Below are 57671 nucleotides of genomic sequence, written 5' to 3'. Positions count from 1 at the left end.
GTAAACGCTGCGATAGCTGCTTGATTGGCCCATTGCAGTACAGCAGAATCAGATTGATTAGGCTCATTTAGCGGGAAAAGAGGCGTAATTCGACCATTAATACTTGTCGCAAAATATTTTGGCGCTGGGGGATGTGTTAATAAATAGGCTACCATGCCGCCTAAAAATAAGTTAGTAAATAGTGAAATCAGTAAGCCTAAGACCATTTTTCTTTGGCCATCACGATAAAAATCATTACGCAAGGTTACAGCTGTTAGCGAATCTTTAACCATCTTTTCCTCTTATTATTGTGGTATGGCTTTTTCTTCATTCTCATCAACTGGGTCTGGTGGCAACAAGGGCTTTGATGAATAATTTGGTGTAGCTAAAGGAGTAAGCTCTATAGGTGGCGTAATACCATTTGTTGCATAAAAGGCTCTCTCAGGTTTATTTAAATACAAGTAACTAATAACAAGGCAAAAAAATACATTTATTGCCATAGACATTAGTAAAAACTTTAAAGCTCGTCTATAAGTCACCACATAAAATGACTTAGATTGCTTTATTCTATTCCAGGATTGACGACTCATTTAAACCTCATTTAAGGCATTAAGCAACAAGCTTTTAAATTTCTTAACAATATTTATCCTTACATCATACTTAATTAATCTACTTCTATTAGCTAAGTCAGCTAATAGAAAAATTAAAACAATTAGATTTTTTGCTAATATGTCACGATTGGTTCGTATTCAATAACTAGCTCAATTACATTACTTTATCTTACAGACCAACTTCTGAATATTAATTGGCAAAGAAGCTATTTAACCGTGTTAATTTTTACCTTATAAAAAATTATTTAAATTAAATTCACACTTAATACATATACAAATTTATTTAACTATTATGCTGACTTAGGCTACAGCATCACGGAAAGTAATTTCTATTCTTGAGCTTACAGATCGATCCCCTCCCTGCATGAATGCAGAAATTGGCTTATCGCTACCAGCACCCTCCGCAAAAATAAAGCGACTATCTACTTTTTGTGACCACAAATAATCAGAAACTGCTCGTGCACGCGCTAAAGTTAATGATTGCTCTCGTTTAGAAGAGACATATTGGCTGCTGTAGCTTGTCACGTTAACGCCTATTTTTCTAAATTGTCGCATGAATTTAACGACTTTATTTAACACTGAATAAGCTTCCCATTTTATTCGTGGTGATTGATCAGCAAATAAAACAGTTGATGGAATACTAATTAAATAATCAGAGCCAATTGTAATTACTTTAACTCCACAACGAGCAAACCCAGCTTGCTGAGCAATAACATAAGCATCTGAGGAACCAGCAACTCGAGTAGGCAATTTAAATCCTTGTTGCGTAAGGAGTAATAACTTGCCATTACCGCAGCAACATCCGGTTAGAATTAATAAGGAGACGACGACAAAATATCGGAGCAAAAAGGTTATAAAGCCAATACATACTCGTTTCACTTAAAATCCTGTCACAATATTGCTAAATTATTTACTAAAATCAAAACATACAAATCTTCAGGTTACAAGCGATTCCTAAAAAATTCATAGTGCATTGTTAAAAATGCACATAATAAAAGCAATAAATAATTTTATTTCAATAACTTACTACCCTAAGCTAGTAGGACTGTCAAGGGGGGAATCAATTATTCGTTATAAATTATTCATTATTCTCTAAATTAGCCTTTTCTCGCTCACTTTTAATTTTATCAGAAAGTTGATTGGCTAATTCTGCTAAATCTTCCCCACTAATATAGTCTCGTTCTTGTGGAGGATAACTAGTGGCTGTTTTAAAATCTTTAATAAGCTCATTAGCAATAGAGCCAGAGTATTTATCTTTAGCGCCACTGAGACGCTCAATGTTAGATAAGTAATTACGGGTACTATTAACATCAATTAAGGCTGCTGAAAATTGTTCAACATCTTTGGCTAAAAGAGGTAATGAACCTGGGTGTTGACGCAGTTTATTAAAGATAGTTAAAACACCCTCTTCCTCTTCTTCCTCAATTTCCTCTAATGGAGGTAATTCATTACGACTATGATAGGCAAGTAGCGCAGCTACACCACGTTCTATTGGTTCTGTGACATTCGCTTCATGCAATGCTTGAGTAATGAGCGTAATTTCTTCAGTTTCTACTGTTTTATTAATAGATAAGTCGCCACTATCTAATATAACTTGGAAGCCTGAAAGTTGTTTTTGTAATTTTGCTAAATAGTCATCAGCTGGCGGCTCAACCTTTAAGAATTGATTTAATTTTAATTTTTTAACAGGTTTAGGATTAGCGTAAAACATGCGTGCACGTACAATCTTTGATTTAAAGAAAATATGAGCTTCGCCTTCAGTTTGTTCTTTTAAGTCCAGTAAATCAATACGAGCTCTTTTTTCAAATGAAGAACTTTTGGTATCCATATAAGTATTGGCAATACTTGAGTCTTTTGTCTGAAAGGAATCTACTTTAGTAACATAAGCTTCACCAGCAGTTTTGGTAAAGAAATCCCAAGTTTCTGTTGGATCTTCAAGCTTCATACAAATTTTAATGTTTGTATTTGCACCAATTGATGCTGCTTCTTCTTTAGAAGCTTTCTGGAAGGCAGGTAAATCTTGGCCTGCAAAAATTGCTGAGAAGCCTAATGAACGTGCCTGGGCTGGAACTACAGCGAAACCTTGTACGGCATAATAACCATACTCGTCTAAAATACACATATAAGGTGTAGGTGCATTGGTTGCTTTTCGCTCAATAACATCTCGATAATCACCTTCAACCTCTTCCCCTAAGCCTGCAGCCATCATAGCTTTCAAAGAAGAAACAATAACTTTTCCTAAATTAGCTAATTCATCAGGTGATTTTTCTAGAGCAGGTAATAAAACAACTAAAATGCGACGATTTAAAACAACGTCTTTAAAATCAACTTCCGCAAGGTTTGTTCTGATAATATGACCATAAGTATCTGCAAGGGATGAGAACGTCCGAGTTAACTGCATGGTAATAAAACCATGTTGTTCCAATACTTGCGAAACTTGTTTACCTTTCTTTTCTTTATTATATCCAGGTAAGTTAAATACATAGTTACGTAGAGGGTCTGTAACTAATTTTGGTATAGACTCAATATTAACACTCTCTTGTTCATCACGAGGGAAAACTTTATCAATAACAATAGCTTCTAATCGATTTAAATCGAAATAATTTCGAATGGTATTAGCATCAAGTAAAAGAGCGCCTTCATCGCGCATATAAACTAAAAGCTTCATCAAAGCTTCAACAAAGCTTATCGCTCGTCCTTTCCACATATCGCCGTCTGAAGATTGATTAGAAGAACCCATTAAACTAACAACTAGCTGGGTTAACATACTAGATGAACCTTGGCAAAATGGATTAAGCGTATTAGATAAGCGTTTCTCTTGAGGACCAATAATATCTCTCGCACCAGTCATGAAGTTAATAAGAAGCAAATCATCTTCACGCCCCATACTACGAACCATGGAAAAAACTTTGGCATACAGCGAGTTATCGCCTTTACCATCTACATAAATAAAGCCGCTTGCTTGCACTAACGCATTAAAAGCTAGCGAAACTAAAGCTTCTGTTGTTTTACCACTACCAGTTGAGCCAAAAATTAAAGCATGGGTCCGCATGTCTTCATTGGCAAACCAAAGCTCTTCGTTTGTTTTTCTATCATTACCAAAAAACGTAATGCCTCGCGCCATATTAGGCGTTTTAATACCTGGTTTTAAATCATTATAATCTTTTACTTGAGCAATCTTAGGTAATCTAAAAGGAAGGGTTTGTTTTCTTGTATAGCTGTAGAAAAAACTAAAAAATCCCAAAAATAATACTAAAGTAGCAACTGCAGACATGTAGTAGGCAACGCCTGCTAAAGTCACCAGCACAATTGAGACATTAGTTGGGTCTGAAAAAAAATCTGCAACCCGTTGCCCAATTGTACGCGTGTCTCTTAAGAGCAGCGTCGGGTCAATTTCATGCCTTGAATCAATACCACGCATCATGGCTTTAACTCCTGCAACTCACGAGGAGACAGCTTCACTTCCTTTACAGCTATCTCTAAGGCTTTAATAGCTTCATCAATCATAGGAACTAACGAACGCCTTCCCAGTGCTTTTTCAGCTATCCAATGTGCATAAGGGCCAGCTACTTCAGCAAATGGCGTTTGTCTACCAACACTATTAAGCATATACCATAATCGACGATCTAGGGGCTTTAACCATAAAAATTCTGCAGTAGGTACTACGCCATCCTTACGAGCGTTTTCTAATAAAGAGGCTATAACAGTTAGCATATAAGCATGGCTACCTACTATTTCTTGCACAAGCTCTGTATTTTCGTATTTTTTAAAAATGGGCCTGGCAACAGCAAAATCAGGTTTACCTTGAGCGCATGTCTTATCTAGGCGCTCTAAAATCATACTCGCAGCACTACGATCACGATTCATACGTGCTATAAAGACAGTTGCTAAGGCATAAGCCTGGGGAGAGCAGCGCTCAAATCCTTCCCAATAGGGTCCTAGCTGCAAAGTAAAAACACGCTTCGCATCGCCACGACGAATACCTGCAGTAAACTCCATCCCCGGTACAGGATTATCTAATAAGACATCATCTTTTTTTAAAAGATTATATTTACGAGCAAATTCCATTGGGGTTAACGCCATTGCCCAACGGCCTTTACTAACATCTTCATTAACAATATCTTCTTTAACAATTGGCATAATAGCTGGCCAATTAAATTGCTCTTGGGCACGCAATGATTTCATATCATGAGCTTTGCGAAACTTTAAAGTAACATTGGACTTGTAAAGCCAAATTGCTAGCACTACTAGAATCACCACTATCGGATAGCGGATATAATCGCCTACGCCTGCAGTAAGATTAACAAATTGCTCCCAATTAACCGAAGATGGGTTTAGGGTTTGCATTAAATAAACATCATTAGAAAGCTTAGGATTCTCAATAAATAAGTTAATAAACCTAGCTTGTAATAGATTAATATGAAAAACAAACGATACAATATATTTATGGGCGGCGTACCAAATAATGTATAAAACCAAAAAGACCAGTAAGGTTATCCATACCGGCGCCATGGAGTTATCACCTCCGCCACCACCCGGTTGCTGTGGTTGTTGGGCCATTGGCTAATTAAATCCAGTTATTTTATTCAAGTATATACCTTTCATTATACTTATAGCAGCTAAAATTGGAGGGATTGCCTGCGTTTTTAACTATAAATTAACTTTAAGCTACTACATTTAATTATTAACTATCGCTTCTAATAGTCATTAACCAAGATAATTTTTTATTGCTAAGGTTTAATGCTCTATATTAGCCATTATTAAACGCCCTCTTTGATAACGATAAGTACCAGAAAGATGAGCAAAATAATCAATATTATTAAGATCTATTGAACGATCTTTTAAAGTAAGCAGTGACTTACCAAAACGATCGCGTGGCGCTTTATCAGGAGGTAAATTTAAAATAGTATCTTTATCCACCCAAATTGACACATATGCTTCATTTATTTTATTTTCTTTTGATTTAATTAAATTTTTAACATCCTCTTCCTGAGCATAAATAGGACGAGAGATTATTTGTTTGGGTAAATTAAATAAAATTCGCTCCCAAGCTTGGATATTACCACCATCACTAGTATATAACGAAATAAAAACTTCTTGTTGGTTTTCATTAAGCGCTCTACCAGCACCATAGCCGCTTTGATCTTTTATCGCCTTACTTTCATTGTATAATCTTGTCAATTCATTATGATAATCTTGCAAGGTTTTTCCAATAACCTTTAAAAAGTTAGAAGCATCCCACGGACCTCCTTTAATGGCGTCTTCCAATATTTGTAAGATCGCTTTTATTTGATCATCAGTTAAATGATTTTTACTCATAATATAAGAAATTTACACAAAATGATAATAAGATGTTAAAGTTATTATAACAGTATTCAACCTTTAAAGGTTAAATACTGATTAAATTATCTGAATGGACTTGGAGTTGACGTTGGATCTGATATCTCATCAGATGTAGATGGAGTTACTTTACCTTGACCTTGTAGAGCTCTTGATTTAAAAGCTTTCTTGACTTACTTGGGTTTCTGTAGGTAATTTATATCCAGGAGTTTGCACAACCTCCATAATTTTAGTAGTTGCCTTTTTAACTTTATCATATCCTTGTTCAGTAACTTCCTTTGTAGCTGGATTCATACTCATAATCTTTCTTGTTGTTTCGGTGAGGTTTCCCAACCCAGCAGAAAGTTTTTCTACAAATTTCGCTATTTTATCTTTTGCTTCATTATCATTGGGCACACTTTTCTCACCAACTTTATAAGAAGTAGGATTTCTACTAACAGTACCTGCAGCTGGATGATTAAAAAATCTATTTATCGTGCTCATTTTTCTTCCAAATCATTTTCTACCAATACTAGCTTACCAGAATTTTCATTAAGAAAAACTTAAAAACATTAAAAACTTTCAATTTTTTTACAATTATCTTTTAAATTCTTCTCTAAGATAAAACTTTTGGCAAGCCTCCGTATTAAATGTTAATTAATTGTACATTATATTTAATTCATGGTCAATATTTAGTCATACATTAATTCATCTAGGGGCGTATAATCTCGGCTTGGACCGCCTTGGATTAATTCATTAAGTACATCAGTCATACATAAAAGGCGTAATGAGTTCGGTGTTACTTCGTCAAAAACCACGCGCGTACCTAAAAGTGCATTTTCTGCTTCATCAAAGGTTGCGCCTAACCCATAACCTAGGCAAAGCGAACATAATTGATCAGCGCGCCGAGCAATGGCAGGCAATAAACCTGTATCAGAAAAAACCTCATCAAAACTCATGAAGCGATCATTTAAATAAAATTTTGCATTCATTGAAGCGGCAATTAAGGCCATACTTTTACGAATATCTATTTCATTACTCATTTTAATAACGCCACCATGGTTGAGAGGATTTAACTCTTCCAGCAAGAAAACTTCTTAGCCATCTTAAGAAAACAGGTACAGTAAAACCGTAGTGTTCAATAACGCCAAAAAAGATTGCTGAAACAATGACTAAAAATGCAGTCCAAAGCCTTATATGCATTAAAAATAAAAAAATAGGAAATGCTGCTCGGGCATCTACAATAAAGAAGCGAGCGCTTCTCGCCGAGTCACGCCAATGGGTTGTTTCGGTAAAACTAGCCATACGTGCTACTCCAGTTAACTCTTAAACTACTCAAGTAAAATAGCAAAGCTATATTCTTCTGTCGAATATTCTTTAAATTAAGTATATAAAATTTTGTCAATATATTTTAGCTTATTTAGCTTAAAATAATTAACTATTGGGAGTTAGATCGAAGTGATCTTTGTTTGCAAGAGATTTTTTAACAATTTCTGCTAAAGACGAGGAAGTACTTTTATTAGCTTCGGTTTTTTTATCAAAAGGCAATTCTCCTATAACTTCTTCTAAAGTTACAGAATTAACAGCTCTTGAGTTCAAACCTGCTAATATATTTCTTGTGCTATTAGCCATATAAGCACCTCTCATTAATACTTAAAAGTATATTAACAAACCTAGATTAAGGATTTATTAACTATAAATAATCTATAGCATTTTTTTTGCAATTTATAAAACATTTTTTCACATTAATTTAAAAAATTTATAAACAAAAAGTTAAGTTTTTGTTTAATAATGAATTTAATTTTAGCTAAAAAATTATCTTAGAACTTTAACAAGAATTTTAAAGACTAAATCACTTTAGTTAAAAGCTCTCTTAACTTATCTATTAAAGGATGATGCTCATTATAGTTAAATTTATCTAAAGCCTTAACAGAACGAATAGATTGCAGGGTATTACAAACAAACACAGCATCTGCGTTTGCCAACATTGCAGTACTAATCATGGTTTCCAAGTAAGGTTTATTTAACCTTTTACATAGCTTAAGGATACGGTTGCGAGTAATTCCGGGTAAAATGTTACAAGATAAAGGCGGCGTAATTATTTGTTGATCAATAATTAAAAATAAATTAGCAACCGTTGTCTCAAGAGCAAAATTATCTAAATTAAAGAATAAGACATCATGAGCCCCCTGCTCCTTTGCATACCGAGAAGCCATAATAGCCTCAAGATAGTTGATTGACTTAATTTTATAAATAGGATTATTACTATCGCGAAGCCAAGGCGCTCTAATAAGCCTTATAGGCGAGAAATCACATTGATAATTGAATGCTTCTAAAAACAGATAAGGCGTTGTGCCTTTGGCCGTTAAACCTCTGGGGGCACTTCCACTACTTAAAACAGCTTTAATACCACCATTTTGAAGATTACTCGCTTTAATATAAGAAGAAAGTTCATCAAGCCACGCAGGTAAGGAAAGATCAAATGGTATACTTAAAAAATTAGCTGATTGATGGAGCCTCTGCCAATGTAATTCTGCATAGCAAGGGACCCCATCTAAAACTTTTATCGTCTCAAAAAGGCCTTCACCTAAAAAAAGGCGATCGTGACGGACAAAATTTATATGGCTAGATTGTCCACCAAAGACAATTTTTAAAGCCATTTAATAATCTACAAAATCATCTAGCTCATCGCGAAGGCGCTTTTCTTCTAACGCCTGCTCAAGGCGACGTCGTGCATCTAAAATGGTATTTTCTGCTATATCAGTATCAAGGGGCAGACTATCTTCTGGACTAAATACTTCTTCTAATAAATCATCATCTTCATCAAATAAATCACTCATTACTATCTCTCACCAGTTAATTTAATAACTCTAAAGTTAAACTTCAATAGACCTCTTGCCTAACCTACTTATTTTACGCGATTGCTATGTTGCAAGGGTTTCTCCGGTGCTCATTTACGCCATGTAAACTCCGCTCCTCAAAACCCTTGCGCCTTGCACTCACGCAAAATAAATAGGTTAGGCAAGAGGTCTAATATTGGCTAGGCACGTCTTTGAGTATTTATTTTATTTAAAAGCACTGGCTCGTTAACAAGCTAGCTTACAATTAAACATTAAAACATACCTGCGCAATTAATAGACACGTAAGCTTAATTTTTAGCTCTATTTTTAGTGTCTTCACTAAGTAGTCACTAGAACGGCTATATACAATATTTTTTATAATTTGACTAGCCTGTTTCATCATAATTAAAAGTTAGCGAAGAAACTGATATAAAACTTGAATTTATATTTCACAACCTATGCCTTTTTTAAACTTTAATATCATCAATTTAGTAGTAAGCTTTCTTTAAATTAATTTTTAAAATTGGCTAGATTAAAAATAACTTAACATTAGCGTATGCATTCTTCGGGACTGATTAGTCAATTGATATTAAACCGTAGCATTAGCAGATGGCGAAACCGCTAGCATCGTTGGCGTTAAAGGATAAACATCCCTAATGGGGTTCCTGCTTGTGCAAATGCCATAGCCAGTAATAGCCAAGCACCAATAAGTCATTAACTTTTTAAACGCCTTTTAAAGAGTTTAGATAAAATTAAAGTGTGTAAAAATTACTTGATAAATAATTAAAATTTAACTAGATTGGATGCCTTATTTAGATGTCATTAAGTATTAATTAGACTCTGTAGCTATGGCCGATCGCTTTAAACAAATTTTACGCAATACTAATCGAGCAGTGAGAAAAAAATTACCTCTTAGTTATCAAAAGGAAGCTGCTGCAAAGATATGCACACGTATTCGACAACTTAAAGAGTATCGCTATGCTAAAAGAATTGCTTTTTATCACGCTCATGGTGGTGAAATTAGTCTTAAAGAAATCTGGCAAGCAGCTCCTATGCATGGCAAATATTGTTATTTTCCGGTGATTACAGCAGAAAAAAAATTACTATTTTTACCTGCAACACCAGCTACTCCTTTAATAGAAAATCATTATGGGATTTTGGAGCCTGATGTTGACTTAACTCACGCGATTGCACCAAGCAATTTAAATTTAATCTTTATACCTCTTTTAGCTTTTGATAATTATGGTACACGCTTAGGAATGGGGGCAGGATATTACGATAGAACACTGGAAAATGAACATCATGCATTACTTATTGGTGTTGCTTATGATTTTCAGTATGAGCCCTATATTATCCCTCAAGAGTGGGATGTTCCTTTAACAGCAGTGATTACGCCGAATAATATTTATTGGTGGAATAAAAAATGACAAATTATTGGTTAATGAAATCTGAACCTAATTGCTTTAGTATTGATGACCTTTATAATGCGCCTAACCAGACATCGCATTGGGATGGCGTACGTAATTACCAGGCGCGTAATTTTATGCGCGATCAAATGGCTATTGGCGATTTAGCTTTTTTCTACCATTCTAATTGTGACATTCCCGGCATTGTAGGTATTGTAGAAATTAGCAGCCAAGCTTATCCTGATCATACCGCTTTTGATCCTTTTAGTGACCATCCTGACCCTAAGAGTACTTTAGAAAATCCACGTTGGTTTATGGTCGATGTTAAGTTTAAAGAAAAATTTGCCAATGTTATTTCACTAAGTCAATTAAAACAATACCCGGAACTTGGTGATATGCTGTTGCTGCGTCGAGGTAACCGCTTATCGATTACACCTGTTAGTCAGCCCGAATGGTCTTTTATTAACTCACAATTACGTTAACTAACTTGCTAGCGGGTTAGTGAGCTGCTAACACTAACCTAACGCGTCTTCGCCTACTTCACCTGTGCGCACTCTTATAACTTGCTGTAATTCATAAACAAAAATTTTACCATCGCCTATTTTACCTGTGTAGGCAGCCTTACAAATAGCATCAATAGCTGGCTCAACCATATTATCTGGTAAAGCAAGTTCTATTTTTATTTTTGGTAAAAAATCCACAACATATTCTGCGCCTCGATAAAGTTCTGTGTGTCCACGTTGCCGCCCAAAGCCTCGAGTTTCAGAAATAGTAATTCCCGGAACCCCTATTTCTATTAATGCTTCATGAACGTCATCAAGTTTAAAAGGTTTAATAATTGCAGTAAGCATTTTCATGATAGCTTTCCTAATTTGATTGAGCTAGCTAAACAAACGATATTAAAATAGTGCAAATGGATGTATCGGCCTTATTAATAAATACAATAAAATTAATACTAGTGGGTGCTTAGTATATCTTGTAAAATTAGTCTTAAATAGCTCAACCGTAAGGAATTTCATGCCTGATTCTAAATTATTTGATGATTTAACTAGAAAACTTTTTGCTACTCTACCTATGAGCGTGCAAAATTTAGAAAAAGAAACCCGACAAAGGTTTAAAGAAGTTTTACAAACAACTTTTTCGCGCTTAAACCTGGTAACGCGAGAAGAGTTTGATATCCAGCTTAAAGTATTAGCTAGAACACGCGAAAACCTTGAACAATTACAACTTCAAGTTAATGAATTAACTAAGCAAAAAGATAAAGATGACATAACTAAATCTAATTAAAATTTAATTAAAAAAACTGTCCAACTTCATATTAAGGAAATCCATGAATCTTGCATTTAGCAAAACGCGAAGTGCGTTAGGTATAGACGCGCGCTGTGTATCTGTAGAAGTCCATTTATCCAATGGTTTACCAAGTTTTACTATTGTTGGCCTTGCACAAACTGCTGTAAAGGAAAGTAAAGATCGTGTCCGAAGTGCTGTAATTAACAGCCAATTTGAATTTCCCTGCCGTAAAATTACGATTAATTTAGCCCCTGCTGATTTACCAAAAGCTGGCAGTGGTTTTGATTTACCCATTGCCATAGGTATTCTTGCCGCATCAAAACAAATTTCTCCTAACAAATTAATTAATCATGAATTTATCGGTGAATTAGCATTAAGCGGCGAAATTAAACCTGTTCCAAGTATAATACCCATGATTCTTGCTGCTATGCGCGAACAAAAAACGTTAATTATACCAGAAGGAAATGCTAATGAGGCAGCTATTACAGGTTATCAAAACATTTATACGGCTAAAAGCTTACGCGAAGTTTGTGGATATTTATGTCAAAGTGAGGTAACTCTAAAGAGTTTACCTGCCCGCTTGACAAGCTCTTATGATGAAACAGTAGATTGGTCAGAGATAAAAGGTCAATATTATGCCAAAAAAGCAATGATTATAGCAGCTGCAGGTGGCCATAGTATTTTGCTAAGCGGGCCACCAGGCAGTGGCAAAACTATGCTTGCGAAACGTTTTAGAACGCTATTACCCTTACTTTCTGAGCTACAAGCTTTAGAGTGTGCAGCTATTAATTCCACTTATAATCGCTCCTTTAATTATCAAACCTGGCGCCTACCTCCTTTTCGGTCTCCTCATCACACCGCATCACCCGTATCCTTAGTCGGTGGCGGTAACCCACCTAAACCTGGTGAAATTTCTTTAGCTCACCATGGTGTTTTATTTCTTGATGAGTTACCAGAGTTTAGTAAACAAGTTTTAGAAACTCTACGAGAGCCTTTAGAATCAGGTAATATTTGTATTTCTCGAGCAGCTATTCAAACCGAGTTTCCTGCTCAATTTCAGCTAATAGCGGCAATGAACCCTTGTCCTTGTGGGCATTGGGGTAATTCACAATCTAATTGCCGTTGTACACCTGAAAAAATTAGCCGTTATCTAGCTAAGTTATCTGGTCCACTATTAGATAGAATTGATATGCATGTTCAAGTACAAGCTCTTCGTCCTGAAGAATTAATAAAACAACCAGCAGATAATAAAGAGAATACCAGTAGTAACTTACGTGTACTTATAGAGAATACCCGTAATTTGCAAGTCAAACGACAGGGAGTCATTAATACTAAATTAAATATTAAAGACTGTGAGCGATTATGTAACCTTACTTCTGAAAAACAAGATTTTTTACATCAGGCAATTACCCAATTAAAATTATCAGGTCGCGCCTATCATCGTCTATTGAAAGTAGCAAGAACTATTGCTGATTTAGAAGTACAAGAAGACGTTACTCTAAAAATTTTAAAGCAAGCACTATCTTTTAGACACGTATTACAAGCACCGACTGTCTACTAAAACCCAAATTTAATTATGCAATAATAACTCGTGACGGTTATCTTAAATCTTGTTAAAAATTGGATTAGATTTCTTAAATTATGCGTAAGGCATTAATAAGCTTTCGATAATTGCCATGCGCATAAAGACACCATTTTTAACTTGCTGCAAAATAACAGATTGAGGACCATCAGCCACATCGCTATCAATTTCAATTCCTCGATTAAGTGGGCCTGGATGCATGATTATTGCGTCGGGTTTAGCATATTGTAAGACCTGCGATGTAATAGCAAAATTAGCTCGGTAATCTTCTATATTTAACATTTCACCTGCTACTAAGCGCTCATTTTGAATTCGTAAGCAAATAATTACATCTGCATCAGTAATGCCTTCCTTTAATGAGTCACTAACTTGACCATAATGCACTTTTTCTGGTTGCCAAACGGGGGGAGCAACTAGTACTAGATCCCTAACATTCATTAGCTTAAATAAACATTGTAAGGAGTTAGCTACTCGCGAATGTTGTAAATTACCGATAATAGCAATTTTAAGTTGGTGCAGTTTTGGCTTATATTCCTTAATGGTCATTAAATCTAACATGGCTTGACTTGGATGGGCGTGCTTACCATCTCCAGCATTAATAATATGAATATCTGCATTGACTTGGTTAGCTAATTGCTGCTGTAGCCCATCTTGCTTATGCCGAATAACAAATAAATTAATACCCATAGCGGCTAAGGTTTGAATGGTATCTACGATACTTTCACCTTTGCTTTCTGATGAAGCCTCTAAATTAAGGTTAACGGCATATATAGATAAATGATTAGCTGCTAGCTCAAAGCTTATACGGGTACGAGTGCTATTTTCATAAAATAAATTAGCAAGCTTATAATTAGCAAAATTCGGATAGCTATCGTGCTCTTTAAAAAACTTAGCACGCTGTAATAATTTTTCAATTTGAGTAGTTGTTAATTGGCTAATTTCTATAAAATGGGTCATGGCTTACTTTCAAATTACTGCGTCTGTAACCATTGCTGCAGAATGATACAAGCAGCTATACTATCAACTTGGGTAGACTGGATTTTACGATATCCACCCTCTTCAAACAAGTAAGCACGAGCCTCTTTTGTCGATAAGCGCTCATCTACTAAGTAAACAGGCAGCTTAAATTCTCGCTCTAACCGTTTTGCAAAGCTTTTAGCTGCTGCAGTTGTATAAAGTTCCGTGTTATCAATACAGGTAGGTAGTCCTACTATAAATGCTTCAGGTTGCCAGATTTTAATTAACTTTCTTAAAGGCTCCCAATTTGGTACCCCTTGCTTGGCTTGCAGTATAGTTAGGGGTCTAGCTGTCGCTGTTATTTTTTGCCCAACTGCTACACCAATACGCTTAAAGCCAAAATCAAAACCAAAATAAACACCCGCTGGCATGTTTACTCCACCTATTAACAACTAAAACTAAGATTTTACTACAAAGACTATAATTTAGAGATATTTTTAGGCATGGCCAATTGACGAACTAAGTTGAGACATTTTTACACCGATCATAGAGCCTGCATATTCCCACCGCTGCCTAAACGGGACTTCGTATAACAGCTCTGGCTTATAAGGACATACTAGCCAAGTATTATCTTGAACTTCTTGCTCTAATTGATTTTCAATCCAACCAGAATAACCTAAAGTAATAAGGGCATCTTGCGGCCCTTCTCCATTTGCAATTGCACGAATAATATCATTGGACGTGGTTACTGTAACACCATCTTCTACTAATGGTAAACTAGAACGCCATTTCCCACTTGGTCGATGAATTACAAAGCCACGCTCAGGTTGTATAGGTCCGCCATATAATAACGGCCGCTGACTTTGCTCTTGAGTTAAAGGTGAAATATTTAACTGTTCAAAAACCATACTTAAAGAGTATTCAGTAGGGCGATTTATAATTAAACCAACTGTACCTTGTGGATGATGTTCACAAATATAAATAACACTTTTTTCAAAATTAGGATCAGTTAAAGAAGGCATAGCAATTAACAAATGGTTTGCCAAGGAGGTCTCAATTGTCATGATGCTTGTCTCCAAAACTGTTTATACTTGCTTTAATTATACACTAATTAATTTATTTAAATACATTTTGATTAAATTTAAATTAATAATTCAATAATATTAGTGATTTTATTGCTAATAATTTTGCCTTAAATAAATTTAATTATTTGATTTTATTTTGAGCAACGGATTTAGAGGTGATTGATTAACTGTTTAAACAATAAATTATTATGTCTATTATGAAATAAGCGTAACTTTGTACAAAGGCTATAATTGTTAATAAACAAGTTAATGATTTAATTATATTAAATTTTGTCTAATGAATAGACCTCTTGCCTAACCGATTTATTTTGCGTGAGTGCAAGGCGCAATGGTTTTAAGGAGCGGAGTTTACATGGCGTAAATGAGCACCGGAGAAACCCTTGCAACATCGCAATCGTGTAAATAAATCGGTTAGGCAAGAGGTCTAATTTTAGTTAATCGTTTATTGAAGGGTATTATTGTGGAAACAGTTGATTTAAGCAAAAAAGATCTTTTTGTCTTTCGTGCACTTGAGTATGATGAAATTACTATTTTAGTAATTATTATAATAATCTTAGCAGTCTTAATAATTACATATATCTATGATCGTCTGCAAAAACCCCATACTGTTTTACGTAACTTTCCTATCCTAGGTCATTTTCGCTATATCTTTGAATATCTTGGTGAATTCTTTCGCCAATACTTCTTTGCCAATGATAGAGAAGAATTACCATTTGATAGGGCAGAACGAAGTTGGGTATACCGTGCGGCTAAAAATCTTGATACGACTATTGGTTTTGGCTCTACACGCCCATTACATATACCTGGAACGGTCTATTTCGTTAGTGCGCCATTTCCGCCTTTAGCGACAGAGGTCACCATTAAGCCATTAACTATTGGTCCTTATTGTAAATATCCCTATACGACTAATCATATATTTAATATCTCTGCAATGAGTTATGGGTCTATCTCTAAGCCTGCTATTGAAGCCTTATCAAGAGGCGCTAAAAAGGCAGGTTGTTGGCTTAACACAGGCGAAGGCGGCGTCTCTCCCTATCATTTAGAAGGAAAATGTGATGTAGTAGTCCAAATTGGGACAGCAAAATATGGCGTGCGTGATGAAAAGGGAAACTTATCTGATACAAGATTATGTGAATTAGCTGCTTATCCTAATATAAAGATGTTTGAAATAAAATTAAGCCAAGGGGCAAAGCCTGGTAAAGGTGGTATTTTACCGGGGGTCAAAGTTACACCAGAAGTAGCGCAAATTCGTGGAATTCCTCCCTATCAAGATTCAATTAGTCCTAATCGCCACATAGACATTGCTAATGTTGAAGAGCTTTTAGATGCGATTAATCATATTCGCCAAGTTACAGGTAAACCAGTTGGATGCAAATTTGTTTTAGGAAGCTATGAATGGCTACATGATTTATGTCTTGCCATTCATAAGCGAGGTATTCAACATGCGCCTGATTTTATTACGCTTGATAGTGCTGATGGCGGTACAGGTGCTTCACCGCAAGGCCTTATGGACTATATGGGTATCCCAATTCAAGAATCTTTACCAAAATTAGTAGATATTCTAATTTTATATAATTTACGAAAACGAATTGTTGTTATTGCTAGTGGAAAAATGATTACTCCAGCTAATGTTGCCTGGGCATTGTGTGCTGGAGCTGATTTTGTTAATTCTGCACGCGGGTTTATGTTTGCACTGGGTTGTATACAAGCGATGAAATGTCATAAAAATACTTGTCCAACTGGAATTGCTACCCACAATCCTACCTTACAACGTGGACTTGTTATTGAAGATAAAGCCGAGCGCGTATTTCATTATGCTAATAATATGGCTCATGAAGTTGCTATAATATGCCACTCTTGTGGCGTAGATGAGCCAAGGCAACTACAACGTAGGCATGCCAGAATTGTGCGAGAAGATGGCTTTTCTGTTTCTTTATCCGAAATGTTTCCTGATCAACAGCCTCTTGAGCGATATTTATAGCATTACTTAGTTTAAGAGCTAGGTAAATGCTTATTTTTTTTAGTTACCGTATAAATTTTTTATGTGTTTACTAAAAATAAGCATTCATTAATGAATAATTTAGAAAAATAATGTAAAAACTATTGTTAGTTATACCATTTTTGCGTTATGTTGAATTAACCCATATTAGTGGGTATATAGCGTTACCTATTAAGTTTTAGAAGGTATAAAGGATAAATAAGGCGCAAGAGTGTATATAATACATTTACTGAAGCTGAATTAAGTTTAATTTGCCGTATAAAGCTTAATAGGTAACGCTATACCAATTGTCATTTAAGGACGAATGCAATTGCCTGCTGATTATTACTCAGCCGACGATTGATACGCTTTAGCAAAAGGAGGATTCATGGCTACGGGCGAAGTCAAATGGTTTAACAATGCCAAAGGTTGGGGCTTTATTGTACCTGAAGGCGGTGGTGAAGATATTTTTGTTCATTTTTCTGCTATTCATGGCACTGGCTATAAAACATTAAATCCAGGCCAAATTGTTAGCTATGATTTAGTGAAAGGTGAACGCGGTTTACATGCAGCAAATGTAGTCGTTACAGCCGAAGAAAGAGAGCAAGAGCCTGTATAAGGCTCGGCTGTCTTTTGTATTATTAATACATATTTAAAAAATCTGTAGCCTTCTATAATTAAAAGACTGTTGAGCTTAAATTATAAATTTATATAGAAATAATTTTAATGTATTATTAGATATTTAATTTTAAATTTCTTTAAATGAAAAATGGCTTGTTGTTAATTAACTTAGGCACCCCTAAGTCACCCGCTCCTGTTGATGTACGTCGATATTTAAAGCAATTTCTTGCAGATAAACGTGTAATTAATCTTAGTGCTCCTTTAAGATATATTTTGCTCTATACCTTAATTCTTCCCTTTCGGCCTAAGCAATCTTCGCATGCTTATAAGAGCATTTGGACAGAAGAAGGTTCACCTTTATTAGTCAATCATCAACGTTTGGTCAATAAACTGAAAACTAAATTAACGGATACTAAAGTAGCGTTAGCGATGCAATATGGCGAGCCCTCAATAAATGAAGCCTTAGAAGTCTTAAAATCCTGTAGTCAGATCACTATATTACCTTTATATCCTCAATACTCTTCAGCTGCAACTGGCGCTGCTTTGGAAAAAACGCTTAAACTTTTAGCTAAAAGGCCTACTCATCCATCCTTGCTTATCATGAGAGATTTCTTTAATCATCCAAGTTTTTTGCAAGCTCAAGCAGCTGCAATTAAGCCTTATATAGAGAAACATGATCATCTATTGTTTAGCTACCACGGCATTCCAGAGCGCCATTTAAAAGAAATAGGTTGTAAAAATATATGTCAAACGTGTCCGCCAATAGAAGAAGCTAACTCAATCTGTTATAAAGCTCAATGTCAGCAAACGACTACTGAACTCGCAAAAATACTTGCCCTGCCAGCAGAGAAATTTAGTATGTCCTTTCAATCTCGCCTAGGTAGAACTCCTTGGATTAAACCTTATACTGATTTTATCTTGCCCGACCTAGCAAAGCGCGGAATAAAAAAACTGGCTATTACCTGTCCCGCTTTTGTTGCGGACTGCTTAGAAACCCTTGAAGAAATCGGAATACGCGCCCGTGAACAATGGCTCAGCTTAGGGGGAGAAGAATTTACTCTAATTCCTTGCCTTAATGATAATAATGAGTGGGTTCAAGCAATTATTGAGATTTGTCATGTGCAATAAAAGGCTCAACTACCATAACAGTTCCCTCTATTGCTACAATTTTAACTTTTGTTCCAGCTGGCAAATCAGGTCCCCTAACAAACCAAGGTGCATCATTTATACGTATCATACCTCGACCATTTTTAATAGGTTCAACTAAAGTTACCGTTTTATCGAGCATAGTGTGAAAAGGTTTATTTATTAAAGAAGGCTCTTTAGCGATTTTTTTCTTAATAATAATCCACCAGGCTATAGCAAAAAGAATGCTAAATAATGAAAAGTTAATTAATTGCCACTGCCAACTTATAGTAAAAAGCCACGTAAATAAACCCGTTATTGCGGCAGCCATACCTAAAGCTATTAAAAGACCGTTAGCTCCCAAAGTCTCAGCGATGATTAAAAGTAATGCTAAGGCTAACCAATGCCAATATGATACATGATACATAACTATTACTCCTTGGTGGAGTTTACTTTAGTAAAAAGCTCTGCCATTCCTGCTAAAGAACCAATAACTGTAGATGCCTCAATAGGCATTAGCACCATTTTGCTATTTTGCGCTGTGCCTATCATCTTTAATGCCTCTACATATTTTTCTGCAATAAAGTAATTAATTGCATTCATATTACCCATTGCAATCGCTTCAGAGACTACTTTGGTCGCATTAGCATCTGCTTGCGCTCTACGTTCTCGCGCCTCTGCCTCTAAAAATGCTTCTTGCCTTGCTGCCTCTGCTCTTAAAATTTGTGCTTGTTTATCACCTTCAGCTTTTAAAATTTCTGCCTGCCGATGTCCTTCTGCAGCTAAAACTGCTGCCCTTTTATCACGTTCTGCCTTCATTTGATTAGCCATAGCCTGTACTAAGTCTTGTGGCGGTCTGATATCGCGTATCTCAATACGAGTAACTTTCACTCCCCAAGGATTAGTTGCTAAATCTACGATATGCATTAAACGATTATTAATTTCATCTCGTTGACTTAACATAGCGTCTAATTCTAAAGAACCTAAAACTGTCCTAATATTGGTCATAGTTAAATTACGAATAGCATGTTCTAAATCGTCTACTTGATAAGCAGCCTTAGCTGTATCTATTACTTGAAAAAAACATACTGCATCAATAGTAACCATAGCATTATCAGATGAGATCACTTCTTGAGGCGGTATATCTAACACCCGCTCCCGCATATTTATTTTATAGGTAACCCTATCAATAAAAGGGATGATTAAACCTAACCCGGGATGTAGCGTATGGGTATAACGACCAAATCGCTCTACGGTCCACTCCTCAGATTGCGGTACCACTTTAACGCCAGCTAGTACAAATGCAATCGCAAATATCACTAATAAAACTAAGGTAATTAATGCTTCCACGGTTCACTCCACTAATTTGCAGTAAAGTCAATTTAACAATAACCTTAGTGCTTAAGTTAACTTAACTTTTAACAATATCCCACTAGAAACAAATTCTATATTAATTCTTTATCTGCCTTAATAAGCTTATAGTCGAGTCCTTAAATTATTGCAAAACCCTTTTTTTATGCTATAGAAATTAATAACCAAATTAGTTGGAGCAATCATACCATGGCCAATAAGCAATTTGCTGATAGGCTTAATAGAGAATTAGATAATATAGGCCTTCCATTGTTAACAAATGAACGCGTTGAGGTATTTGCTAAGTTATTAAAAGTACCTAAATTTAAAGCTGAAGCATTCTTAAATGGCGCCGCTGTTCCCGATACTAGCTTATTACATGTTTTAGCGGACGAACTAGAAGTAGATGCTGAATGGTTATTAGGAAAAAGTGATCAAAAAAAGAGAAAAGAAGACTCTTAATTATAATTATTCCTTCACTATTACTTATCCTTGGAACCTCTGTTTGGAACTCTTTGGCTTAGCGTGTTTTTCGATATATTGAATAATTTTACCAGCAATGTTGATATTGGTTGCCTTTTCTATTCCTTCTAGACCCGGTGAAGAATTAATTTCTAAAATTAAAGGCCCATGATTTGAACGAATTAAATCAACACCAGCCACCTTTAAACCCATAGTTTTTGCTGCTCCTACCGCAATAGCTCTCTCCTGAGGTGTTAATGACACTTTAACAGCCTTACCTCCTTGATGAACATTTGCACGAAACTCACCTTCTTTTGCTTGGCGCTTAACAGAGCCTACTACTTTATCGCCTATAACAAAACAACGTATATCTGTACCTCGCGATTCTTCAATAAATTCTTGTACTAAAATATTGGCAGACATTTCTTTAAACGCATTGATAATACTTACTGCAGATTGATGACTATCTGCCAAGATAACGCCTTTCCCTTGTGTTCCTTCAAGTAATTTAATAACTAAGGGCGCCCCACCTACCATACGCACCAAATCCTCTGTATCATCCGGCGATTGTGCGAAGCTTGTTAGGGGCATAGGCAAGCCCTTACGTGCTAATAATTGTAAAGCACGAAACTTATCCCTTGATCTTGAAATAGCGATTGATTCATTTAAGGTATACATTCCCATAGTTTCCATATGCCTAAGTACTGCGGTGCCATAATAAGTAATCGAAGAACCAATACGAGGAATTACAGCATCATATTGAGGAAGAGCTTCACCACCTCGATAATGAACCTTAGGGCAAGAAGTTGCTACATTCATATAGCAGTAAAGAGGATTAATAATACTAACTTGATGGCCTGCTTCTTCTCCGGCCTGCTTTAAGCGTTGATGGGAATATAAATTAGGATTAGTGGCTAAAATCGCAATTTTCATAAGAGTTAATTCCTAAATAATTTTTATTGCGGCTACTACCACAAATTAATTTCTATATTTTGCACAAAACAAAAATTTAAAAACTTATAAATAAACACTTCATCAATATCTTGCTGGTTTTTATATAGACTTATTGCTGATCCACATTGCTTAGCATATAGCTAGATTGTTGCATTTGTGGATAAGCTGCAAGACATCACCATCAAGAGATTAAATAGTTTTTAATTTTTTGTTCTTTACAAGATTTCCTACATTTATATTCTTACGCCTTAATAAATAACAACATTTGTAAATTTATTAAGCAGCATTATAAATCTAAGTATAGCTTGACTAATATTCTTTAAACGTAATTAGCCAAGCTTTAATAAATAACTCAAGTATTATAAATTGTTCAGTAAAGTCAAATTATAGCCTTTACAATGCAAAAGGCTACTTATTTGTTAATCCTTAACCCACTAAAAGTTGATAATCTTTGGCAAGCAATGTAGCTTGATGGGGGGTAGTAAAAAATGCACTTAACTCGCCTTTAGGATTAAAAAGCATAACAGCACCACTATGTTGCATATCATAATTTTCTGAATCTTTAGTATTAGCTAAAGCAACTTTACTATAAGCCACACCCATTTCACGTGTCATGCGCTTTACTATTGCCTCATCACCACGGGCACCATAAAAATGGGTATCAAATTGCACAACATAATTTTTTAGCTTCTCTAACGTATCTCGGTTAGGGTCAATTGAGACCATCACAACCTGTGGTAGAGGTTTTACCTTATCTTGTTCAAGGATACGATACATTTTAGCTAATTCACCCATTGTAGTTGGACATAAATATCCACAATTGGTAAAACCAAAAAATACCATAGTCCATTTACCCTGTAAGCTTTTGTTATTGAAAGGCTGATTATCTACGCCAACTAAGCTAAATTGTTGAATTTCACGTGGCTTTTGCAACAATGTGCCGTGAAATTGATTAGGGTCTACCTTTTTTTCTTGATGTATAACGTTTGATACAGTTATACCTGCTAATAATGCTATAAAAGCAAACACACTACCTAATACTACTTTATTTTTCATTGATAAATTACTCCCCTAAGCATCACACCTATTAGACTGCTTTAAAAGTTTCCATTGATGGTTAATCTCAGCCAAAAAAATAGTTGAAAAACGCAACGTTTATTGTGGTACACAAATATTTCTCAGCTATTTTCTTAACTGGCCTTGTCACGTTACTAACCTTTTCTAAAGAAGTCTATTTTCTTAAGTTTAAACGTTGAACTACATTTAAAAATCTTATTGTTTATTTCAATTAAACGGTATAGTGATCCAGTAATAAAAAAATAAACAACATCATTAAATAGACAATAGAAAAGCGAAAGGTACGCATTGCAATACTAAGTTCCTCTCTTAAATAAAGAAGAATAGCCCAGTAGAGAAATCGCCCGCCTAATAAAAGTGCGCCAATTAAATACAAACCACCACACATACCGACTACAAATGGCAGCACACTTACTACTAAAAGCAAAATGGTGTAGAGTAAAATATTTAACTTAGTAAATCTCACACCATGTGTTACAGGAAGCATAGGAATGGCCGCATGTTTATATTCATCAAGGCGATAAATTGCTAATGCCCAGAAGTGAGGTGGCGTCCAAGTAAATATAATTAAAACCAGTAACAGGGCTTGTGGATCTAGTTGATTGGTAATTGCTATCCAGCCAAGTAGCGGTGGTGCGGCACCGGCTAAACCACCAATTACAATATTTTGTGGGGTTGCTCGTTTTAGATAACCGGTATAAATTCCTGCATAACCTATAAGCGTAATAAAAGTCATAACAGCTGTTAATAAGTTAACAAATTTTATTAAAATGAATAATCCAATTACACTAAGCATTAAGGCAAAATAACACGCTTGTTTGACAGAAACTCGCCCTTGAGCAACCGGTCTTTTATTTGTACGTTGCATTAATGCATCAATACGTTTATCGACTAGATGATTAATAGCAGCAGCGCTACTAGCACAACAACCAACGCCAGCTAAAGTTGCTATTAAGGTTGACATAGGTACCCAACCAGGTGTAGCAAGGAACATCCCTACTACCACAGTCAATAACATTAGGGCAACAACTCGCGGCTTACATAATTCTAAATAATCGCGCCATACTATAGGCAATAAAGTCGACTCATGAGGAGACATTATTTACTCCCTTTTGAGTAGTAAAATAAAGCAAAGATAGACAAGCTGCTAATAATAATGCAGCAATGCCATTATGTGCAACAGCCACGCTTAAAGGTAATAAATAAATGACATTTAATGCACCTAAGGTAATTTGCATAATAATTAATAAAATAATTAAAGCAGCTACAGTACGGACAGGTTTAGCTTTTATTTTCCACAAAATTAAGCTACACAGAGATAACATATAAGTTGCAACAACAATTGCTCCAACTCGATGAATAAACTGAATGGTAACCCTTACTTCATTATCTAGTAAGCCACCTTGATAATTAGCCCCAACAGGTGAGAATAAATAGAAGCCTTGTGCTAAATGTAATGGTACAAGCCACTGCCCATTACACCTTGGAAAACCTATACAGGCAATACCAGCATAATTAGCGCTTACCCAACCGCCTAAAGCGATTTGGCAAAAAACTAGTCCAATACCTAAGCTAATCCAAAATTGCCATAGGGGCGATTGCTCTGCATACTTAGCAACATGACTTAATTGGACTCTTAAGCGCAGAAGTAAAGAAAAAATTAAAATACCACCCAACAAATGAGCCATCACTACAATAGGTAGTAGCTTTAAAGTAACTGTCCACATGCCTAAAGCGGCTTGAAATAAAATCAATAACATAAGCACTAAAGGTAAAATTTTTAGTGGTAAATGGCTTTGATACCATAATCGTAAATTATAAAAACCTAATGAGAAAACAAGTAAAGCTAACAAACCAGCAGCGTAGCGATGAATCATCTCAGTCCAAGCTTTACTAGATTCAATAGGGATTTGTGGGTACTGCAATTGGGCTGTGTCTAGAGCTTTCTTAGCACTTGGTAGAACAAGATGACCATAGCACCCAGGCCAATCTGGGCAACCAAGCCCTGCATTGGTCAAACGAGTGTAAGCTCCAAGCATTACCACTATTAAAGCAAGTACAACTGCCAACGTTACAACATATAACTCTAACTTTGATCTCTTAAACATTAATTATCTTTCTCCCGCATGTAATAACTGCTGCAGATCATGAAAAATATCTTCTGGCTTTGTTTTTGATTTGTAGGCTAACACTAAATAATTATTAGGATTAGCAATAAAAATACGTCTATGCTTAGAAAGCATTTTTTGGCTGTCTTGTTGTTCTTTAGAAATTAAAAGTAAGTGAATATCTTGCTCACGCAGGCGATCATGAAGTGAATTTGGAATTTGACTTTCCTTATTCATAATAATTAATTCATCTACATTTAACAAACGTCTACCTAAAGCGAGTCGGACACGCGCTAATTTATCAATTTGCAGTAAACAATTTTTATTACACTCACCTGGGTTCCATAAAATGAGACGCCATTTTTGTTGCTCTTGGATATTTTCCAAACGTTCAGGAGGATTTAATAGCTCTCCTTTATTAACAGGATGCCCTTGTAGCCACTGCGGATGAATATAAAATAAATAAGCTGCTATTCCAGGAAAAACAAAAATTAATGCTAATATTATTAAAGGAATAAATTTATATTTTTTTAGTTTCTTCATTACTGTTCTTAAAACTTAGCCCAATCAAAATTAACCAACTAACTACAGCCATGGCAAACCACTGTAACGCATAAGCTTGATGCCGTGTTGGTGACATAGAAATAACTGCCCATTCTCGAGTGTAGCCATCTCTTTCCAATTTATTTAGGCGAATGATAAATGGATAAACAGATTTATGCAAAAATTGGCTAATTTTTAGAGGATCTATTTGCTCTATAATAGCTAAATTTGGTGCTTTCTCTTCTAAAATTTCGCCTAATGACCAATTTTTGGAAGAAGGATAATAAACTTGCCCTACTAATTGCAATGGATTTTTTGGTAATGAGATATTAGGCAGTTTTTGCCGATCTAAATCACCTTTAATCCAGCCACGATCAATTAAGATGACCTGCCCATCAACGAGCTCTAATGGCGATAGGACATTGTAGCCAAACTGGTGCTTGTAGTGTTGATTATCTAATAAAAAAGTTTGTGCTAAATATTGTCCTTTAATAATAATCTGCTGATACTGCTTAGGCTGTATACCCGTCTGCCACCTAATAGGAGCTTGCACCGCTAAATGTCTTTCAGCTTTAACCATCGACTTTTTTTCTTCGGCACGGTTTAATTGCCACATTCCTAAATAAATAAATAAGGAACTAACTAAAATAACACCTAATGTCATTGGCCAATTAAAGGTGAAACAACGATTAAAACAAGTTAAACTGGCCATTATTTTTCCTGAGTGAATAAATTGATTAAATAAGTTTGAGCCTAGTTTGAAAGTCGTTAGAAAGAGCCAAAAATCAATCTCTTTTGACCACCTTAGTAGACTTTGCAGCTAGGTTCTTAAGTAATTAGCTATAATCCGGATGAATTTTATCTATATCATCCTTAAAGCTAAAGATTTATAGTAAATCTAGGAGTATAACAAATGTTCACAAAAATTTTTATTATTAGTGTTATGTTGATTATTTTAGCTGCATTAGGTAGCAGCTTAATTTTTTTAGTCCGCGATGAAGGGAAAACAAAGCGAACTGTTAAAGCTTTAACCTGGCGTATTGGATTGTCTCTTGCCTTATTCCTTTTTTTATTTTTAGCATTTAGCTTTGGTTGGATAAAACCACATACAATTTAGCTATTTCCAGTTTAAGTCATAGCTTATTTAGAAAATGTAAGTTTTAAACGACCATTGGTTTTTAATACTAATTATTTGTAGGTAATTTTGCAAAAAAGTGCTTAATATTGCTTTTGAGCTTTATATTGTGCCATCTATTTGTTTTAACTACTCATAGTGAACAATTTGTAGGGCTTAAATCATTGTTTAAGTAAAATAGTATTTATTTTCTTCTTGACTTCTATCGATATTTTAAAAATTTATTTTCATTAATTCTAAGCAAAATGAATTTTTCCTTGCACTATTTGAAATTTTGTGCTTATAAATAAGTTTCAAAGGAAAAAAATGTAACAAGGAGCCGTCATGAGATCCAAGACAGAAGATCTTGTTGGGGAAACGGAACTTTCTGAAATAACGCTCTCTAATACCCTTATCCAAGAAACTTATGAAAATGAACAAGATAACCTACAAAAAATAGCGTTAACACAGGAACATCTCTCACAAATCAAGAAAAATCTTTCCGAAATTATTGATGTCTTATCTAAAAATAAAAGTATTGTCACTAAGGCGTCAGAGTATTGGGGAGAACTACCCTTTTGGCAAAAAATAGTTGGCGGGGCCGTATTAACCGTGCCGACTCTTACAGCTGGGCTTGTTGCTCAACTAGGAGCATTGTTAGCACTAAGTGGTGCAACAGTTGCTGTTTATGCCACAGGTAGCATTATCCTTGATGATCATCACCATTATAATAAAAATATAACCGCGGAGCTCAAAAAAGGTATTTTCAGTTTAGCTGATGTATTAGCTATCACGATTACCGCATTAGATAAAATTCGCCTAGATTTAGGAAAAGAAGTCGAAAAATTTAAAGAGCAAAATGAAAAGCTAGCTGATAATGTTGCTTTGCTCAATGATAGGCTGAGAGTATTAAGCGATCAGTTAGAAGTTTTTATTGAAACTGAAAAATTGTTGCGTGCAACTCAAGAAAAATTAGAACAAGAGGCCGAACGGCTTAGACAAAGTGCTTTAGAAAGTGAAGAATTATTAAAGAAAAATGAACTTGAATTAACTCAAGTTAGAAAAGAATATGAGAGAAGTCGTCAACAGCTTAATGAAAAAGTTGCTGAATTATGTGATCTTAACTCTTCTATGGAAATAGAAGTTAAAAAAGCTAAAGAGGTCGCTTCTACTTTACAAACTACAGTTAAAACTTTATCAGGCGCTGTGATTGAAGATAATAATCACCGAGAAGTATTTCAAAAGAGGATTGCTAAAATAATTGATAATAGCGACCAAAATGCCTTACTTATTAATGATAAAGTACAAAAATTAGAACAAGAATTAAGAGAAGTTAAGGAACAACTAGAGCAAAGTAATAATCGGTACCAAGAATTGTTAGATAGACAAGAAAGTCAGGTAATTCGTCTAGAAAAATTAGGAGTGACTGAACTTAAACTTAAGCAAACACCAGAAGAACTAAACAAAATTAATGGAGAACGTGCTAGTTTATTGTCTGAAGACCCCCTAACGGTAATTCCTGGCCCTTCAAGTAAAACGACTAATAAATTTTTAGAAGCTGAAAAAGATGGTATTCATGTTCATGGTATTTATGCTAAATCAAAACCAAAGCCAGCTAATTTAAATGAACTAACTAATACATCTTGTAACAGTATCAAATAGCCGCTTTAAAGCGGCTATTTTTCTTAAATCTTAAGGTGCCGTTACTGTTGGCGTACTACCACCTAATAAACCCATAATTAACAGGACTAAGAAAACAACTATAAATAAGAAGAAAAGCACTTTAGCTATTCCAGTTGCTGCTGAGGCAGCACCCCTGAAGCCAAAAGCCCCTGCAATAATGGCGATTATTAAAAATAATAGCGCCCATCCTAATAAAGACATAAGTAGCTCCTTGCGTTAAAGGAAATATTATAGAATCCTTTGTACATCTTATACGATTCATTCCTTATATTAGCCGTGTTCTTACCCATTTGTAAAATATAAATTATAATGTCAGGCTTATATTTGAAAGTTATTTCTTGATAATAACCATTTAATTTTAAATATAATTTCATATCTACCCCAAGTATCGCTCCTAAAGAATAGGCAAATGAGACACGTAAGGAATTAAATTATGCAAAAGCTTAAAGAAGAGGCAAAATTTTTTTTCGATATAAGCCTTGCTCAACTACTCTTAATTACTTCCTAGTAAGTTAAAATATGGTTAAAATAGGCAATAAAAAAATTAATAATAGGCCATTTGCAAAATGATAAGCCAAGATTAGCTGTATCAGTAACAAAAAATTAGTACCTAAGTATACGCTATGATAGATTTAAATCATAAACGTTCACAAAATATGCAAATCCAACTTTTCGCTGCAGGGAATGAAAGCTTACTTTTAAATAAGCTCTAACAACATAGGAGTTAGTTATGCATAAAACTTTACGTTACTTTCTTGGGCTGCTACTTATTGTGACTACTTACTCAATCTCAGCCGCTGAAAAGTGGATACTTGATAATCAGCATACTTATGTTTTATGGACAATTAAACATTTAGGCTTTTCTTATCAAACAGGTAAATGGTTTGCTGATGGCGAAATCATGCTTGATCCTGACAATCCAACAAATAGCCAGGTCAAAGCAACGATTCAAATCGCTAATGTTATTACAGGCATTAAAGAATTAGATAATCATTTAAAGGAAAAATTGTTTTTTGATACGGCTCAATATCCGGTAGCAACTTTTATTAGCAATAAAATTGATATTGTGAATAAGGATTGTGCTAGAGTTCATGGTATGTTGTCACTACATGGGGTAACCAAGCCAGTTGTATTAGAAGTTGTTTTAAATAAAATTGGCAAACATCCCATGAAAGGACGAATGACGGCAGGATTTTCAGCTACAACTACTATTAAGCGCTCAGATTTTGGTATGACTAGCCTACAAGATGCTTTAGGCGATGACGTAAAAATTGAAATTGGTGCTGAAGCTTATCAAGTTAAATCATAAGGGATTACCATGCAGATTAAAAATACTACCGCACGTTATGGCCTTGTTGCTATTACATTACATTGGTTACTCGCTATTATTGTTATTACTTTGCTATGTGTTGGACTCTACATGACTTCTTTACAACGAAGTCCTTTGCAAATAAAACTATTTGGATTGCATAAAGAATTTGGTATTGTTGTTTTAAGCTTAGTTACACTTAGAATTCTGTGGCGATTTGTAAATATAACTCCTAAATTAACTATACCTCGTTGGGAAAGAGTAGCTTCATTAACTATCCATTGGGCACTTTATATTTTAATGTTTGCAATGCCTCTTACCGGTTGGCTTATGTCATCTGCAGCTGGTTTTCCAGTTTCTTTTTTTGGCTTATTTACTATGCCAAATTTAATAGCTCCAAATGATTATTGGCGTGATATTTTTGCTATTGCGCATGAATTTTTATCTAATATTTTAATTGCTCTTATCATATTGCATTTACTTGGCGCCTTAAAACATCATTTTTATAATAAAGATGATACTATAAGGAGAATGTTGCCATGATAAAGCAGTGCTTAAAAATTATTAGCATAGCTAGTTTATTTAGTTTTTCTCTATCTCTTTTTTCAGCTAATTTACCAAGTTGGAAAATCTTACCTAACCAAAGCAATATAACATTTACTGCTATTCAAAATCATGCTCCTGTTTCTGGCCAATTTAAACGTTTTAATGGAAAAATAATTGCAGATACTGAACACTATCAAGCTAGTGAAATTGAAATAAATATTGATATTGCGTCATTAACAGCTTCTTATCGTGATTTAGTGTCTATGTTGTTGTCAGCAGAATGGTTTGATGTTAAGAAATATCCAACAGCAACTTTTAAAGCTAATAATTTTAAAAAAATTAATGAAAATACTTATTTAGCCACTGGAGAATTAACAATTCGTGATAAAACTTCGCCTTTAACCTTAACGTTTACCTTAGAAAAAAATACTCAAGGCTATGCTATTGTTCAAGGCTATACAACCATCAAACGTACATTCTTTGGAGTCGGCCAAGGCTCATGGGCAGAGACGGATACCATTAATGATGAAGTTAAAATAACTTTTAAAATTGCTGCTCAGAAAGTAACTTAGATCATAATATAACTATCTTATTTCCTTACAAACGCAGAAACCACCCGAAGGTGGTTTCTGCTGAGATCATATTAAAAGCATAAAACTCTTAATTGACCTACACTTTAATTATAGTTAAAGATAGGATATTGTCAATTTTTTGTACTATAAATCTATTAGACTTCTTCGGAAACTGTTAGTACCGAGACAAGATCAACCAAAACAGGCGCTAAAAAGGCGCATTTTACCAGGAATAAGGAAGTATTTTGCAGCATTTTTTTCGTTTGCCATGGAGCGAACATGATAGTTTCCGAAGAATTCTATTATATTCACTAGCCAATTATGAGTCAGGGGGAGGATGTAATGAAGCATAAAAGCAAGGATATTAAAGAAGTTAATGTTACCGACTATAATCTCATTTTAAATTCTATTTTAAATAAAGGCTCTGCATTTACTAATGAAGAACGGGAAGAATTTAATTTATTTGGTTTATTACCTCCTGAGGTGAGCACTATTGAACAACAACGTGCTCGATCTTATGAAGCCTTTAAAAATAAAAACACTGATCTTGAAAAATATATTTATCTACGAGATTTACAGGACTCAAATGAAACGCTTTATTACAGCCTGCTTATTGAGCATATTACCGAAATTATGCCTATCGTCTATACCCCAGTTGTAGGGGAAGCTTGTCAAACTTTTAGTCATATCTATCGTCGTCCTCGCGGTATTTTTATTGCATACCCTGATAAAAACCGTATTGATAAAATTTTAGCAAACCCACGCTTTAACTCAGTCAAAGCTATTGTTGCTTCAGATGGTGAACGTATTTTAGGTTTAGGTGACCAAGGTGCGGGCGGAATGGGGATTCCTATTGGTAAACTTGCACTTTATTGTGCCTGTTCTGGCATCCATCCTAGTGCGACGTTGCCTGTATTACTCGATACTGGTACCAATAATTCCGAACTAATCAAAGACCCACTCTATATGGGTTGGCGACATGAACGCGTTCGTGGTCAAGACTATGATGATTTTATTGATGCCTTTATCCATGCTATAAAAAAACGTTTCCCACATATTTTATTACAATGGGAAGATTTTGCACTGCAAAATGCCACTCGTCTCTTAGATAAATACCGTAATAAATTGTGTACTTTTAATGATGACGTACAAGGAACGGCAGCGATTGCAACAGGTACCCTTTTATCAGCTGTGCAAGTTACTCGTATTCCTTTAGGCGAACAGCGAATAGTTATTTTAGGCGCCGGTACTGCTGGTTGTGGGATAGCTGAGTTAATTATTCATGCCATGATGGAAGATGGGTTATCTGAAAAAGAGGCACGCAAGCGTATTTTTATGGTGGACCGAAATGGCTTATTACTTAACGAAATGCAAGGTTTATTACCTTTTCAGCAAAAATTAGCTAAAACGCGCGATACCATTGCTGATTGGAAATATGAAAATAAAAATATGATTTCGTTGCTAGATGTAATTAAAAATTTACACCCTCATGTTTTAGTTGGCGTATCAGGTCAGCCTGGATTATTCACAGAAGAAATAGTCCGTGAAATGGCTTCTCATGTTAAACAGCCTATTATACTTCCACTATCTAACCCGATTAATCATAGTGAAGCGACTCCTGAAGATTTAATGCTTTGGACAGAAAGCCGAGTTGTTATTGGAACTGGTAGCCCATTTGGCAATATCGTTAAAAATGGAAAACTGTTTCGAGTAGACCAAACTAATAACGTTTATATTTTTCCGGGTATGGGGTTAGGACTTATTTCTGTGCAAGCACGGCATGTTACTGACAAAATGTTTATGGTTGCAGCAAAAGCACTCGCTAATTGTTCGCCAGCAAAAAATGATCCTGAAGCCAATTTATTACCCCCTTTAACCCAAGTTAGAGAGGTTTCTTATCAGGTTGCTTTTGCAGTCGCTAAAGAGGCCGTACGAGATAATTTAGCAAAATCAATGAGCGATGAAGAAATTGAAGCATGCTTAAAAAGTCATATTTGGAAACCTGTATATGTTCCTTATCATTTAAAAAAGTAATTTAGCCAACCTCTTTTAAATAAAGGGCAAGTTCATGTTCAGGCCAGTTCATAATGTTTTTTTGTAGAACTTGCTTAATCTTACCTTCTACCTGCTTAGAAAGGTGAGAATGAACTAGACCATAAAATTGCGATGGCATAATTAAAGTGACAGTATCATATTGATTATGCTTATTAGCTGACTCTAATTCCTCAGCAATCTCATGAGCAAACTTATCAATATTATGTTCAATAGCAGTATTTTCTTCCTCAAAAGCGCCATGGCCTAAACCTCTTACATGATATCGACCTGGTTTATCTGTTTCTAAGTCTTGATTTTTTAGTTTATTTTCTGGGTGATTAATTTCTTTATAAAGCCGAATATCACTTTTTTTATCATAATAATAAATCCGGCAGTCATTGGTATTTGCGAGAATAATCCATTTCATAGTAGCTCCTATTGTTAAAATAATAGTGGCCTTGCAATTAAATATAATTTAAGGTGCCTAATGACGATAACTATAGGCCTCGCCCCAATTTTTCACGGCAACTTCACTAGCTAGTAGTATAGTCATCTCTTCAGAGGTTAGTGCTTTTGAAAAATGAAATCCCTGTATTTGATCACAACCACCTTGGCGCAAGACCATCAATTGCTCAAATGTTTCTACACCTTCGGCAATAACAGTTAAATTGAGGCGGTGAGCCATGATAATAATAGCTTCAGCAATGGCTACGCTATTTTTATCAAAAGTTATCTCATTTACAAAAGAACGATCTATTTTTAAAGTATCAATAGGAAAATAACGTAGATAACTTAGACTTGAATACCCTGTACCAAAATCATCTAGAGCAATATGAATACCTAATTGTTTCAATTCATTCATAATTTGAATAGCTTGTGCTACATCTTGCATAATTAAGCTTTCAGTTAATTCTAACTCTATAAAGCTAGGATCAAGCTTTGTCTCTACAAAAATATTTTGGATCTTCTTTAATAAGTCTTTCTGTCTAAATTGACGAGCTGAAAGATTAACACCAAGTCTGGCTAACGAAATACCTTGAGTAGCCCAAATCTTACGTTGTTTTGCTACATTTAGCAGCACCCATTCACCAATTGGTAAAATTAAACCGGTTTCTTCAGCAAGGGTAATAAATTGATCTGGCAATATTAAGCCTTTAGTGGGGTGCCGCCATCTTAGTAACGCTTCAGCACCGAATATTCTACCCGTATTTGAGTCAACTCGTGGTTGATAATGGATTTCAAATTGATTGTTTTTTAAAGCATTGCGTAAATCAGCTTCCCAAAGCCAACGGGATGGATCTCGGCTACGAGGGGCAGAATTATAAAAGCAGTAGTCATTACCACCCTGCTTTTTCGCCTGTTGTAGTGCCGCACTAGCGTTTTTTAAAATTTCATCAGCATCTCTACCAGCTTTAGGATAAATAGCAATGCCAATACTACAGGTAATAAAAATTTCTTGCCGCTTAATTAAATAAGGTTGATTGAAAATATCTAAAATTCGTTGCGCTGTTTGCGCTATATTCCTATGTGTTTGGGTATACTGTTCTAACAAAATAGTAAATTCATCACCGCCAATGCGTGCCACCATATCTAGATCGCGTACAATAGAAATTAACCGATTTGCAGTAACCTGAAGAACTTCATCGCCACCAATATTACCTAAAGTATCATTAACTAATTTAAAGCGATCTAGGCCTATACAAAAAACAACTAGTGATGTCTTCTTATTTACACTAACATTAATTGCCTGATTTAAACGCTCCGTAAATAGAAACCGGTTAGGTAATCTTGTCATTCGATCATAGTGGGCTAGAAATTCCATTCGTTTAATGTTGGCTTTTTGCTCACTAATATCTTTAATATAAAGAAAACAGTAACCCTCATCGTGATATTCAAAATAAGTTGCTGAAACCTCAACAGGAATTTTCCGACCGTCTGAGTGGCAATAAATAGACTCACTTCTTTTAGAACCTTTTTTCTTCAACTCATCCCACTGTAGAGCCCAATCGGCGTCTTTATTATAGAGATCAAATTGATTGATTGACATGCCAATTAGCTGATTATGCGAATAACCTAAATGCCGGCAAACGGATTCATTAGCATATTTAATTTTACTGTCAGCACCAATTTCAAGGATAGCGTCTTCGGCATGATCAACAGCAAATTGCGTTAATTGTAAATTAGATTCTAAATATTGATGTGCAGTAACGTCTTGAATTGAGGGAACTAAATAACTTACTTTACCAGTAGAATCAAACAATGGCTGTAAAAAAAAATTGGTAATATGCATTTTACCATTTTTATCGCGCATATAAATTTCGAAATGAATAGATTCCCCTTTTGCCGCTAATTTTATTGCTTTACGCATAAGCTTTCGCGTCATCATAGAAGAAGGCCAACAAGGAATTTTAGGTAAAGGCTTATTTAATACTTCTTCAGCTTTCATTCCAATTAAATCAAAAGCTGCTTTATTAACATAAGTAAATATACCTTCGATAGTTAATAAACCAATAAAAATCGTAGTGCTACAATTTTCAAGCACTAGGTTGAAATCAATTGAATTAGTGTTATTTTTTGAGGCAAAATTAAGAGCGCCAACTAACTGAATAAAGTTACTTTTGGCGACTACAGAATCTGATTTACTTATATTTTTCATAGTTTATGCCCCTATATTAAACTATGTATTACCAAGGTAAAATTCCTTAATTATAAAAGCCTTAAGTAATCTAACTTAACTAGATATAAGTAAGCTTTATTATAAAATTGATAATTAAAGTTATATCTTTTGATTTAATAAGTTAAAAATTCGCTTGTACTACTAATTTTAGCTTACTTTGATGACTTTACTGAGGCACAGTGTTTGAACATAAAATAGAATTCTTGCAAAACTATTAGTGATAAGTTAAGGTTTGACAAAAAAGTGCCGAAAAAAATACCTTATATAAGAAATAAATGAGCAGTTAAATACCTTGTTTGTAAGTATTTACACCCTATGCCTCAAAAGGCTATCTTTGGCGATGTACGAAAATCTAATTTTTCACCAAGTTTCAAGACTATCCCGTAAACAGTTACTATTTTTTTCGTTTAAGATTAGCTGTCAGTGATAGTTTTTTAAAGCATTTTCCTTTTTTACCTTGTGCAACTAAAAACGTTATTAGCGGTGGTAAACAAGAAAGGACAATGATGCTATAAATAACAATAGGAAAATTTTCTTTGATAATAGGAATACTACCAAAAAAATAACCAAAAAATAATAAACTACCAATCCAAACTACCGCACTTAATGCATTGTAATACGAAAACTGAGCCAGACGCATATAACTTACTCCAGCTACAAAAGGAACAAAAGTGCGAATGATAGGTAAGAAACGAGCAAAGAAAATTGTTTTGCCACCATGGTATTCATAAAACTGGTGCGCTCGCTTTAAATGTTTTTTATTTAAAAGCCATGAATCTTCTGCCGTGAATACGCGTGGACCAATAATTTTACCTACTAAATAATTAATTTGATTGCCTAAGATAGAAGCACCACTTAAGAGTAAAAAAAGAACAATGATATTAAGTGGGCTATCGGGATAAGCAGCAAAACTTCCCGCAACAAAAAGTAGAGAATCTCCTGGTAAAAATGGCGTAATAATGAACCCTGTCTCACAAAAAATAACTGCAAATAAGGCAAGGTAAGTCCAAGTACCATATGCAGCAGCAAAATTTATTAGATAGGTATCTATATGTAAAATAAAATAAATGAAATCTTGCATATTAGTACTTAAACCATAACCTTATAATTAATTTTTATTAATAACGATAGTGATCTGGTTTATAAGGCCCATCCAAATCAACACCGATATATTGAGCTTGTTGCTCTGTTAATTTAGTTAGCTTTGCACCAATTCGCTTTAAATGCAACCTTGCTACCTTTTCATCTAAATGTTTAGGCAACGTATAAACTTCCTGAGCATAATTACATCCAAATTTATATAATTCAATTTGAGCTAACACCTGGTTGGTAAAAGAGGCAGACATCACAAAACTAGGATGGCCTGTTGCGCAACCTAAATTAACTAAGCGACCTTCAGCAAGTACAATAATACGCTTGCCGTCTGGAAAAATGACATGATCAACTTGCGGTTTAATATTTTCCCACTGATATTGACGCAGACTTTGAATATCGATTTCAGAATCAAAATGCCCAATATTACATACTATTGCTTGATGACGCAGCCTTAGCATATGCTCATGAGTCACTACATGATAATTACCAGTAGCTGTGACAACAATATCTACTTGCTCAGCAACCTCATCTAAAGTCACAACGCGATAACCTTCCATTGCTGCTTGTAAGGCACAAATAGGATCAATTTCGGCAATTAAAACGGTTGCACCTTGCCCACGTAATGCCTGAGCGCAGCCTTTACCTACATCGCCATAACCTAAAATAATAGCGACTTTGCCGGCAATCATTACATCAGTTGCACGTTTTAGGCCATCTAAGAGTGATTCTCTACAACCATACAGATTATCAAATTTTGATTTAGTAACTGAATCATTAACATTAATGGCTGTGGTTTTTAACAAACCTTTTCTTGCCATATCATAAAGCCTTGCTACCCCCGTTGTCGTTTCTTCTGAAATTCCATGAATATTTTGCAATAACTCAGGATACTTATCATGAATAACAAAGGTTAAATCCCCGCCATCATCTAATATCAGATTGGGCCGCCAACCATTTTTAGCCAAAATAGTTTGCTCAATACACCACCAATATTCGCCCTCAGTTTCTCCTTTCCAAGCAAATACAGGAATACCTGCTGCAGCTATTGCTGCCGCTGCATGATCTTGAGTGGAAAAAATATTACAAGAAGACCAACGTACTTCAGCGCCGAGTTCAATTAACGTTTCAATTAATACTGCAGTTTGAATAGTCATATGTAAGCAACCTGCAATACGCGCACCTTTTAAAGGTTGCTCTGCCCTAAACTCTTCTCTTAGAGCCATTAATCCTGGCATTTCTGTTTCAGCAATCGCAATTTCTTTACGACCCCAAGCAGCGAGCGAGATGTCTGCGACTTTAAAATCATTGAAGGTTTTACTGGCAGCAACTGTAGTTGTATTCATAAATTATCCTTTACTAAGATGCAATATATCTAATAAGGTTAACTTTAGCCTATTCTCAGTGAAACCGGCTAAAGTTGAGGTTGTAAATAAAAAGATTAATTTTTACAGCGCTTGTTTTAAGACATCTACTTTGTCTAATCGTTCCCAAGGCAGATTAGGACGGCCATAATGCCCGTAAGTTGCAGTCTGGCGGTAAATAGGGCGCAATAAATCATGGTGATCAATAATACCTTGTGGTGTTAAATCAAAATTATTATTTATTAAATTAACAATATTTTGATTAGATAATTTACCTGTACCAAACGTGTTAACACTAATTGAAGTGGGCTCAGGCACACCGATTGCATAAGATAGTTGAATCTCACATTTATCAGCAATTCCGGCAGCAACAATATTTTTAGCAACATACCTGGCTGCGTAAGCTGCCGAACGGTCAACTTTGGAAGGATCCTTACCAGAGAAACATCCACCGCCATGTCTTGCCATACCACCATAAGTATCTACAATAATTTTTCTACCTGTTAAACCACAATCACCTAGAGGGCCACCAATAACAAAACGACCTGTCGGATTAATAAAATAGCGTGTAGCGTTTGTTAACCAATCACTTGGCAATATAGGTTTAAGGATTTCTTCATGAACTGCCTCAATTAAATCACTGTATTGAATAGACGGATCATGCTGGGTTGAGAAAACCACTGTATCTATAGCCACAGGCTGACCCTCTTCATAGCGTAGGGTCAATTGACATTTAGCATCAGGTCTTAACCATGTTAACTTTTGTGTCTTTCGAAGATAAGCTTGTCTTTCCATCAAACGGTGAGCATAAGCGATAGGTGCTGGCATAAAGACATCAGTTTCTCGGCTCGCATAACCAAACATTAGACCTTGATCCCCTGCACCAAGCATTTTTGTTTCAAGATTATCTACACCTTGCGAAATATCAGGTGACTGCTTACCAATTGCTGACAATATAGCGCAAGAAGCCCAGTCAAATCCCATTTCTGAACTGTTATAACCAATATCTTTAATGACATTACGAGTAATTTCTTCCACATCAACCCAAGCAGAAGTGGTAATTTCGCCAGCTAACAAAACCATGCCAGTTTTTACTAAGGTTTCACAAGCAACTCGTGCGTTAGGATCTTCGCTAAGAATAGCGTCTAAAATAGCATCTGAAATTTGATCAGCAATTTTATCAGGATGACCTTCAGAAACTGATTCGGAAGTAAAAACATAAAATTCGTTCACTTTATCCCTCTTTAGTTAACTTAAGCTCAGCTTTAAAAATAAATTTTGTTAATTAATGCTGAGCTAGGCTATTTTTAGTTAGCTCCCATTAAAATTTTAACTTAGGAGATAACATTGGTTAGTAAATTTTAGCTTTTAAGCTAAAATTAGTTATTTGTCTTATGCATCATCGTTATAAATTGATCAAAAATAGTTTCTATATCATGAGGGCCGGGGCTTGCCTCAGGATGACCCTGAAAACCTAAAGCAGGTTTTGTTTTATGCTTAATCCCTTGTAGAGACTGATCAAATAAAGAACGATGAGTAATATCCCAATTATTAGACAAGGATTTTTCATCAATTGTAAAACCATGGTTTTGACTGGTAATAAATACACGCTTAGGCTCGAAGGTTTCTACTACAGGATGATTAGCACCATGATGGCCAAATTTCATCTTCACAGATTCAGCTCCACTTGCTAAAGCTAAAATTTGGAATCCTAGACAAATACCAAAAATAGGAATTTCAGTTTGTAAAAATTTTTTAGTTGCTTCAATAGCATATGTGCAGGCTTCAGGATCACCAGGGCCATTAGATAGAAATACGCCATCAGGATTTAATGCTAAGACTTCTTCTGCACTGGTTTGAGCAGGAACTAGTGTAACATGGCAACCTTTATCATAGAGGATGCGTAATATATTATGTTTTACGCCAAAATCATAAGCGACTACATGATATTGCAATGGTTTTGAATTTTCTCCCCATTGTTTCCGCCCTTGATCCCAACGTTCAACTGTTTGCCTTGAAACCTCACAGGCCAAGTCCATACCATTTAAACCACTAAATGATTCTGCTTTAGCTAGGGCAAGCTCAGGCTTATCAACAATCGTGCTAATACAGCAGCCAAGCGCCCCTTTTTCTCTTATTAATGTTGTTAACTGTCGAGTGTCAATACCGGAAATAGCAACAATATTATTTTTCTTAAGCCAATCGGATAAGGATTGATTAGAGCGATAATTACTCGCTATCGGTGAATAATTACGCATTACAAGACCTGCTGCCCAGATTCGAGATGACTCCATATCTTCATCATTACAGCCTGTATTCCCAATATGCGCTGTAGTTAACATAATAATCTGACGTGCATAAGAAGGATCGGTGAGCATTTCTTGATATCCTGTCATAGCGGTATTAAATACCAACTCACCCACACAATCACCATTGGCACCAATTGAAATACCTTCTACTATTGTGCCATCGGCAAGCGCTAAAATTGCGGGTTTATGAACCATGAGAAAAAACCTTATATCGAACTAATACAAACTAAAACTACTGATGGTTGCATATTATACCGAATGATGGGTTATTAAGTATAGCCTTATAAGTCGGTCCTACTGTTTAAAATGTAGAAATTCATAAATATTAGGTTCTTCAGAAGCTACTACTAATGGCCAAATCCCAACGCTAATAATTTCCGAAGAAGCCTGTTTTACAGATTAATTTAGATTTAAAATTTCATATCTTCAAAGAATTTTCTGACCCCATCGAACCAACTACTAGACTTAGGTGAATGCGTTTTTTTACTACTTTCTAATGATTCTTGTAATTTACCTAATAAGTCTTTTTGTTCTCGAGATAAGTTAACTGGTGTTTCTACTACAGCTTTACACAATAAATCACCTGGGGCATGCCCACGGACTGATTTCATACCCTTCCCTCTTAAACGAAAGACTTTACCAGTTTGTGTTTCAGATGGGATTTTTAATGTTACTCGTCCTTCTAAGGTAGGCACTTCAATCGTTCCCCCTAAAGCTGCAGTAGCAAAGCTTATAGGAACTTCACAATGAAGGTCATTTTCGTGACGCTCAAAGATACTATGCGCCTTAATATTGATTTGTACATATAAGTCACCAGGAGAACCACCGTGAAGCCCAGCCTCACCTTCACCGCTTAATCGAACTCGGTCACCATTATCAACGCCTGCTGGAATTTTTACTGTGAGTTTCTTGCTTTCACGCACTCGCCCCTGGCCATGACAATTTGAACAGGGATCACTAATTACGGTACCTTCACCGTGGCAACTTGGACAAGTTTGTTGAATAGAGAAAAAACCTTGCTGAATACGTATTTGGCCTACACCATTACAAGTTTCACAATTCTTAGGTGAAGAACCAGGCTTAGAGCCTGAGCCGCTACAAATCTGGCAAGTTGCATGGCGAGGAACTGTAATTTCTATTTGTTTACCAACTGCTGCTTCTTCTAAAGTTAATTGCACATTAAATTGTAAATCAGCACCACGGTGTGCCCGCGATTGGCGAGAACGGCCACCTGAGAAAATATTTTCAAAGATATCCTCAAATACATCACCAAATCCACCGAAACCAAAACCACCAGCGCCGCCAGCAGAGTTGACACCTGCATGACCATACTGATCATACATGGCTCTCTTTTGAGAGTCTGAGAGAATAGCATAAGCATTTTGAATTTCTTTAAATTTTTCCTCAGCCTCTTCATTATTGGGATTACGATCCGGATGAAACTTCATCGCTAATTTACGATAAGCCTTTTTTATTTCACCATCATCAGCGTTCCGATTAACGCCAAGCACCTCATAATAATCCCGCTGGTCCATATTAACACCAATTTAATAACTGCATTTAGCTGACAATAAAACTTAAAGGAGTGTTTTTCTACACTCCTTCCCATTCTTTGATAGCCTTATAACATTCTAAAAAGCTATAGGCTATGCAAAACTCTATTAAGTTAATTATATACTTAACTTTAAACCTATTAATACCTTAATGGATCCTTATAAGACAGTCATATTTACCTCTATCACTCTCTTTTCTAAGAATCCATCTTTGGTAGACTTTAAGAAGTTTTTATAATTATTTCTTATCGTCTTTAACTTCTTCAAACTCAGCGTCAACCACACCACTATCATCTTTAGGCGATTGTTCAGTATGCGCTGTCTGCTCAGTTTGTTGCCCCGCAGCTTGGCCTTCTGCTGATTTCTTAGCATAAATGCGTTCAGCCATTTTCCCAGAAGCATCAGTTAAAATTTTTATTTTATCTTCTATTTTCGCTTTATCATCACCTTTTACGGCTTCCTTAAGTTCAGAAATAGCTGTTTCAATACCCCGTTTCTCATCTTCAGCTAACTCATTTGCTAAATCAGTTAAGGACTTTTCACTGCTATGAATTAAGCTATCGGCTTGATTACGCAAAGCTGCCATTTCTTTAAATTTCTTATCTTCTTCAGCATGACTTTGAGCATCTTTAACCATATTATTAATTTCTTCTTCACTTAAACCACTAGAAGCTTTAATAACAATGGACTGTGCCTTGCCAGTTGCTTTATCTTTAGCCGATACATTAAGGATACCATTTGCATCAATGTCAAAGGTTACTTCAATTTGTGGGACTCCGCGAGGCGCTGGTGGAATATCACTTAAGTCAAAACGACCTAGAGATTTATTCGCTGCTGCTTGCTCACGCTCACCTTGTAAAACATGGACAGTCACGGCTGTTTGACGATCTTCAGCAGTAGAAAACACTTGAGTAGCTTTAGTAGGAATAGTCGTATTCTTCTCAATAAGTTTAGTCATTACCCCGCCAAGTGTTTCAATACCTAATGATAAGGGAGTTACGTCTAATAAAAGAATATCTTTAACATCCCCAGATAGGACTGCAGCTTGAATGGCAGCACCTACCGCCACAGCTTCATCAGGGTTAACATCTTTACGTGGCTCTTTGCCAAAGATTTCTTGTACTGTTTTTTGTACTAGAGGCATTCTTGTTTGGCCACCAACTAAAATAACTTCACTAATTTGAGAAACATTAAGACCTGCGTCTTTTAGAGCTATTTTGCAAGGCTCAATAGTACGTTCAACTAATTTTTCTACTAATGACTCAAGCTTAGCGCGTGTTAGCTTGATATTCATATGTTTTGGGCCTGAAGCATCTGCTGTAATATAAGGTAAATTAACATCTGTTTGTTGAGCTGATGATAATTCTATTTTTGCTTTTTCAGCAGCTTCTTTAAGGCGCTGTAAGGCAAGAGGGTCACTATGTAAATCAATACCTGTATCTTTTTTAAATTCAGCAGCTAGGTATTCAATTAAAGCTAAGTCAAAGTCTTCCCCACCTAAGAAAGTATCACCATTAGTTGCTAATACTTCAAATTGATGCTCACCATCAACTTCAGCAATTTCAATGATGGAGATATCAAATGTTCCACCACCTAAGTCATAAACAGCAATCGTTGCATCACCACGCTTTTTATCCATTCCATAAGCAAGTGCTGCTGCTGTAGGCTCATTAATAATACGTTTAACTTCAAGGCCAGCAATACGTCCGGCATCTTTTGTAGCTTGTCTTTGAGAGTCATTGAAGTAAGCAGGTACAGTAATTACCGCTTCCTTAATCTCTTCACCTAAGTAATCTTCTGCTGTTTTTTTCATTTTGCGTAAAACTTCAGCAGATATTTGTGGTGGGGCCTTATCTTGGCCTTTTACTCTAATCCAAGCATCACCATTGTCAGCCCGTACAATCTTGTAAGGTACCATTTTAATATCTTTTTGGACTATAGGATCATCATAACGACGACCAATTAGGCGTTTTGCTGCAAAAATAGTATTTTCAGGATTAGTTACGGCTTGGCGTTTTGCTGCTTGTCCTACTAAAATTTCGTCATTATCGGTAAAAGCGACAATAGAAGGTGTAGTACGTAAACCTTCTGAATTTTCTATTACACGTGGCTTATCACCTTCCATTATCGCTACACACGAGTTAGTCGTTCCTAGGTCAATTCCAATAATTTTTGCCATATTTATTCTGCTCCAAGTAAGAAGTTTAAGCTGCAATGATTCACATATGGGGTAAAATTTAGTGATTTCAAGTCATCATTTAGCTTTTTCATTAAGATTTATTTTTCGCTACGATAACACGTGCAGGGCGAACCACCCGATCACTTAATTTATAACCTTTTTGAAACACGTTTATTACACTATTGGGTACCGCATCTGGCACTTCCTGTATAGACATAGCTTCATGTTCTTGTGGGTTAAATGCTTCCCCGAGTGGATCGATTGGCACTACTTCATATTTATTTAATACGTCTAAGAAAAGTTTTAGCGTTAACTGCAATCCTTCTAACATTCCTTCTTGCTTATCTTTCTCAGCTATTTGTAATGCTTGTTCAAGGCTATCTAATACTGGTAATAGAGCCGCAATAAATTTCTCTAAACCATACCGATGAGCGTTAGCGACATCTCGTTCTGCTCGACGTCTATAATTATCAAGCTCAGCTACAGCACGCACCGCTTTTTCCCAGTTTTCATGGGCTTTTTGTTCTGCTAGTGTTAATTGCTCTTCTAAAGCGGCATAACTAGGATGATCTAGAGCACTATTGTCAGTTGACTGTGTCTTTTCTTCTACCTCTTCTTCAATATTTTCTATATCTTCATTTTCTAATTCTTCGTCTAAATGTTCATTATTTTCTCTAAATTTTTTCCAATCTTTGGTGCTATTGTCACTCATGAAAAACGCTCCCGAATTGCTTGACCAACTAAGCTGGGGGCAAGTGTAAAAAATTCAAGCCCTTAAAGAAAGTTTTTTATAATTGATTTAAGTTAGTTAGCTATTATGAGACTTTATACAAACATTTAGCGGCGAGTAACTATAGTTTTAAATAAACTTCCTTACTCTCTCTGTTGTTACTTGCAGCTCATGATCATTTATCGCATACTTAGCTACTAGGCTAGGCAAAAAGGTTTTTCTATGAGTGCATGGTCGCCAGTTTCTTGGCAAAAATTTTCATATCAACAAGCAGCAACTTATCCTGATCCAGCACAAGTTACACGTGTTGTTGAGCAATTAAGTTTTTTGCCGCCTTTAGTTACTAGTGGCGAAATAAGAAATTTAAAAAAAGCAATTGCTTTAGCAGGCCGAGGTGAAGCTTTTATTTTGCAAGGTGGCGATTGCGCTGAATCTTTTAATGATTGTCGCTCTGAAATCATTAATAATAAATTAAAAATTATGCTTCAAATGAGCTTAGTTTTACTTTATGGCATGCGTAAGCCAATCATTCGCGTAGGTCGTATTGCTGGGCAATATGCTAAGCCACGTTCTTCTGAATTTGAAACAATTAATGGAATTACGCTTCCAAGTTATCGCGGAGATTTAGTTAATTCACAACAATTTAATGCACAATCGCGTATTCCAAATCCTAAGCTTATGTTACAAGGATATAGTTGCGCTGCTATGACGCTTAATTATATTCGCGCACTTGTTAGTGGTGGCTTTGCAGACTTAAATCATCCTCAGCAATGGGATTTAAGTTTTGTAGAACACTCTCCACAAGCTAATGAATATAAAGAAATTGTCAAATCAATTGCTGACTCTGTAGAATTTTTAGAAGCTATTGATGGTATTCGCAGTAGTAGTCTGAATAAAGTTGATTTTTATACGTCTCATGAAGCCTTACATTTACACTATGAGCAAGCGTTAACCCGACAATTTGAAGATGGTTGGTATAATTTATCTACTCATTTTCCTTGGATAGGCATGCGTACAGCACAATTGGATAGCGCACACCTTGAGTTTTTACGTGGTGTCGAAAATCCAATTGGCATTAAAGTAGGCCCTTCAGCTACAGGTGACTGGCTTAAAGAAATTTTAACTAGGATAAATCCTAAGCATGAAGAAGGACGAGTTGTGCTTATTACGCGTTTAGGCGCAAAAGATATTAGCGAACTATTGCCTCCTCTTATTGAAGAAGTTAAAAGAACAAAAATTCCTGTGACGTGGGCTTGCGATCCTATGCACGGAAATACAGAAACCACTCCAGAAGGCATTAAAACTCGTCACTTTGATAATATCTTATCTGAATTACAGCAAGCATTAACTATCCACTATGATATGTCTAGTTATTTAGGCGGTGTTCATTTTGAACTAACGGGCGAAAATGTTACTGAATGTATAGGGGGAGCTCGTGGTCTAAATGAAGAAGATCTTAAGCAAGCCTATCATAGTTTAGTCGACCCTAGACTTAATTATGAACAATCTTTAGAAATGGCTATTCAACTCAGTCGTGAATTTAAACAGTAATTTCTCGGATTATCTATAGATAGCCAGTTTAATGACTGGCTATTTAATAAGTGCAGTTTCATGAATTCCTCACTCAATTTATAAAATATATCTTATTAAAAAATAAACACATTGAGAAAAAAATTATTTTAAGTTAGATTAGCCACCCATAGCTAAGAAGCCAGGTAAACCTTAACAGTTATAACCTACTCTAAAACTTTTCGCACAAAGCTATATAGTAAAGAAAGTTAAATTAAATAGACTGCTTTCATAGCGCAAAATTTAACTTCGTAAGTTAATTAGTTTGGCTAAATAGCCAGTTTAGTTCAGTTATTAAAGGACCTATAGCATTGGCCACTAAGCTTTAGATAAAACATAACTTTTCAAGGTAGCACCGGGCATAGCAAGTAATATGAATTAAGCTAATTGTAATTAACCTTGAAGTATAAAGTTTAGTGGGCAACGCTATAACATTACAGCACTAATAGTTATGGTAAAAAATCTTTTGAAGTACATTATATATATTATGGAGATATTCAATGCCTACTAAAGCTCATTATTTTCCCGATTTAGTTTCTAAACCATCTACTAATGATTCATTAACTTTAATTTTTGATTACTTAGGTAATATTAACTTCTATTCATTACATCTACCTGTAAACATAAATTTAGGATTAACTAATTACGAGAAACAACTTATATCAACTACTGATGTTACTAATGCTTGTATTCTATATAGCATAATAGAGAAGATGAAAAGCGAAGTTAAAACAAATGATTACTTTAGATTAGATGAACTCAAAGGAATATTAGTAACCCGCATGAATTTCGCTATAGACAATAAAGCAGAAGTAGCTGAAGAAATTTTAACAAGCTGGCAGCGACTTTCTAAATTTATAGCCAATACAAGTACGCTTGAATCTAAAATTAATATTAATACAATTTTAGACTTCCCTAAACAAATAGACAATATCATCCGCGCGCTCCTAAATGAGCAACTCGCAAAAATTAAATTAGTTAAATCTACTAATAAAGCTAGCCAGAAGCAAGTTAATGATTTAGGCCTTATCCAATTATGCTTAACATTAGAATGCATTACTCGTAATATGGCTGGTGTGCCTTTTTGTTTTAAGTTAGATGTAAAAAATTTATTATTTAAACTTGCAAGACAAATTAATGCTTACTTGAGTAGAAACGACAGCAGCAAGCTTAAATCTTATTTTTTACCTATACAAGAAAAGATTAACAAGGAAATTATTGCACTAAACGGTAATTGGCTAACATCTGTAATTGATTTTTTGGACTATGAATTACAAATTAGCGAAACAAAAGACGATGAAATAGGTTTATTAGACGATGAAATAGGTTTATTAGAAGAGCTAGCTAATACTTTAAATAATTTATTACAAAATGAATTTAGTTCCCTTCCAGAAAACAAACAGACTAATGAGCTTCTTTATTATATAATACCAATTCTACGATTAGAAAAAAAAACTATTAATAGTTTTCTAACACGCGATAATGACAAGGTAACGCCTAAAATATTACAGCAAGCTGTTCATTATGCCTTATGCAAGGCAGCATTAAGTAATGATATTCAACTTAATCCAAGTGCGATACTTAGATTTAAATCTACCTATAATTATGATTATTTCCAATTCATACTTAGTCATTTAACCAAAGCCGTTAAGATAGATAAAAATCACAGTGATATCTTTGCTAATATTTTAGCTCAGATGGCTAAATTAACCCAATTTCCTACTTTTTGTAATATTTATGAAGAAGCGATTTCTTCCACTTATTTGGCGCATCCCTCCAAAGCTTTGCTCTTAGAATCAGATTTGGACGCTAAAAATAATTTAAGCTTAGTCAATTACTTAAATAAGCAGTATGGTACTGAAACAGCGTCAGTATTAAATGGAGAGCATAATAAAATTAAAATTGATTTAAAAACACTAATAGAGAAAATTTTACCTGACTGGTATGGTTGTTTAATCACTACATTAACGACTAAACCTAGGCTTAAAGAAGCCTATCAGGCCGGGCAAACTTATCAATACATTTCTGCCGAACAGTTATTAATACTTTTTCAAGAACAATATACCACCCAGAGAAAGCAATTGAATTGCTCACTAGTTACCAAAGCTTTACTTAAATCATTTAGTATTGATGAAAAGCTTACGGAGGCTTATTTAATTGAAGATAATAATAATATTGAGGCTATATATAATGTTACCCTCTATATAGAAGGCTTATCCACTAATGCTGCAAAACAATTGATAGAAAAAATTAATAAACTTTTTCCGCACGCTTATGCCAATTTACAAACCAATAATATTGGTAACGAACAAAGTTTAAGTCAACAAATTAGTATTGATAAAAGTGTATTTCTAGATGGGAAGTTTAAAGAATTTATAGGCAATACAATAAATCAACCTATACAAAATCGGGAGTCTTTAATTGGTCACTCTCCTAATATATTGTTTAATGTGGGGCAGGCAAGAGCCAGAGAACAATTTAATCATGTCCCTGATCAACAAACTTGTTGTAATATTATCTAGAAGTTAATTAGTAGGAATCCTTCGTATTATTGAACGACTCAAAAGCAAAAAGAACTTTTGGGTCGTTTTAAAGTGCTATAAACAATGCTTATTAGGATTTGTTGCACAATTATTAGAGTAATAATATTTTAAATTTGACACAAATAAGGGCGGCTCATTCTCCATTAAAAAAATAGCTTCAGGCTGAGCTTCCATATAATTTGAATCTTTTAAAATACGTTGATAAAAATTACCAGCATGAGGAAAAACCCATTTATCAAAGAAAGCAAGTAGTGTTTCTTGATCAGTAGCAAAGAAACGTGATCTTATATCACTTATAAGCTCACGGCGCATATCATAATTATTATTAAAGTAGAAGTTGCTATGATCTTGTCTCACTAAAATTAATGGGCCACCAGGATCCTTTTTAGTGCCAACATTAATCGTTAAAGCTGCTACAACACCTTTGGCATTCTCGACATAAAATTTTGTCCCTAACAAATTGTAACCATTAAATTGATTTAAATAATTTTGTAAATAATCAATTGCTTCATTACTTAATGGGTCAAAATAACTATTAATGGCAAAATTTACTGCGTAATGGTTATCTGGATTATATCCACAAAAAATATAAGTATTATAATAAAACTTATCGGGATTTATTTTTTGAATAAAAACCTTATCGATTTCTTCATTAACCTCCTCACAAGTTAAATTTAAATTTTCTACGTTACCTTTAACACGTACAATTTGCGTTGGATAATCTTTTCGCGCTAAAAATATATTTTGTGATAGCTGATTTACTTCAGTAGAATAATGCTTAATGATGGTATTTTTAGGCACTAAAGGCATTGAAAATATTACATTTTTTTGTCTATCTTGAGGACTAGCAAACGCTAAAATTGGACTTAAAATAAAAGGCGCAATATAATTGTTGACTCGCATAATAAACTCCTGTTTATTTTAAAGTTAACATCCTTGCAATTATTACTGTGCCACTGTAAAAAAAAATAATCAATTAGATCAGCATAAATTTAATCATTTATACTGTTGCTTAGTTTAGAGTCCCACCTATCCATACTCCTAGCTTTTACTAAGTTGTTAAGATAATTAACTTAAATATAACATTCTTAATGAATGTTATTTACATAAAAAATTATTGGTTGATGCAGAATATTTAGAGTTAAAATCAGGGCTTTCAAAATTGAAAAATCTATTTTTCTCATTCATTTTATGATGTTTTTTTTCTATTAACACGGTATTATTAAATAAGTCATTTAAGAGAGCTAAAGCATCTTTAAATAAAAATGATTTACATTCTTCAGTGTAAAAATATTTATAAGTAATTTCTAGTAAATTTCTTGCTTTTACAGCGCAATCTTTATTAGATAAAAAAATTAAAATAGAATTTTTATAAAAGTCTTCTAAAGAATTAGAATCATCTAAATTATTGCTTCCCTTACAAATTGCCAGCTTTTCATTATAAAAATTTTTTAATTTTAATAAATTATTTATGAGTTCAGGAATAATGTTTACTATATGTCCCTCATCTAAAATTGATATAAATATTGGATCATTTAATAACTCATTAGAAAACCTTTCAACTAATTTTTTAATTTGATTTTCATCTTCTAAGTTTTTATAATTTAATTCATCTTTGCTCTCTAAAACATTAGCAAGATAGTTAGTTTTTACTTCATGGTTCATTGGCTTAACAAAAATCATACTCTGATATAAAAAATTACGCTCATATGTTAAGTCTTTTAATTGACATAATCTGGTTAAACGATTTATTAAAATTTTTGAGAAATCAATAACAAATGGTTGATAGTTCTCGCCTTTAGCAAAATCTATTTGGGCAAAAGATGGGATACCTAAATACTTAGCTAAAATTGCTTGACTAGATTGACTAAGTAAATCTTTTGGTATTTCTTTCAAAGCGCATAAAACAATATTATCTATGAAATTATCATTAATTTCAGCTTGAAAATATTGTGCTCTTTGAGCAATAGCAGGAAATAACCCATTGATTTTTTTGTAATTAAAAATATATCCTTTGGTATATAATTTAAAATTAAACCATCCTTGGTATTCAAAAGGATTAAGTATATCTTCATAATAACCAAAGTAGCGAAATGCAGCGCCCCAATCTATACGAGCAAACTGTGTTGCTGTTTTATTATTAGACTCTAATACCTGTTTAATACATACAACATTACCACTATGTACACTATAATCGCCAAAAAGCATTGAGAACATTAATGCTATAGATAAGCCATAATAAGGCTTAAGCTCAGAGGTTAATAATGTATAATAATTTGGTCCACTTAGCATTTCTATAAGTGGGTTACGATCTGAGTTATCTTTAAATCCTGTACCAATTATTTTATATAATTCTGTAAAGTCTACCTTAGGTTGAATTAACCCATAAGAGCCGTCTTCAAATTTAATCCAATCTGCGTGAATTAAAGAATCAAAATATTGCGAAGGTATAAGTTTTCGCTGTTTAAATTCTTTTAATAATAAGCCAGCTAATAGTTCAGTGAACAATTCTTTATTATCATCTGGCTTTTTAATAAAATAAATACATCCTTCTTGATCTCTATAAAACCCTTTTGTTTGATTTTTTCCACCCAAATTACCATCAAGTTTAGTTAACTCTTTTTCTTTATACCTTAACATCAAATACTCCTTGGCAATAATAAATATCATTAATCTTTAGTCGTATCTTTGTTCCATTAAATATTATTTTTACTATGGAAACGTCACTTATGATTAATAAAAGCCATGTTAATTTAGTCAACATTTAATTGTGAATTTAAAACAGAGGTAGAATGAATCAATCAAATTGTTATTATATTAAAAAAACTGCTATTTACTTATCTTATCTCTGCAAGATAATAACTAAGTAATAATTAAAAGGCAGTAGTTTTACAAAGATTAATTTAACTTAAATTAAGAAAAGAATTTAGATAACTAGGTATTCTCTCATCTAACCAATAAATAGGCTGACCAGGAATATTGCCGCTGATAAATCCTACATGGCCACCCTTTTTACTTAGCTCTAGAATTACACAATCAGGTAACTGCTCAGCAGGAGGTATTATATCTGGTGTCATAAAAGGATCATCTTTAGCATGAATAATTAATGTTGGTGTAGTTATATAAGGAAGATAATTATAAGAGCTTGCTTTGCGATAAAGTTCATAAACATTCGTAAAACCATGGAGAGGGGCTGTAACATATTCATCAAAAGTCCAAAAACATTGCCATTTTTCCACATCTTTAAAAGCTTCTGGTAAAGGTGAGGTACTCGTTGCCCGTTTATTAATAAAAATCTGTTGTAAACGTCGTAGAAGACGTTTTTGATAAACTTTTGAAAAGCCCCGATTAACCCGATCTGCAACAAGTCGTAACTGGAAAGGAACACAAACAGCAACTGCAGTTACTAGCAAATTTTGTTTACTGTTTTCACCTAACCACTTTAATAAAACATTACCACCCATTGAAACGCCGATTGCTGCCTTACGAGTATGGGGTTCAAGCCTCGCAAAACGATTAATTACAAAGTTAAAATCTGCAGTATCCCCTGAATGATAGGCTCGAGGTAACCGATTAGGTTCATCGCTGGCACCACGAAAGTGCATTAAAACAGCACGCCAACCTTGCTTATTTAAAGCATGCATCAAACCCGCAGCATAAGGAGATTGAACACTGCCACCCAAACCATGTAATAAAATAACTAAAGGAGAATCAGCGGTTAATCCATTAATAGCCCAAGCGAGATCAACGAAATCACCATCACTTAACTCGACTCGTTCAATTTTATCAATAGGGGCCTTAATCTTACGTGTCAACGTAGGATAGATAGTTTGAGCATGTGCAGAAGGTAACCACCATGCTGGCTTAAAAGAGCTTTCAATTATCATATATTAGTATGGTATTCTGGACTAAACTCTCTTACTGCCTCAATTAGCACCGCCACTTTTTCAGGTGGAATATCAGGGGTAATACCATGACCTAAGTTAAATATATGGCCACTACCATAACCATAAGAAGCTAAAATACTTTTCACCTTTTCACGAATAGTAGCATCACTTTGCAGTAATGAAGCAGGCTCTAAATTACCTTGTAAAGCAACTTGACTACCCACTAAGGCGCGCGCATAAGCTAAGTCACAAGTCCAATCTAAACTTAAGGCATCACAGCCTGTAGCAGCCATCTGTTTTAACCACTGACCGCCACCCTTAGTAAATAAAATAATTGGTATACTTGGGTAGTGCTCTTTAAAAGTATGAACAATTTGCTGCATATAATTTAGGGAAAATTGCTGATATTGCTCTGTAGTTAGCAGTCCACCCCATGTATCAAAAATCATTATAGCATTTACACCCGCACGGGCTTGTTCAATTAAATAGCTAGTTACAGCTTGCGCTAGCTTTGTTAATAAGGTATGAGCTATTTCTGACTGTATGTCAAGTAATTGCATCATACGGTTAAAATTACGACTGCTTTTGCCTTCAACCATATAGCAAGCTAATGTCCATGGACTACCAGTAAACCCTATCAAGGGTAAATTAGTTGGCATTTCTTGCCTTATTAATCTTATTGCCGCAAATACATAAGATAGCTCTTTAGTTATATTAGGAACAGCTAAGGTTTCGATTGATTTTGCTGAGTGTAATGGTTTATGAAAACAAGGCCCTTCTCCTTCAGCAAAGTACAATCCTAAACCCATAGCATCAGGAATGGTCAAAATATCCGAAAAGACAATAGCAGCATCTAAAGGGTAGCGGCGTAAAGGCTGTAATGTCACTTCACAAGCTAATTCAGGATTTTGACATAAATTTAGAAAATTGCCTGCTCTAGCTCGTACTTCACGATACTCTGGTAAATAACGTCCTGCTTGGCGCATCAACCACACTGGGGTGCGCGCAATAGGCTTGCGATGAAGAGCACGAATGAATAGAGAATTGCTAACATCAATCATAGAAATCCAGAAGAAAAAACAATATTTTACCACTTTTAGCTTAGATAAGAATGCTAAATTTAATAGGTCATAATGTAATACGTTTTTATAATTTAGGTTAGTTTTATTCCATTTTCATAACGTAGTTTATTTTTTACTTCATCTATATGTTTTAAACGTAAATTAATAAATTCTAATCGCCGCGATAAAGATCCGCCAACATTAAATTGAGGATTATCACGAGCCTGTATCTCTAGATCAGCAATGACTTGTTTAACTGAGACATTATTTTGAATACGTTGAATTGCTTGTTTAACAATATAGTGATGTTTTCTATTCCAATGGCAGGTTATAAATAGGCTAAATGGTGGTGAAGTTGTATGTAATTTAGAATAATCATTAAGTATGGTAAGTGTATTTTCTGTAAAGCTTTTTTTCCTACTCCAAAGGTGGTTATATCGTTTACTTAATTTAAGCATACGATCATGCTCGATAATCCTAGAAATACCTATATCATTAAGAAATTTATTTTGTTGCGGCGTAAAATAGTTAGGCTTTTTAGTAATATAATTATTAAGCTCTTGGCAAGCTTCTTCTAAATAATTATCTTTTTGATTCCTTAAAAACTCTTTTACTTCTAAGCTCTCTAAATTAGAAATTTTAACAACTGCTATAATTAACTTTAAAAAGATCTTAGCTAGGTCAGCACTTGCTAATGTTTTCTCTACATTAATTATTGCTCGGCTATAAGGACAAAGCACTTCATTTAAACTAAGTGATTGCCCTGTAGGAGCAAATAATTTTTTTCTGTTTTCTTCCACAATTGCTGTTTGCAGCAAAATTAACTCTTCTAGAAATACACTAATTGGCAGATATTCAACTTCAGAATCTTGTTCTTGCTGATTTAAAATTAGTTGATGAAGTTGAGTTATATATTGAATAACAAAAATAAGCTCTCTTGGTAAATCCTCTGTAGTGATGATGAAATTGGAGTTTAGAGACATATTAGACAAATAGAAGATTATTGCATCTAGTACCTCACATGACTTTACAAGACGGTTAATACTAAAACCTTCCTTGACCATAGCAAGTAGTAAATCTTTATAAATAGCTTCTGTTGTATTACGAGGAATGTGCTGTTTTAATGCTAATTTGATATATGATTTGTCTTGTTCTCCTTCTTTTACTAATTGATGGCACTCTTGCAATTGTTTTTGTAATCCTATTATTGATTGTTTAGAAAATAACCTAACAAATTGGTTTTGCTCATAATAGACAAAGACGGGATCGCTTGGAATTTCATAGCTAATAGGGTCATAAAGACAAGATATTTTACCAGCTAAAGCTAACTTTTGTTGAGCATCTATTAAATTAATATATTTAAACATAACTAAATTTCTCATAAATCCATTTTAAGTAATTTGTTAAAACTTTACTGAAGCAACCATCAATCTGGCAGGTTTAAAGCTTTTATATTTTTGCTATTATATTTATGCTAATTTAACTACAGTAGCAAGTTAAATTTATGACCGTACTTATAGCTCTAACAATAATCATAAATTTTATCTTAGGACAAGATGTAAGCATTGCAAAAAGCAGCGTTAGAATAAAAGAGCACTTGATAGATACTTGCCATGCAGCAAAAAATGCGGGTTACGTAAGAACTCTATTAATTAATCGAATGATTAATTAATAGTCATACAAGCGACTTCTTTTTGCTTATTATTTTGTCAACTAAAACTTGCTATTAGACATCTACTTTAATTTTTAAAAGGATACCTTGAATGGATAGCCTTGAAATCACAGGCCTTACTATAGCTACCAAAATCGGCATACATACGTGGGAAAAGCGAATTATACAGCGCTTACTCTTAAATATTTCTATTCCCTCAGATTTTGTTAACTGTGCTGATGATATTAATAAAACAATTGATTATGCTAAGTTAGCAGAATTAGTGACTACTTTTGTTGAATCCAATTCTTTTAATTTAATTGAAACGGTTGCTGATAGTGTTGCAAATTTAATTAAAAAAGAATTTAAGCTAAATCAAGTTTCAGTCAGTGTAAGTAAACCCCATGCTATTAAAAATGCTATGGATGTTAAAGTATGTGTAAAACGTTAACTAGTCATTTAACTATAAAATTAAATTTTAGTTAACTTTTAAACTTAACAAGGCACCCTAACTAAAAATAAAGCTACTCGGCCTTACATCCTCATTTATTTCTTGTTCTTGGCTAGCAGTTTTTTTAAGGTTCTGGCTAAGCAAGAACTTGGTATTACTTACTTCCTCTTTAATAAGTGGCTTAGTGGATATCGATGAATTAGAATTAACTCGTTGGTCAGTATTTAAACTTAATGTATTTGTGATTGGATTATTCTTTTTAAATAACAAAGTAGTTGATAATAACAAGACAAATGCGCTAAATAAGCCTATGGCTGATAAAGTACAAACGCTGCTGAAAGCTGTGATAGCCGTTGTAAACGTAATAATTGGTAATGCTAAACCACCTGTGGCAATGGTTGCAGCTAACACACTGCCAATGATTAAAGCGCTTGCCCCTAATAACAGTCCAATAGAGAGATTTGAGCCTAATAGTTTTTTAGGCCATGAAATAGCCTCATCAAGAGCATTGTCAATTGTTAGCTGTGTTCGATAAGAATTAAATAAAACAAACAGTGTTGTTGATAACATAATAGTCATAGAAATTAATGGTGAAACAGCAATCCCTGCTATAGAAAAACTAATAATAAAAGCTAGGGAGGCAATGGTGCTATAAATTAAAATTCCTTGGTTTTGGATAGTATTTTGCTGTAAAGAGCGGTTTAACTTATTATGTTTGAATAAATAATTTAATGAGCCATTCAAACAAATATCAGTAAAAAATGCAGTTTTATCACTGGAGTCCATTGCGCAACTCACACCACCTTTTTCCGAAACGATTCGACAGCACGGAGCATCATTTAAACCGTCGCCTACAAACCATACTCCCTTAGGATTAACGCCAGGGTTATCCATAATTTTTCTTAGAAAATCCTCTTTATCCTGCGGCGTTTGACCTACATGAATATCTTCCTCAGCAAAAATAGAATTAATTTGTTTATTAAACCCTCTAGCCGATAAAAGATTATCACCAGTTAACATGATGATTTTTTTTCCTTCATTCTTTAGACGAGAGAGTGCTTCAATAATCCCTTTTCTTACTTCATGTTTAATATAGATAGCGCCCTTATAAATACCATCTTCTGCGACGTAAACAGCTGAAAAACCTTGGGCAATTTTGGTTTTATCGAGTTCAGGAAGAATAATATTATTATTTTTTAGATATTCAGCACTTCCAATTTGAATTAATTTTTCTTGCACTCGAGCAGTTAAGCCACGATTTTGCTCATCTAGTTTATGCTCTTTGACTTCATCAAAGAGAAGTTGATTATTTGCATTTGCTTCATAATAATTTTGAATTGCCCGAGCTAGGAGATGACCTCTTCCATGTAATTTTTCCAACAAATAAATTCTTTGCCATAGTGGTGAATTAAGCGCAATATCAGATGATTCTACTAAAGAATTACCGGTAGTTAATGTCCCTGTTTTATCAAATACAATAGTATGTATTTCATCTGTCTGGCCAACTGCTAAGCTTTCATCACGTAGATGAATACCCTTACTACTGCGATGATGAACACTGATTAACTTTGGCAATTGATGAGCGATTGCGATGGTGCAAGGACATACTGAAAATAAAATACCAATCACATTTGGTAAAATTAAAGCAGTAGCCATAACACTAAAAGCTATGGGAGCAAAGATAGCTGCAACCATTCCTGCACCAACTAACGCCATATAAATATAAGCAAATTGAGGTATTGCTTCTGAAGTAGCAGTATTTCTAGGACGATTTGAACGAAACAATAGACTATTAACAGTGCTATTATAAGTATTCTTGGTGGCATAAACTGTTACTTTTTGGCCAAGATTAATAGCTCCTGCAGGAATATTTTGCCAAAGTTGCTTACTTTGTTGTGACTCACCAGTTAGAAGAGATGCATCAATAATTGTATTACCTTGAACTAAAATACAGTCAACAGGAAAGCACTCACCAGGTTGAATCTCAATAAGCATACCTTTTCGTAGTAAATTTCGTTGTTTCTCTTGTGTTGCTGCAGTATTTAATATTTCCTGAATGA

Annotated in this window: 57 protein-coding genes (2 of these 57 cut by a window edge); 17 read left to right on the top strand and 40 right to left on the bottom strand. The window is 34.7% G+C overall.

The window, feature by feature from the left end:
- From ACNVED_RS03265 to ACNVED_RS03210, 12 genes are all read right to left on the bottom strand, one after another.
- Positions 1-272 carry the 5' end (the start) of a type IVB secretion system apparatus protein IcmL/DotI gene (locus tag ACNVED_RS03265; RefSeq protein ID WP_419420335.1) on the bottom strand. The gene continues 367 nt to the left of window position 1, outside the view, so 272 of the gene's 639 nt are visible here — the first part of the coding sequence; it begins with the start codon at positions 270-272; its stop codon lies off the left edge, out of view.
- 12 nt (positions 273-284) lie between these two features.
- Positions 285-569: a type IVB secretion system protein IcmM/DotJ gene (gene icmM / locus ACNVED_RS03260; protein ID WP_419420334.1), complete on the bottom strand. Its 285-nt coding sequence runs from the start codon at positions 567-569 to the stop codon at positions 285-287.
- A gap of 321 nt (positions 570-890) precedes the next feature.
- The gene (gene icmN, locus ACNVED_RS03255; protein ID WP_419420333.1) at positions 891-1469 is read right to left on the bottom strand and encodes a type IVB secretion system protein IcmN/DotK; all 579 of its coding nucleotides are present in this window, start codon (positions 1467-1469) and stop codon (positions 891-893) included.
- 199 nt (positions 1470-1668) lie between these two features.
- Entirely contained in the window at positions 1669-4014 is a 2346-nt protein-coding gene (locus ACNVED_RS03250; protein WP_419420332.1) for a TraM recognition domain-containing protein, read from the bottom strand.
- Positions 4011-5150, bottom strand: a complete 1140-nt coding sequence (gene icmP, locus ACNVED_RS03245) for a type IVB secretion system coupling complex protein DotM/IcmP (RefSeq protein ID WP_419420331.1) — start codon at positions 5148-5150, stop codon at positions 4011-4013. Before icmP ends, ACNVED_RS03250 begins: the two co-directional genes overlap by 4 nt.
- Before the next feature lie 177 nt (positions 5151-5327).
- Entirely contained in the window at positions 5328-5909 is a 582-nt protein-coding gene (gene icmQ, locus ACNVED_RS03240; protein ID WP_419420330.1) for a Dot/Icm secretion system protein IcmQ, read from the bottom strand.
- Between the two features lie 177 nt (positions 5910-6086).
- Positions 6087-6413 carry a hypothetical protein gene (locus ACNVED_RS03235; RefSeq protein WP_419420329.1) on the bottom strand — a complete coding sequence of 109 codons (327 nt, stop codon included), beginning with the start codon at positions 6411-6413 and terminating at the stop codon, positions 6087-6089.
- A gap of 188 nt (positions 6414-6601) precedes the next feature.
- Complete coding sequence (locus ACNVED_RS03230) at positions 6602-6952, bottom strand: type IV secretion IcmS family protein (protein ID WP_419420328.1); 351 nt, start codon at positions 6950-6952, stop codon at positions 6602-6604.
- Position 6953: 1 nt separating this feature from the next.
- Positions 6954-7214, bottom strand: a complete 261-nt coding sequence (icmT, locus tag ACNVED_RS03225; protein WP_419420327.1) for an IcmT/TraK family protein — start codon at positions 7212-7214, stop codon at positions 6954-6956.
- A gap of 129 nt (positions 7215-7343) precedes the next feature.
- A complete protein-coding gene (locus ACNVED_RS03220) occupies positions 7344-7541 on the bottom strand; it encodes a hypothetical protein (RefSeq protein WP_419420326.1) in 198 nt (65 codons plus the stop codon).
- Positions 7542-7756: 215 nt separating this feature from the next.
- Positions 7757-8569 (bottom strand): aminotransferase class IV, encoded by an 813-nt coding sequence (locus tag ACNVED_RS03215; RefSeq protein ID WP_419420325.1) that lies wholly within the window; start codon positions 8567-8569, stop codon positions 7757-7759.
- A complete protein-coding gene (locus ACNVED_RS03210; protein WP_419420324.1) occupies positions 8570-8749 on the bottom strand; it encodes a PA3496 family putative envelope integrity protein in 180 nt (59 codons plus the stop codon).
- A gap of 848 nt (positions 8750-9597) precedes the next feature.
- Between ACNVED_RS03210 and ACNVED_RS03205 the strand changes: the two genes are divergently transcribed.
- Entirely contained in the window at positions 9598-10176 is a 579-nt protein-coding gene (locus ACNVED_RS03205) for a 5-formyltetrahydrofolate cyclo-ligase (RefSeq protein WP_419420323.1), read from the top strand.
- Entirely contained in the window at positions 10173-10637 is a 465-nt protein-coding gene (locus tag ACNVED_RS03200; protein ID WP_419420322.1) for an EVE domain-containing protein, read from the top strand. Before ACNVED_RS03205 ends, ACNVED_RS03200 begins: the two co-directional genes overlap by 4 nt.
- Before the next feature lie 33 nt (positions 10638-10670).
- Here ACNVED_RS03200 and ACNVED_RS03195 read toward each other — a convergent pair whose 3' ends face one another.
- Positions 10671-11012 carry a P-II family nitrogen regulator gene (locus ACNVED_RS03195; RefSeq protein WP_419420321.1) on the bottom strand — a complete coding sequence of 114 codons (342 nt, stop codon included), beginning with the start codon at positions 11010-11012 and terminating at the stop codon, positions 10671-10673.
- Positions 11013-11172: 160 nt separating this feature from the next.
- Here ACNVED_RS03195 and ACNVED_RS03190 point away from each other — a divergent pair, with 160 nt between their 5' ends.
- Entirely contained in the window at positions 11173-11442 is a 270-nt protein-coding gene (locus ACNVED_RS03190; RefSeq protein WP_419420320.1) for an accessory factor UbiK family protein, read from the top strand.
- 43 nt (positions 11443-11485) lie between these two features.
- Entirely contained in the window at positions 11486-13006 is a 1521-nt protein-coding gene (locus ACNVED_RS03185; RefSeq protein WP_419420319.1) for a YifB family Mg chelatase-like AAA ATPase, read from the top strand.
- A gap of 78 nt (positions 13007-13084) precedes the next feature.
- Here the strand turns inward: ACNVED_RS03185 and ACNVED_RS03180 are convergent, their stop codons facing one another.
- The 3 genes from ACNVED_RS03180 to ACNVED_RS03170 all read right to left on the bottom strand — a co-directional run bounded on the left by ACNVED_RS03180 (position 13085) and on the right by ACNVED_RS03170 (position 15048).
- The gene (locus ACNVED_RS03180) at positions 13085-13984 is read right to left on the bottom strand and encodes an aspartate carbamoyltransferase catalytic subunit (protein WP_419420318.1); all 900 of its coding nucleotides are present in this window, start codon (positions 13982-13984) and stop codon (positions 13085-13087) included.
- A gap of 14 nt (positions 13985-13998) precedes the next feature.
- Complete coding sequence (gene ruvX, locus ACNVED_RS03175) at positions 13999-14415, bottom strand: Holliday junction resolvase RuvX (protein ID WP_419420317.1); 417 nt, start codon at positions 14413-14415, stop codon at positions 13999-14001.
- A gap of 66 nt (positions 14416-14481) precedes the next feature.
- Positions 14482-15048, bottom strand: a complete 567-nt coding sequence (locus ACNVED_RS03170) for a YqgE/AlgH family protein (protein ID WP_419420316.1) — start codon at positions 15046-15048, stop codon at positions 14482-14484.
- 481 nt (positions 15049-15529) lie between these two features.
- On the opposite strand from ACNVED_RS03170, the gene ACNVED_RS03165 reads away from it, so the two are divergent.
- The 3 genes from ACNVED_RS03165 to hemH all read left to right on the top strand — a co-directional run bounded on the left by ACNVED_RS03165 (position 15530) and on the right by hemH (position 18796).
- Entirely contained in the window at positions 15530-17050 is a 1521-nt protein-coding gene (locus ACNVED_RS03165; protein WP_419420315.1) for an FMN-binding glutamate synthase family protein, read from the top strand.
- A gap of 385 nt (positions 17051-17435) precedes the next feature.
- Positions 17436-17666 carry a cold-shock protein gene (locus ACNVED_RS03160; RefSeq protein WP_419420314.1) on the top strand — a complete coding sequence of 77 codons (231 nt, stop codon included), beginning with the start codon at positions 17436-17438 and terminating at the stop codon, positions 17664-17666.
- Positions 17667-17809: 143 nt separating this feature from the next.
- Positions 17810-18796 (top strand): ferrochelatase, encoded by a 987-nt coding sequence (gene hemH / locus ACNVED_RS03155; protein ID WP_419420313.1) that lies wholly within the window; start codon positions 17810-17812, stop codon positions 18794-18796.
- On the opposite strand, the gene ACNVED_RS03150 is transcribed toward hemH, so the two are convergent.
- Together ACNVED_RS03150 and ACNVED_RS03145 are read right to left on the bottom strand one after the other, a co-directional pair.
- Complete coding sequence (locus ACNVED_RS03150) at positions 18771-19220, bottom strand: NfeD family protein (protein ID WP_419420312.1); 450 nt, start codon at positions 19218-19220, stop codon at positions 18771-18773. The two genes, hemH and ACNVED_RS03150, sit on opposite strands and share 26 nt — an antisense overlap.
- Positions 19221-19225: 5 nt before the next feature.
- Positions 19226-20143 (bottom strand): SPFH domain-containing protein, encoded by a 918-nt coding sequence (locus tag ACNVED_RS03145; protein ID WP_419420311.1) that lies wholly within the window; start codon positions 20141-20143, stop codon positions 19226-19228.
- Between the two features lie 210 nt (positions 20144-20353).
- Here ACNVED_RS03145 and ACNVED_RS03140 point away from each other — a divergent pair, with 210 nt between their 5' ends.
- Positions 20354-20605 carry a hypothetical protein gene (locus ACNVED_RS03140; RefSeq protein ID WP_419420310.1) on the top strand — a complete coding sequence of 84 codons (252 nt, stop codon included), beginning with the start codon at positions 20354-20356 and terminating at the stop codon, positions 20603-20605.
- Between the two features lie 24 nt (positions 20606-20629).
- Here the strand turns inward: ACNVED_RS03140 and rimK are convergent, their stop codons facing one another.
- From rimK to ACNVED_RS03110, 6 genes are all read right to left on the bottom strand, one after another.
- On the bottom strand, positions 20630-21538 hold the full coding sequence (rimK, locus tag ACNVED_RS03135) for a 30S ribosomal protein S6--L-glutamate ligase (RefSeq protein ID WP_419420309.1): 909 nt from the start codon (positions 21536-21538) through the stop codon (positions 20630-20632).
- A 447-nt stretch (positions 21539-21985) separates the two neighbouring features.
- Entirely contained in the window at positions 21986-22615 is a 630-nt protein-coding gene (locus ACNVED_RS03130; protein ID WP_419420308.1) for an SCO family protein, read from the bottom strand.
- 232 nt (positions 22616-22847) lie between these two features.
- Entirely contained in the window at positions 22848-23735 is an 888-nt protein-coding gene (cyoE, locus tag ACNVED_RS03125; RefSeq protein ID WP_419420307.1) for a heme o synthase, read from the bottom strand.
- Positions 23722-24744: a COX15/CtaA family protein gene (locus ACNVED_RS03120; RefSeq protein ID WP_419420306.1), complete on the bottom strand. Its 1023-nt coding sequence runs from the start codon at positions 24742-24744 to the stop codon at positions 23722-23724. The genes cyoE and ACNVED_RS03120 overlap by 14 nt, the downstream gene beginning before the upstream one ends.
- A 3-nt stretch (positions 24745-24747) precedes the next feature.
- Complete coding sequence (locus ACNVED_RS03115; protein WP_419420305.1) at positions 24748-25287, bottom strand: hypothetical protein; 540 nt, start codon at positions 25285-25287, stop codon at positions 24748-24750.
- Positions 25265-25999 (bottom strand): SURF1 family protein, encoded by a 735-nt coding sequence (locus ACNVED_RS03110; RefSeq protein ID WP_419420304.1) that lies wholly within the window; start codon positions 25997-25999, stop codon positions 25265-25267. The genes ACNVED_RS03115 and ACNVED_RS03110 overlap by 23 nt, the downstream gene beginning before the upstream one ends.
- Before the next feature lie 201 nt (positions 26000-26200).
- On the opposite strand from ACNVED_RS03110, the gene ACNVED_RS03105 reads away from it, so the two are divergent.
- Positions 26201-26404: a twin transmembrane helix small protein gene (locus ACNVED_RS03105; protein WP_419420303.1), complete on the top strand. Its 204-nt coding sequence runs from the start codon at positions 26201-26203 to the stop codon at positions 26402-26404.
- A gap of 342 nt (positions 26405-26746) precedes the next feature.
- Positions 26747-28063, top strand: coding sequence for a LegC2/C7 family Dot/Icm T4SS effector (locus ACNVED_RS03100; protein WP_419420302.1), 1317 nt, complete (start codon positions 26747-26749; stop codon positions 28061-28063).
- Positions 28064-28093: 30 nt separating this feature from the next.
- On the opposite strand, the gene ACNVED_RS03095 is transcribed toward ACNVED_RS03100, so the two are convergent.
- Positions 28094-28285, bottom strand: coding sequence for a DUF1328 domain-containing protein (locus ACNVED_RS03095; RefSeq protein ID WP_419420301.1), 192 nt, complete (start codon positions 28283-28285; stop codon positions 28094-28096).
- 529 nt (positions 28286-28814) lie between these two features.
- On the opposite strand from ACNVED_RS03095, the gene ACNVED_RS03090 reads away from it, so the two are divergent.
- From ACNVED_RS03090 to ACNVED_RS03075, 4 genes are all read left to right on the top strand, one after another.
- Positions 28815-29393, top strand: coding sequence for a YceI family protein (locus ACNVED_RS03090; protein ID WP_419420300.1), 579 nt, complete (start codon positions 28815-28817; stop codon positions 29391-29393).
- Positions 29394-29402: 9 nt separating this feature from the next.
- On the top strand, positions 29403-29936 hold the full coding sequence (locus ACNVED_RS03085) for a cytochrome b (protein WP_419420299.1): 534 nt from the start codon (positions 29403-29405) through the stop codon (positions 29934-29936).
- A complete protein-coding gene (locus ACNVED_RS03080; RefSeq protein WP_419420298.1) occupies positions 29933-30511 on the top strand; it encodes a YceI family protein in 579 nt (192 codons plus the stop codon). Before ACNVED_RS03085 ends, ACNVED_RS03080 begins: the two co-directional genes overlap by 4 nt.
- A gap of 342 nt (positions 30512-30853) precedes the next feature.
- Positions 30854-32545 (top strand): NAD-dependent malic enzyme, encoded by a 1692-nt coding sequence (locus ACNVED_RS03075; RefSeq protein ID WP_419420297.1) that lies wholly within the window; start codon positions 30854-30856, stop codon positions 32543-32545.
- A 1-nt stretch (position 32546) separates the two neighbouring features.
- On the opposite strand, the gene ACNVED_RS03070 is transcribed toward ACNVED_RS03075, so the two are convergent.
- The 9 genes from ACNVED_RS03070 to grpE all read right to left on the bottom strand — a co-directional run bounded on the left by ACNVED_RS03070 (position 32547) and on the right by grpE (position 44431).
- Positions 32547-32972: a host attachment protein gene (locus tag ACNVED_RS03070; RefSeq protein WP_419420296.1), complete on the bottom strand. Its 426-nt coding sequence runs from the start codon at positions 32970-32972 to the stop codon at positions 32547-32549.
- Between the two features lie 57 nt (positions 32973-33029).
- Positions 33030-35201 carry an EAL and GGDEF domain-containing protein gene (locus ACNVED_RS03065; RefSeq protein ID WP_419420295.1) on the bottom strand — a complete coding sequence of 724 codons (2172 nt, stop codon included), beginning with the start codon at positions 35199-35201 and terminating at the stop codon, positions 33030-33032.
- A 415-nt stretch (positions 35202-35616) separates the two neighbouring features.
- On the bottom strand, positions 35617-36303 hold the full coding sequence (locus tag ACNVED_RS03060; RefSeq protein WP_419420294.1) for a VTT domain-containing protein: 687 nt from the start codon (positions 36301-36303) through the stop codon (positions 35617-35619).
- Positions 36304-36340: 37 nt separating this feature from the next.
- Positions 36341-37660, bottom strand: coding sequence for an adenosylhomocysteinase (gene ahcY / locus ACNVED_RS03055; protein WP_419420293.1), 1320 nt, complete (start codon positions 37658-37660; stop codon positions 36341-36343).
- A 102-nt stretch (positions 37661-37762) separates the two neighbouring features.
- Positions 37763-38911: a methionine adenosyltransferase gene (gene metK / locus ACNVED_RS03050; protein ID WP_419420292.1), complete on the bottom strand. Its 1149-nt coding sequence runs from the start codon at positions 38909-38911 to the stop codon at positions 37763-37765.
- Positions 38912-39057: 146 nt separating this feature from the next.
- Positions 39058-40182 (bottom strand): glutamine-hydrolyzing carbamoyl-phosphate synthase small subunit, encoded by a 1125-nt coding sequence (gene carA / locus ACNVED_RS03045; RefSeq protein WP_419420291.1) that lies wholly within the window; start codon positions 40180-40182, stop codon positions 39058-39060.
- Positions 40183-40397: 215 nt separating this feature from the next.
- The gene (gene dnaJ, locus ACNVED_RS03040; protein WP_419420290.1) at positions 40398-41522 is read right to left on the bottom strand and encodes a molecular chaperone DnaJ; all 1125 of its coding nucleotides are present in this window, start codon (positions 41520-41522) and stop codon (positions 40398-40400) included.
- A gap of 256 nt (positions 41523-41778) precedes the next feature.
- On the bottom strand, positions 41779-43719 hold the full coding sequence (gene dnaK / locus ACNVED_RS03035) for a molecular chaperone DnaK (protein ID WP_419420289.1): 1941 nt from the start codon (positions 43717-43719) through the stop codon (positions 41779-41781).
- Positions 43720-43810: 91 nt separating this feature from the next.
- The gene (grpE, locus tag ACNVED_RS03030; protein ID WP_419420288.1) at positions 43811-44431 is read right to left on the bottom strand and encodes a nucleotide exchange factor GrpE; all 621 of its coding nucleotides are present in this window, start codon (positions 44429-44431) and stop codon (positions 43811-43813) included.
- A 240-nt stretch (positions 44432-44671) separates the two neighbouring features.
- Between grpE and ACNVED_RS03025 the strand changes: the two genes are divergently transcribed.
- Together ACNVED_RS03025 and ACNVED_RS03020 are read left to right on the top strand one after the other, a co-directional pair.
- A complete protein-coding gene (locus ACNVED_RS03025; RefSeq protein ID WP_419420287.1) occupies positions 44672-46000 on the top strand; it encodes a 3-deoxy-7-phosphoheptulonate synthase class II in 1329 nt (442 codons plus the stop codon).
- A 518-nt stretch (positions 46001-46518) separates the two neighbouring features.
- Positions 46519-48540, top strand: a complete 2022-nt coding sequence (locus ACNVED_RS03020) for a hypothetical protein (protein WP_419420286.1) — start codon at positions 46519-46521, stop codon at positions 48538-48540.
- A 75-nt stretch (positions 48541-48615) separates the two neighbouring features.
- Here the strand turns inward: ACNVED_RS03020 and ACNVED_RS03015 are convergent, their stop codons facing one another.
- The 5 genes from ACNVED_RS03015 to ACNVED_RS02995 form a co-directional block, all read right to left on the bottom strand.
- Positions 48616-49464 carry an Lpg0189 family type II secretion system effector gene (locus tag ACNVED_RS03015; protein ID WP_419420285.1) on the bottom strand — a complete coding sequence of 283 codons (849 nt, stop codon included), beginning with the start codon at positions 49462-49464 and terminating at the stop codon, positions 48616-48618.
- A 195-nt stretch (positions 49465-49659) separates the two neighbouring features.
- The gene (locus tag ACNVED_RS03010) at positions 49660-51231 is read right to left on the bottom strand and encodes a hypothetical protein (RefSeq protein WP_419420284.1); all 1572 of its coding nucleotides are present in this window, start codon (positions 51229-51231) and stop codon (positions 49660-49662) included.
- 233 nt (positions 51232-51464) lie between these two features.
- Entirely contained in the window at positions 51465-52448 is a 984-nt protein-coding gene (locus ACNVED_RS03005) for a hydrolase (protein WP_419420283.1), read from the bottom strand.
- Positions 52445-53509 (bottom strand): uroporphyrinogen decarboxylase, encoded by a 1065-nt coding sequence (gene hemE, locus ACNVED_RS03000; protein WP_419420282.1) that lies wholly within the window; start codon positions 53507-53509, stop codon positions 52445-52447. The genes ACNVED_RS03005 and hemE overlap by 4 nt, the downstream gene beginning before the upstream one ends.
- 92 nt (positions 53510-53601) lie before the next feature.
- Entirely contained in the window at positions 53602-54876 is a 1275-nt protein-coding gene (locus ACNVED_RS02995) for a DUF5617 domain-containing protein (RefSeq protein ID WP_419420281.1), read from the bottom strand.
- Positions 54877-55272: 396 nt separating this feature from the next.
- Between ACNVED_RS02995 and folB the strand changes: the two genes are divergently transcribed.
- Complete coding sequence (gene folB, locus ACNVED_RS02990) at positions 55273-55611, top strand: dihydroneopterin aldolase (RefSeq protein ID WP_419420280.1); 339 nt, start codon at positions 55273-55275, stop codon at positions 55609-55611.
- A 57-nt stretch (positions 55612-55668) separates the two neighbouring features.
- On the opposite strand, the gene ACNVED_RS02985 is transcribed toward folB, so the two are convergent.
- On the bottom strand, positions 55669-57671 hold the 3' portion of the coding sequence (locus tag ACNVED_RS02985; RefSeq protein ID WP_419420279.1) for an HAD-IC family P-type ATPase. The gene runs 883 nt beyond the window's last position; 2003 of the gene's 2886 nt are visible here — the last part of the coding sequence; its start codon lies beyond the right edge, outside the window; its stop codon occupies positions 55669-55671.

Origin of the sequence: Legionella sp. D16C41 (assembly GCF_048541585.1) — a bacterium.
GTDB lineage: Bacteria > Pseudomonadota > Gammaproteobacteria > Legionellales > Legionellaceae > Legionella_C.
The sequence above is the reverse complement of the archived record's forward strand: the minus strand, read 5'-3'. Positions and strand labels throughout refer to the sequence as shown.

Bases quoted from the DNA above. Each gene is read 5' to 3' on its own strand.
- icmM (WP_419420334.1), bottom strand. From the start codon at position 569: ATGAGTCGTCAATCCTGGAATAGAATAAAGCAATCTAAGTCATTTTAT.
- ACNVED_RS03250 (WP_419420332.1), bottom strand. From the start codon at position 4,014: ATGATGCGTGGTATTGATTCAAGGCATGAAATTGACCCGACGCTGCTC.
- icmP (WP_419420331.1), bottom strand. From the start codon at position 5,150: ATGGCCCAACAACCACAGCAACCGGGTGGTGGCGGAGGTGATAACTCC.
- icmQ (WP_419420330.1), bottom strand. From the start codon at position 5,909: ATGAGTAAAAATCATTTAACTGATGATCAAATAAAAGCGATCTTACAA.
- ACNVED_RS03235 (WP_419420329.1), bottom strand. From the start codon at position 6,413: ATGAGCACGATAAATAGATTTTTTAATCATCCAGCTGCAGGTACTGTT.
- ACNVED_RS03230 (WP_419420328.1), bottom strand. From the start codon at position 6,952: ATGAGTAATGAAATAGATATTCGTAAAAGTATGGCCTTAATTGCCGCT.
- icmT (WP_419420327.1), bottom strand. From the start codon at position 7,214: ATGGCTAGTTTTACCGAAACAACCCATTGGCGTGACTCGGCGAGAAGC.
- ACNVED_RS03220 (WP_419420326.1), bottom strand. From the start codon at position 7,541: ATGGCTAATAGCACAAGAAATATATTAGCAGGTTTGAACTCAAGAGCT.
- ACNVED_RS03215 (WP_419420325.1), bottom strand. From the start codon at position 8,569: ATGGCTTTAAAAATTGTCTTTGGTGGACAATCTAGCCATATAAATTTT.
- ACNVED_RS03210 (WP_419420324.1), bottom strand. From the start codon at position 8,749: ATGAGTGATTTATTTGATGAAGATGATGATTTATTAGAAGAAGTATTT.
- ACNVED_RS03205 (WP_419420323.1), top strand. From the start codon at position 9,598: ATGGCCGATCGCTTTAAACAAATTTTACGCAATACTAATCGAGCAGTG.
- ACNVED_RS03200 (WP_419420322.1), top strand. From the start codon at position 10,173: ATGACAAATTATTGGTTAATGAAATCTGAACCTAATTGCTTTAGTATT.
- ACNVED_RS03195 (WP_419420321.1), bottom strand. From the start codon at position 11,012: ATGAAAATGCTTACTGCAATTATTAAACCTTTTAAACTTGATGACGTT.
- ACNVED_RS03190 (WP_419420320.1), top strand. From the start codon at position 11,173: ATGCCTGATTCTAAATTATTTGATGATTTAACTAGAAAACTTTTTGCT.
- ACNVED_RS03185 (WP_419420319.1), top strand. From the start codon at position 11,486: ATGAATCTTGCATTTAGCAAAACGCGAAGTGCGTTAGGTATAGACGCG.
- ACNVED_RS03180 (WP_419420318.1), bottom strand. From the start codon at position 13,984: ATGACCCATTTTATAGAAATTAGCCAATTAACAACTACTCAAATTGAA.
- ruvX (WP_419420317.1), bottom strand. From the start codon at position 14,415: ATGCCAGCGGGTGTTTATTTTGGTTTTGATTTTGGCTTTAAGCGTATT.
- ACNVED_RS03170 (WP_419420316.1), bottom strand. From the start codon at position 15,048: ATGACAATTGAGACCTCCTTGGCAAACCATTTGTTAATTGCTATGCCT.
- ACNVED_RS03160 (WP_419420314.1), top strand. From the start codon at position 17,436: ATGGCTACGGGCGAAGTCAAATGGTTTAACAATGCCAAAGGTTGGGGC.
- hemH (WP_419420313.1), top strand. From the start codon at position 17,810: ATGAAAAATGGCTTGTTGTTAATTAACTTAGGCACCCCTAAGTCACCC.
- ACNVED_RS03150 (WP_419420312.1), bottom strand. From the start codon at position 19,220: ATGTATCATGTATCATATTGGCATTGGTTAGCCTTAGCATTACTTTTA.
- ACNVED_RS03140 (WP_419420310.1), top strand. From the start codon at position 20,354: ATGGCCAATAAGCAATTTGCTGATAGGCTTAATAGAGAATTAGATAAT.
- rimK (WP_419420309.1), bottom strand. From the start codon at position 21,538: ATGAAAATTGCGATTTTAGCCACTAATCCTAATTTATATTCCCATCAA.
- ACNVED_RS03130 (WP_419420308.1), bottom strand. From the start codon at position 22,615: ATGAAAAATAAAGTAGTATTAGGTAGTGTGTTTGCTTTTATAGCATTA.
- cyoE (WP_419420307.1), bottom strand. From the start codon at position 23,735: ATGTCTCCTCATGAGTCGACTTTATTGCCTATAGTATGGCGCGATTAT.
- ACNVED_RS03120 (WP_419420306.1), bottom strand. From the start codon at position 24,744: ATGTTTAAGAGATCAAAGTTAGAGTTATATGTTGTAACGTTGGCAGTT.
- ACNVED_RS03115 (WP_419420305.1), bottom strand. From the start codon at position 25,287: ATGAAGAAACTAAAAAAATATAAATTTATTCCTTTAATAATATTAGCA.
- ACNVED_RS03110 (WP_419420304.1), bottom strand. From the start codon at position 25,999: ATGGCCAGTTTAACTTGTTTTAATCGTTGTTTCACCTTTAATTGGCCA.
- ACNVED_RS03105 (WP_419420303.1), top strand. From the start codon at position 26,201: ATGTTCACAAAAATTTTTATTATTAGTGTTATGTTGATTATTTTAGCT.
- ACNVED_RS03100 (WP_419420302.1), top strand. From the start codon at position 26,747: ATGAGATCCAAGACAGAAGATCTTGTTGGGGAAACGGAACTTTCTGAA.
- ACNVED_RS03095 (WP_419420301.1), bottom strand. From the start codon at position 28,285: ATGTCTTTATTAGGATGGGCGCTATTATTTTTAATAATCGCCATTATT.
- ACNVED_RS03090 (WP_419420300.1), top strand. From the start codon at position 28,815: ATGCATAAAACTTTACGTTACTTTCTTGGGCTGCTACTTATTGTGACT.
- ACNVED_RS03085 (WP_419420299.1), top strand. From the start codon at position 29,403: ATGCAGATTAAAAATACTACCGCACGTTATGGCCTTGTTGCTATTACA.
- ACNVED_RS03080 (WP_419420298.1), top strand. From the start codon at position 29,933: ATGATAAAGCAGTGCTTAAAAATTATTAGCATAGCTAGTTTATTTAGT.
- ACNVED_RS03075 (WP_419420297.1), top strand. From the start codon at position 30,854: ATGAAGCATAAAAGCAAGGATATTAAAGAAGTTAATGTTACCGACTAT.
- ACNVED_RS03070 (WP_419420296.1), bottom strand. From the start codon at position 32,972: ATGAAATGGATTATTCTCGCAAATACCAATGACTGCCGGATTTATTAT.
- ACNVED_RS03065 (WP_419420295.1), bottom strand. From the start codon at position 35,201: ATGAAAAATATAAGTAAATCAGATTCTGTAGTCGCCAAAAGTAACTTT.
- ACNVED_RS03060 (WP_419420294.1), bottom strand. From the start codon at position 36,303: ATGCAAGATTTCATTTATTTTATTTTACATATAGATACCTATCTAATA.
- ahcY (WP_419420293.1), bottom strand. From the start codon at position 37,660: ATGAATACAACTACAGTTGCTGCCAGTAAAACCTTCAATGATTTTAAA.
- carA (WP_419420291.1), bottom strand. From the start codon at position 40,182: ATGGTTCATAAACCCGCAATTTTAGCGCTTGCCGATGGCACAATAGTA.
- dnaJ (WP_419420290.1), bottom strand. From the start codon at position 41,522: ATGGACCAGCGGGATTATTATGAGGTGCTTGGCGTTAATCGGAACGCT.
- dnaK (WP_419420289.1), bottom strand. From the start codon at position 43,719: ATGGCAAAAATTATTGGAATTGACCTAGGAACGACTAACTCGTGTGTA.
- grpE (WP_419420288.1), bottom strand. From the start codon at position 44,431: ATGAGTGACAATAGCACCAAAGATTGGAAAAAATTTAGAGAAAATAAT.
- ACNVED_RS03025 (WP_419420287.1), top strand. From the start codon at position 44,672: ATGAGTGCATGGTCGCCAGTTTCTTGGCAAAAATTTTCATATCAACAA.
- ACNVED_RS03020 (WP_419420286.1), top strand. From the start codon at position 46,519: ATGCCTACTAAAGCTCATTATTTTCCCGATTTAGTTTCTAAACCATCT.
- ACNVED_RS03015 (WP_419420285.1), bottom strand. From the start codon at position 49,464: ATGCGAGTCAACAATTATATTGCGCCTTTTATTTTAAGTCCAATTTTA.
- ACNVED_RS03010 (WP_419420284.1), bottom strand. From the start codon at position 51,231: ATGATATTTATTATTGCCAAGGAGTATTTGATGTTAAGGTATAAAGAA.
- ACNVED_RS03005 (WP_419420283.1), bottom strand. From the start codon at position 52,448: ATGATAATTGAAAGCTCTTTTAAGCCAGCATGGTGGTTACCTTCTGCA.
- hemE (WP_419420282.1), bottom strand. From the start codon at position 53,509: ATGATTGATGTTAGCAATTCTCTATTCATTCGTGCTCTTCATCGCAAG.
- ACNVED_RS02995 (WP_419420281.1), bottom strand. From the start codon at position 54,876: ATGTTTAAATATATTAATTTAATAGATGCTCAACAAAAGTTAGCTTTA.
- folB (WP_419420280.1), top strand. From the start codon at position 55,273: ATGGATAGCCTTGAAATCACAGGCCTTACTATAGCTACCAAAATCGGC.